Genomic DNA, 56,376 nt, shown 5'->3' with positions numbered 1-56,376 from the left:
CGGCGCGGCCCTGGTGCACGGGCTGGACGGCACGCTGCGGCGGACCATTCCCGGCGTGGGCGACCTGCTCTGGGGCGGGGCCGTGGCCACCGCCGGGGGCGGGCGGTTCCTGACCGCCTGCCCGGACGCGCCGAAGGACACGTGCGTCTGGGACTACCGCTCGGGCACGCGCGAGGCCCGGCTGCGGACCGGCGAGCGGACCACGGTGCACGGCTGGCTGGGCGCGGAGCACCTGCTGGCCACCCGGAAGGGGAGGAAGGTCTCCGAGGTCGTCATGCTCGACCTGTCGGGGAAGGCCGTCCGGGTGCTCGCCGACGGCCCCGCCGCCGAGATCGACAAGATCTCGATGTGGTACACGGCGAAGTAGGCGCTCACGGCGCCCACGATGGCGGCGCCGGGCGGTCAGCCCGCCGGGCGCCAGTCGATCAGTGTGAGCCCGTCGTCCACCGCGGTGAAGACCGCCTCGACGCGCTGCCCGGCCCGCGGGGGCTCCCCACCGCGCCAGTTGCCGTACATCACGCACTCGGGCGCGTCGGCCAGCCGTACCATCACCACGACGTACGGCTCCCGCACCCCCGGCAGGAACGGCTGGTGGCTGACGATCCAGCTCTCGATCCGCCCGGCGGGCTCCACCGGCTCCCAGCCCCACCCCGCGGTGCGGCAGCGGTGGCAGTAGGCGCGGGCCGGGAAGCGCCGCGTGCCGCAGGAGTCGCACCGCTGGACGACGAACTCGCCCGCGCGGACCCGTTCCCACCAGGCCGCCGAGTCGCGGTCGGTCACCGGGCGCACGGGGCCTCCCGCCTCCGCCGGCACGGGGTCACCCCTTCCTGAGGATCAGGGCGGAGGTGGCGGGCAGGATGTAGCCGGGCTGGGCGGTGGACAGGGCCACCTCCGCGCCGTCCACCTGCCGGTCCCCCGCCTCGCCCCGCAGTTGCGAGACGGCCTCGGCGACGTGGTTGATCCCGTGCACGTACCCCTCCGACAGGAACCCCCCGTGCGTGTTGACCGGGACGCCCGCGCCGGAGGCCGCGTACGGCCCGCCCTCCCCCTTGGCGCAGAAGCCGTAGTCCTCCAGCTGGACGATCACCGAGTAGGTGAAGCAGTCGTAGATCTCGGCCACGTCGATCTCGGCCGGCCCGAGGCCCGCCTGCCGGTACAGGCGCGGGGCCATCTCCGCCGCCGCGGTCACCGTGACGTCGCCGCCGCCCCCGGACAGGAAGGAGTCCCCGCCGCCCCAGGTCGCCGCGGAGATCAGCACCGGCGGGCGGCGCAGGTCCCGGGCCCGCTCGGCGGAGGTCACGACCAGCGCGCAGGCGCCGTCGGTCTCCAGGCAGCAGTCGAGCAGCCGGAACGGCTCGGCGATCCAGCGGCTGGCGAGATAGTCGTCGAGCGTGATCGGGGTGCGCATCAGCGCCCGGGGGTTCTTCACGGCGCTGGCCCGCTGCCGTACGGCGAGCTGCCCGAAGTGCTCCTCCTTAGTTCCATATTTCGTCATATGGGCGCGGGCGAACATCGCGTACTGCTGCGGCGGCGCGACGTAGCCGTACGGCGCCTGGTACTGCACCTCCGGACTGACCGGCAGCGCCCGCCCCGTCCCGCCCATCCGGAACTCCGACCGCGCGTTGATCGCCCGGTAGCAGACGACCGTCTCCGCCACCCCGGCCGCGACCGCGAGCGCGGCCTGCCCGATCACCGCGTGGGAGACGCTGCCGCCGCCGAACTGGTCGAGGTGCCAGGCGGGCTCGTCGACGCCGAGGGCGGGGCCGACCACCGACGGGGCGGCGGAGTCGCCGACCCGGTGGGTGGCCAGGCCGTCCACGTCGTCGGCCGTCAGACCGGCGTCCTCCAGGGCGGCCAGGATCGCCTCGCAGGCGAGGGTCAGCGTGCTGACCCCGGAGTCCTTGGAGAACCGGGTGTAGCCGACGCCCGCGACGGCCGTGCGGTCCCGGAATCCCGCCACGCGCACCCCCATAAATCAAGCAAGCGCTTGGCCAGAGGCTAGATCGGGCGGATCTCGCGTGTCAACGAAGCACTTTTTCCGGCCCTCCCCTACCATCCAAGCAAGCGCTTGGTAATATGAAGAGGACGGCACGCTGCAAGACTGGCCGTCACCATCCCCTCGGGGGCCGACCGGGCGCGAATGAGGAGGCGGAACGTGACCATGAGCACCCACGCGGCGCGACTGCTGCACGGCCACCCGCGTGCCCACCAGAACGGGCACGGGCCCACCGTCAACGGAGCCGCCATGCGCAACGGCCTCTCCCCAGGCCTGTCCGACGGATCCGGCGACCGCGGCTCCGCCGTGGACGGAAACCGGTTCCGATCCGTGCTCGGGCACTTCGCCACCGGCGTCGTGGCCATCACCGCGATCGACCCCGCGACGGGCGAGCCCTGCGGCCTGGCCGCCAACTCCTTCACCTCGGTCTCGCTCGACCCGCCCCTCGTGGCGTTCTGCGTGGCCCACACCAGCACGTCGTGGCCGCGCGTGCGCGCCGCCGCGACGCTCACGGTGAACGTCCTGGCCGAGCACCAGCAGCCGGTCTGCACGGCGCTCGCCAGCAGGGGCGGCGACAAGTTCGCCGGTCTCGACTGGACCGCCTCCCCCGGCGGCAACCCGGTGATCGGCGGCACCCTGGCCTGGATCGACTGCTCCGTCGAGGCGGAGTACCCGGCCGGCGACCACGTCATCGTCGTGGCCCGCGTCCACCAGCTCGACATCCACGGCGACCGGGGCCCGCTGGTGTTCTTCCGCGGCGGCTACGGCCGCTTCCTCACATGACCGGTCCCCGGATGACCGAGGACTTCCGCCGGGAGATCCGCTCCTGGCTGGAGGAGCACCTGAGCGGGGAGTTCGCCCACGCCCGCGGGCTGGGCGGGCCCGGCCGCGAGCACGAGGGCCACGAGGTGCGCCTGGCCTGGGAGCGGCGGCTCGGCGAGGCCGGATGGACCTGCCTGGGCTGGCCCAAGGAGCACGGCGGGCGCGACGCCGCCCTCGCCGAGCAGGTCGCCTTCCACGAGGAGTACGCCCGGGCGGCGGCCCCGGCCCGGGTCGGGCACATCGGTGAGGGCCTCATCGGGCCCACGATCATCGACTACGGCACCGAGGAGCAGAAACGGCGCTTCCTGCCGCCGATCCGGCTCGGCCGGGAGCTGTGGTGCCAGGGCTACTCCGAGCCGGAGGCCGGATCCGACCTGGCGAACGTGCAGACCCGGGCGCGCCTGGAGGGCGGAGAGTGGGTGATCACCGGCCAGAAGGTGTGGACCTCGCTGGCCCACGTCGCCGACTGGTGCTTCGTCCTGGCCCGCACCGAGCCCGGCTCGCAGCGGCACCGGGGGCTGTCCTACCTGCTGGTCCCGATGGACCAGCCGGGCGTCGAGGTCCGGCCCATCGTCCAGCTGACCGGCACGAGCGAGTTCAACGAGGTCTTCTTCGACGGGGCACGTACGGCCGCCGCCGACATCCTGGGCGCGCCCGGCGACGGCTGGCGGATCGCGATGGCCACCCTCGGCTACGAGCGCGGCGCCTCCACGCTGGGCCAGCAGATCGGCTTCCAGCGGGAGCTCGCCGGGGTCGTGGAGACCGCCCGGCGCACCGGCGCGGCCGAGGACCCGGTCCTGCGCGACCGGCTGGTCCAATCGTGGCTGGAGCTGCGGATCATGCGCCTGAACGCGCTGCGCACGATGACCTCCCTGTCGGCCGGGGAGCCGGGCCCCGAGGTCTCGATCGCCAAGCTCTACTGGTCGGAGTGGCACCGGCGGCTGGGCGAGCTGGCGCAGGCCGCACAGGGCAGGGCGGGGCTGGTCGCCGACGGCCCGCCGTACGAGCTGAACGACCTGCAGCGGCTGTATCTGTTCAGCCGGGCCGACACCATCTACGCCGGGTCCAGCGAGATCCAGCGCAACATCATCGCCGAACGCACCCTCGGCCTCCCCAGGAACTGAGGGCGCGCTCCTGCGGATCTCTCCCTGGGACTTCCCCGCGGAGGCGGGTATCGTGATCCGCAGTCACCGGCGGCACGACGACCGGAGAGCCATGGACCGCGAGAAGATCACCCTCAGCGGCACTCAGGAGACCATGCTCGCCACGCTGTACGGCAGAGCGCTCGACAGCCGCTCACCGAGGTCGATCCTGCACGACCGCGAGGCCGTCAGGGCGGTGCGCCGCATCGACTACGACTTCCGTAAGACGGGGATGACCGGCACCACCGCCGCCGGTGTCGCGCTGCGCGCCAGGCAGCTCGACGAGTGGACCGCCGAGTTCCTCGCCGCCCACCCCGGGGCCACGGTGCTGCACCTGGCCTGCGGCCTCGACACCCGCGTGCACCGGCTCGGCCCGCCCCCGTCGGCCCGGTGGTTCGACGTCGACTACCCCGAGGTCGTCGAACTGCGCGAGCGGCTGCTCCCGCGCCCCGAGGGCGACTACCGGACGATCGGCGCCTCGGTGACCGACGACGGGTGGCTCGACGGAATACCCGCCGACCGCCCGGCCGTGGCCATCTTCGAGGGCCTGACGATGTACCTGCGCAAGGAGGACGGCAGACGGCTGATCCAGCGGATCACCGGGCGCTTCCCCGGCGGTCAGCTGCTCTTCGACGTCTACGGGACGATGGGCATCCGGATGCAGAAGCTGGTGCCCGCGGTGCGCAGGTCCGGCTCGACGCTGCACTGGGGCGTCGACGACCCGCACGAGATCGAGGGCTGGCACGACGGGCTGGAGTGCCTCGACGCCCTGCGCAGCGTCGACATGCCCGGCCTGGACCTGCTCCCCCTGGCCGGCCGGATCCAGATGCGGGTGCTGAGGCACATCCCCGGCCTGCGGGACGTGGGCCGCATCCTGCGCTATCGGTTCTGAGCCGCGGAACCGGCGGGCGGCTCAGCGGGCCGGGGCCCGGGGGCGGTTCCACCACAGGGACAGGGACAGGGCCGCGGTGATGAGGACGGCGCCGCCGGCGGCGAAGGCGGCGGCCGCGTCGACCCGCTGGTGGATGACGGTGAAGCTGCCGGGCAGGGCGTTCAGAGCGCTCTGGAGCTGGTCGGCGTTCTCGGCGCGGTGGTAGGAGCCGCCGGTGGTCTGGGCTATCTGCTTGAGCGCGGGCTCGTCGATCATGCGGATGTTGCGGCCTCTGTCGAATCTGCCGCGGCCGCCCCAGCCGCCGAAACCGCGCCCGTCGAACTGGGAGTTCTCGCACACCATCGGGGACGGGTTCGTGGTGCCGAAACCGATGGTGAAGACGCGGACGCGGCGCAGGGCCGCCTCCCGGGCGGCGATCCGGGGGTCGACGCCCTGGGTGTTGGCGCCGTCGGTGAGCACGATGATCGCGGCACTGGCGTCGCCCTCGCCGTCGCCGGGGGTCGCCCCGCTGGGGGCGACCGACGGGTCGACCTCCGCGATCGCGTCGATCGAGGTGAGCATGGCCTGCCCGATCGCGGTGCCGCGGGCCACGGTCAGGCCGTCCAGCGCCTCGATCAGCGAGTCGGTGTCGTCGGTGGGCGGGACGAGCAGGCCCGCGGTGCCCGCGAAGGTGACCAGGCCGATGCGCGGCCCGCCCCGCTGCGACTCGATGAACTCGGCGGCGGCCTTCTTGGCGGCGGTGATGCGGTTGGGATCGACGTCCGTGGAGCACATGGAGCCGGAGGTGTCGAGCGCGAGCAGGATCGTCGCCGACGTCCGCGGCACCGGCATCGACGCCTGCGGTCGCGCGGCCCCGACCGTGAGCAGCGCGAGCCCGGCGACGAACAGCGCCGCGGGGATCTTCCTCCTCCAGCGCGTACGGCCGGGCAGGGCGCTGCGGACGAGCGCGATCGAGGTGACGCGCACGGCGGCCTTGCGGCGGCGGCGCCGCGCCCACTCGCGGATGACGAAGATCAGCGGAATGATCAGGACGGACGACAGCGCCCACGGCCATGAGAACGTCATTCAGATCACCCGTCCGGATCGGAGCACGGTGAGCGCCGCCCCTGCGGTGAGCAGCGCGAGGGCGAGGCCGATCAGCCCGCCGGCGAGGGGCAGCGGCTCGTCGGAGACGGTGAGCCGCAGATCGATCGTGTCGGCGATCCCGTCGAGCCGCGCGACGTCGGAGGCGGGATGGTAGGCGCCGCCGGTGGTCTGCGCGATCAAGGTGAGGGTCTCCTCCTCCAGCGAGGTCTGCAGGCGGTAACCCTCGACCGTGACCGTCGCCCCGGCCGTGGTGCCGACCCCGACGGTGTGGATGTGGACGCCCGCCCGCTGGGCCACGGCGGCGGCCTGTTCGACGTCCGCGCCCTGGTTCTGGCCGTCGGAGAACATCACGATCGTCGCCGACGGCCAGTAGCCGATGTCGGGCGCGGTGCCGTCGCGGCCGACGGCCACCGGCTTGCCCGTGATCGCCGACAGCGAGCCCGTGATGGCCGTGGCCAGCGAGGTGCCACCGGTGATCTTCAGCCGGTCGATGGCCGCGAGCGCCTTGGAGTGGTCGGCGTCGGGCCGCGCGGTGGTGAGCGCCCCCCGCTCGAACGCGACGACCCCGATGTCCACGCTGTCGGGCTGCGCCGTCACGAACGCGCGGGCCGCCCGCTGCGCGGCCGCCAGCCGGGTGGGCGCGACGTCGTCGGCCCCCATGCTGTTGGAGACGTCGACGGCGAGGATGACGGTGCCCGCGGTCCGCGGGACCGGCACCATCGCCGCCGGTCCGGCGGTGGCGACCGCGAGCACCCCGACGCCGGCGACCGTCAGGCCGGTTCCGAGGTACGTCCTGCGGCCGCCCGGCACGGCGACACCGGCCGCGGCCAGCGCGGCCGTCCGGCGGCGCGCCGAGACGACGACCGCCCAGGCGAGCGCCGCCGTGACGAGCAGCCCGACGACCAGCAGCAACGGAGAGGACAGGGTCATGGGGCCTCCCCCGCCGACCTCGCCGACCTCGCGGCCGAGGCGCCGCATCCGCTGACGATCCCGGTCATGGGGCCCTCCCCCGCCGACCTCGCCGACCTCGCCGACCTCGCGGCCGAGGCGCCGCATCCGCTGACGATCCGGGTCATGAAGCTCCCCCCTCCGGCCCCACCGGCGACCGCGAAGAACCCGGTCACGGCGACCGGTCCCGGGTCCGGGTGACGACCTCGACCAGGGCCTCGGCCAGGTCGCGGTCGGTGTCGATGCGGTGGACGGGCACCCCGGCCCGGCGCATGCCCGTCGTGAGCCGGGCGTCGCGGGCGTCGACGGCCTCGCGGAAGCGGACCCGCAGCAGCGGGTCGGCGGAGTCGACGACGAGCTGCTCGCCGGTCTCGGCGTCCTCGACCACGATCAGCCCGGCCTCGGGCAGAACGTCGTCGGCGATGTCCACGATCCGCAGGGCGACCACCTCGTGCCGCCGGACCAGGCGCTGCAGCGCGCGTTCCCAGTCGCCCTCGCCGATGAAGTCCGACAGCACGACGACGAGCGCGCGGCGGCGCGCGAGCCGACCGGCCGCGTCGAGCATCTCCGCCAGGTCGGTGGTGGCGCCGCCGCGCGCCCCGGCGGTGCGTCCTGTGGCGCGTTCCGCGGTGCGTTCCAGCTCGGCGCCGATCCGCAGCGCGTGCCGCCGGCCGGTGCCGGGCGGCACGACGCGCAGCATCCCGGTGTCGAACAGCAGGGCGCCGACGCGGTTGCCGCCCCGGCCGAACAGCCGGGCGAGGACGAGCGCGAGCTCGGCGAGCACGTCGTGCTTGCCGCGTCCGGGCCGGCCGGCCGCCATCGACGCCGACCGGTCGAGCACGAGCCACACCGTCAGCTCGCGGTCCTCGGTGAACACGCGCAGATGCGGCTCGTCCAACCGTGCGGTCACGTTCCAGTCGATGTGGCGGGCGTCGTCGCCCTCGCTGTACGGGCGCACCCCGGTGAAGTCGATCCCGGAGCCGCGGTGCGCGGTGCGGTGGTCGCCCTGGAGCCGGCCGTCGAGCCTGCGGACGACCTTCCACTCCAGGCGGAGCAGGAGTCTCTCTGGGGCGGTGGCCATGGCTCAGCGGTTCTGCAGGACGACGTCGGGCGCGCGTACGGCCCCGAGCACCCTGTTGATGATCGTGTCGGCGTCGACGTCGTCCGCGAGGGCCTCGTAGGACAGCACGAGGCGGTGGCGCAGCACGTCGAGCGCGAGCTCGGACAGGTCGTGCGGCAGGACGTAGTCGCGGCCGCGCAGGAACGCCAGCGCCCGGGCGCCGGTGACGAGCGCGATGGACGCCCGCGGGCTCGCCCCGTAGGTGACGTACCGTTCCAGCTCGCCGAGCCCGGCCGTCGCGGGGGAACGCGTCACGGCGACCAGCCGTACCGCGTAGTCGACGATCGCCGGATCGACGTACACCTGCTGGGCGCGGGCCCGCATCGCGATCAGCTCCTCGGTGGTCACCATCGGCTGCGGCGGCTCCGGCGGGCGCAGCGCCCGCTCGACGATCGCCTGCTCCTCGGGCTGCGTCGGATAGTCGACGACCACCTTCATCATGAAACGGTCGACCTGCGCCTCGGGCAGCGGATAGGTGCCCTCCGACTCGATCGGGTTCTCCGTCGCCATGACCAGGAACGGCTCGGGCACCCGGAACGTCTCACGGCCGATCGTCACCTGGTGCTCCTGCATCACCTCCAGCAGGGCGCTCTGCACCTTGGCGGGGGCGCGGTTGATCTCGTCGGCCAGCAGCAGGTTGGCGAACACCGGGCCGAGCTCGGTCCGGAACTCCCCGGAGTGCTGGTGGTAGACCCGGGTGCCCACGAGGTCGGCGGGCACCAGGTCGGGGGTGAACTGCACGCGCTGGAAACTCCCGGCGATCGCGGCGGCCAGCGACCTCACCGCGAGCGTCTTGGCCAGGCCCGGCACGCCCTCCACCAGCAGGTGACCGTCGGCGATCAGCGCGACGGCCATGCGCTCCAGCAGGACGTCCTGCCCGACGATGGTGCGTTTGACCTCGAACAGCACGTGTTCGAGCGGATGGGCCGGCTCGGGATACTTGGTCGAGGTCATATGGTGTTCCTTCTCCTGACGCTTCGGACGGTTCCGGTCGGCTTCGGTCAGATCAGGGGCCCGTCGCCCGGCGGACCGTCGCCTTCGCCGCCGCCCAGAGCGACGCCGATCGGCACCGCGAACGCGATGCCGGCGAACGCCTCGTCGCCTCCCGGGTCGGCGATCGAGACGACGATCCCGATGACCAGGCCGCGGGCGTCCAGGAGGGGGCCGCCGGAGCTGCCCGGGTTGACGGAGGCGTCGAACTGGATGAGCCCGCTCAGCTCGCCGTCCTCCGAGGCCCGGCCGGCGGTCCGGTCGAGACCCGACACGACGCCGGTGGAGACGCTGTAGGTCAGGCCCAGCGGATTGCCGATCGCCACGACGGGCGCGCCCACGGCCACCGCGCCGCCGAGCGTCGCCGGAACGACGATCTCCGGCAGTCGCGCGGGCCTGAGGGTCGCGACGTCGCGCCTGGGGTTCGACGACGCGACGACGGCCTTCGACCTGGTGCCGTCGGCGAACGTCAGGGTGACGTCCTCGGCGCCTTTGACGACGTGGTGCGCCGTCAGGATCGTCCCGTCCTCGGCCGCGATCACCCCGGTTCCGAGCGACTTCCCGGCCCGGATGACCACCACCGACGGCCCGACCCTCTTGTAGACGTCGGCCACCGTGAGCGTCGCACTGGGCGTCGGCGTCGCGCTCGGCGCGGACCCGGCCACTTCGCCGCTCCCGCCGCGGCCTCCCAGCCAGTACGCCAGCACCGCCACGAGGACGAGCGCGACACCCCCGGCGGCGAACCGCCGAGCTCTCCCGGCCACGGCCCCCTGAGCTACCTGAGCCCCCTGAGCCTCAGCCGTACCGGCCTCCTGCGGCACGCGCTCCATCGCCCCATAGTCATAAATCTCAGTCGAAAGTGCTACAAACTTCACCTGGGAACTTCATGAGAAACGCTCCGCCCGGCCATCCGGACTTCCGGGCGGCCTTCCTGCTGACCGCCGCGGCGGGCGCGGGTCTCGCGCTCGCCGCCGACGACCGGTCCCGGCGGGAGCCGGTCACCGGCCGGTCGTGAGAAGGTCGCCGTCGAGGAAGACCGGCACGGGGTCGGCGATCTCCCCCACGAAGCGGCCGTCCTCCATGTCGCGGAACCCGAGCAGGGCCGGCCCGCCGTCCGGTTCGACGATCAGCCGCCCGGCGTACAGGCTGCCGGCCCGCAGCGGCCGCGCCCCGGCGATGTCGAAGGGGCCGGTCGGACCGGCGGCGGGAGCCGTCCAGACGCCGGGGGGCGGGTCGGCGCGGGCCAGGGGGTGCTCCGGCGCCATCTCCCGGGGCCGGCAGGAGAAGACCAGGACGGTGCGCCCGCAGACGCGGCGGACCTGGGGCACTTCGAGATGGCCGAAGCCCGCGGGCGCGCTGAGCGGTGGGCCCGCCTCCCAGTGCCGCAGGTCGGGGCTGCGGGCGTGGCCGATCACCCCGCGGCCGTCGGCGGGTCCCAGCTTCGCGCGGGCGGTGACGAGCATGTGCCAGCCGTCCCCGCCGGGGTCGCGGAAGACGTGCGGGTCACGCCAGGCCTCGTCCGTCCAGGAACCGGGGTCGAGCCGCTCGTACCAGCGCGGGTCGGCCTCCAGGACCGGCATCGCGCGGTCGCGGTGCCAGGTGACCAGGTCGTCGGAGACGGCGCTGCCGATGCGCTGGACCAGGCCGTGATCGGCCCGGCCGACGCCCGTGTAGAACATGCGCCAGCCCTCGCCGTCGCGCACCACGGACCCGGTCCAGGTGGCCAGGTCGTCCCAGGCGTCCGGCTCGGCGGGCACGAGGGCGTCCGGAAGGAGCGTCCATGAGCGCCAGTCGGCGGAGACGGCGTGCCCGATGCTCGCCCGCCGGTGACGCAGCTCGGGGTCCAGCAGCGCCCGGGAGGCCCGCAGGAAGAACAGGTGCTTGCGCTCTCCCTCCTCCGCCGTCCAGCTGTCCCACACCCAGTGGTCGGGCAGTCGCAGTGCCATCTCAGCCCTTCACCCCCGATGCGGCGATGCTGCGCACGAAGGCGCGCTGGAAGGACAGGAACACCACCAGCACCGGGATCGTGATCAGCGTCGAGTAGGCCATGGTCTCCCCCCAGGCCGGGGTGAGCTGGTTGAAGTACTGCACGCCGATCATGACGGGCCGCTTGCTCTCCTCCTGAACCACCATCAGCGGCCACAGGTAGGAGTTCCACACCGGCAGGAAGGTCAGGATGGCGACCGTGGCGAACACCGGGCCGGACAGGGGGACGACGACCTTGCGGTAGATGCGGAACCAGCCGCAGCCGTCCACCCGGGCGGCCTCGTCCAGGGACCTGGGGATCGAGCCGAAGTACTGGGCGAACAGGAAGATGGAGAAGGCGTTGGCGACGAACGGCAGGATCTGCACCTGGTAGGAGTTGAGCCAGCCCTGCTCGATCACCGGGCGCAGTCCCTCGAACTCCAGCCACGGCAGCTTGGCCACCCAGTAGACCATCGGCAGCGCCACGGTCTCGAAGGGGATGATCAGCGTGGCGATGACCAGCGCGAGGATCAGCTTGCGCCCGCGCCACTCCATCCGCGACAGCGCGAAGCCGGCCAGGCTGTTGACGAACAGGCCGAGCAGGACGGTGACGACGGTGACGAAGACGGAGTTGAGCAGGAAGCGGATCGCGGGCACCCGGTCGAACACCCCCGCGTAGTTGTCCAGGCTGAGCTCCCCCACCGGCAGGAAGGCCGCCCCGCTTCCGAGGTCCTGGAAGATCTGGTCGTCCGGTTTGAGGCTGGAGACCAGCATGAAGACGACGGGGAACAGGAAGAAGAGCGAGAGCAGGACGAGCAGCAGGTACAGCGGGACGCGCCCGGACGCCCGCGGGCCCGCCTCCCGCGTGCGGGACGCGGTCACCGCGGCGCCCGGCGCCTGGTCGATCGTGGCCATGTCAGGTGTTCTCCCTGGTCAGACGCCGCTGGATGAGCGACACGATGAGGACGAGGACGAAGAAGATGAGGGACAGGGCGGCGCCGTAGCCGACCTCCTGCTCCCGGAAGCCCTTCCTGACGGCGTGGAAGATGATCGTGGTGGTGGAGTCGAGCGGACCGCCCCGGGTCATGACGTCGATCTGCACGAACAGGCCGAAGGCGGCGATGGTGATGGTGACCAGGACGAAGACCAGCGTGGGCCGCAGTCCCGGCCAGGTGACGTTGCGGAAGCGCTGCCAGGCCCCCGCGCCGTCCACGGTGGCGGCCTCGTACAGCTCCGCGGGGATCGTCTGCAGCCCGGCCAGCCAGATCACCATGTGGAACCCGACGCCCTGCCAGACCGAGAGGATGATGATCGCGGGCATGGCGGTGGAGGGCTGCTGCAGCCAGGCCGTACCCTCCACCAGGCCGCCGGTCATACGGCTGAGCATGGAGTTGATCAGGCCGTCCTCCTGGTACATGAACGTCCACAGGATGGAGACGACGACCATGGAGGTGACCACGGGCAGGAAGAAGACGGTGCGGAAGATGTTGACCCCGCGGATGCGCTGGTTGACCAGCAGTGCGAGGGCCAGGCCGAGGCCCGCCTGCACCGGCACCACGACCGCGGCGAAGTAGAAGGTGTTCAGCAGCGAGCGCAGGAAGACCGGGTCGCTGGTGAAGGCGCGGACGTAGTTCTCCAGTCCGGTGAACTCCGGCGCGTTCGGGGAGATGAGCCTCGCGTTGGTGAAGCTCAGGCCCAGCGCGAGCAGCGCGGGGACGCCGAGGAAGAGCATCAGCAGGAACAGCGCGGGGGTGACGAAGGCCCAGGCGGAGCGCCGTTCGATCGCGCGGGCGTGCGTCCTGCTCCGTCCGGGGGACGTCCCGGGTCGTGCGGTCATGCGGACCTCCCGTGCCCGGTCGCCGTGGCCGGCGTCCGGGTTCTCAGGGCGGGAAAGCGGCCTACAGGCCGTAGTTGTCGTTCGACTCGAGGTTGAAGTCGATCTGGTCGACGGCGGAGTCCAGGGACGTCTGGACGTCCGCGCCGTTCATGACGTCCTGCATCGTCTTCTCGAAGACGCTGGAGATCACCGAGTAGGCGGGCGTCGGGGGCCTGATCACCGCGTACTCGCGGGAGAAGCCGACCAGCTCGTGCAGCCGGCCGTCCGGGCCGTACTCCTCGGTCAGCGCCGCGGCGGCGTCGGTGGCGGGGATGAGCCCGGTCTCCTCGCTGAAGGCGGCGACGTACTCCGGCTTGAGGGAGAAGGCGATGTACCGGCGGGCCCCGTCCAGGCTCGGGCAGTTCGCCGACAGGCCCCACTGCCAGGAGGCGCCGCCGATCTTCGGCCCCTCGCCGAAGTCGGGCGGGGGCAGCAGCAACAGGTCCTCGCCGTACTTCTCGATCGCGTCCGGCGCCGACCAGTTGCCGTTCCAGGCGATGGCCACGTTGCCCAGCAGGAAGTCCTGCCGGTCGGGGGTGGGCGACTTGCTCGCCAGGCCGCGGGTGAACAGGCTCTGGAACCACTGCGCGAAGGCGACGGCCCGCGGTCCGTTCAGCGCGCCCTGGGCGGTGCGGTACGTGCCGCGGTCGATCAGGTCCCCGCCGAAGCTCTGCAGCATCGGCGAGTAGGCGTACGGCCACCATTCACCGGTGTCGTAGTTGCCCAGGTCGATGGCGTGCTCGAAGCCGGCGTTCTTGAGGGTCACCAGGGCGGCGTCGAACTCGTCCTTCGTCCACGGCCGGTCCATGGTGGGCACCCGGACGCCGTTGGACTCCAGCACCGAGCGCCGCGCGAACATCGCCAGCGCCGCGTCCCAGTAGCCGATCGAGTAGATCCGGCCGTTCCACCTGCCGACCGTCGAGGGCAGGAACTGGTCTGTCAGGGACTCGGGCAGGTCGAGCGGGGCGATCACCCGGGCCCAGGCCCAGTTGGGCATCACCGGCCCGTCCATGTCCAGCAGGCACGGCAGGTCGCCCGCGGTGGCGGCGGCGACGATGGCGTCGTTGTAGGCCGCCTGGGGGAAGAACTCGGGCTTGACCGTGTACCTGTCCTGCGAGGCGTTGAAATCGGCGATGATCCTGTTGATCACCTCGATCTCGGCGGGGTTGCCCGCCGAGTGACTCCACATGGAGACCTCGACGCGCTCCGCGCCCGCCCGTCCACCGGCCGAGCACCCGGTCGTCGTCGCCGCCAGCACGGCGAGGGCGACGCCTAGACTTGTCAGCCAAGGGGTCCGCGTCATCGCGACTCCTCTCGGCACGGCCCGCGGCCGCGCCGTACCAGCGGCCCGGCCAGCCGGGTCGCGACCGAGGGCCGCCGCCGCGGATCCGGCCAAGGTCAAGCCGGCGGCGGCCCCACCGAACTGCGCCGCACGAGATCGCACGGCATGAGCACGGGCGTGTGCTCCCGCTGCTCGGGCACCTTCCCTTCGATCAGGTCGACGAGGGTGCGCGCTCCCCACGCCCCCATCCGGGAGTACGGCAACGCCACCGTGGTCAGCGGCGGGTCCAGGTAGGCGGCGATGAACTCCTGGTCGTCGTAGCCGACGACGGAGACGTCCTCGGGGACGCGCAGCCCCCGCCGCCGGATCGCCCGGTAGGCGCCGATGGCCATCCGGTCGTTGAAGCAGAACAGCGCCGTCACACCCGGCCGGTCCAGCAGCCGGGCGGTGGCCTCCTCACCCGTCTCGGGCGTCGCCCTGGCGTGGCCGACCAGCCCGGGATCGAACGCGATGCCCGCCTCCGCCAGAGCCTCCCGGTATCCCCGCAGCCGCAGCCCGGCCGCCACCGGACCGGCCTCGTCGTTGAGGAAGGCGATGCGGCGGTGGCCGTGCGCCGCGAGCTCGGCGACGGCGTTCCGCGCGCCCCCGTGGTCGTCGGGCACGACGGAGGGGAAGCGGGCGGAGTCCGGCCGCGCGTCCAGGAAGACCGCCGGGGGCGTGATCTCCTCCGGGACAGGCACCTCGCGGTGGTACATGCACGCGTAGAGCAGGCCGTCGACGTGGCGGCCGTACAGCGCGCGGATCGCCGCCCGCTCGGCCTGCGGATCGTCGCCGGTGTTGACCAGGAAGAGCAGGTATCCCCTGGCGGTCACGGCCTGCTGGGCGGCCTCCACCATGCGCACGGCGAACGGGGTGGTCATGATCGTGTCGCCGACCAGCGCGATCGTCTCCGAGCGGCGGCGGCGCAGCCCGCGGGCCATGAAGTTGGGCGTGTAGCCGAGCTCGGCGGCGGCCGCGCGGATCCGCGCGGCCGTCCCGGGCGCCACGCGCAGGTCCGGCACCTCGTTCAGCACCCCGGACACCAGCGCGGGAGACACGCCGGCATGCCGTGCGACCTGACGGATCGTCACCCTGGCCATGGCCCGCTCCCGGAGGTGCTGAATGCTTTCAGCACATCGCACGCCTCCCGGCCCGCACCGTCAATGCCCGGCACGCCACGGGTATGCCACTGTCACCCCGGCGACGGGGTCGGCGGCACGACCGCCGGGCTCCGGGAACTGTCGGTACGGCGTGGCAGGATCCGGCGGGTGACCCCTCTTCAGAGTGCCGCCCGCGGCTGCCTTCGGAGCACCGCCCATGGCTGAGCGCAAACACGGCGTGCCCGCGCCCCCGACCGAATCCACGATCAGCGGCGCCGACTGGGACAGCGAGGACCTGGCCGACCGCTCCTACGAGCGGGTCGCCTTCATCGACGTGGACATGACCGAGGCGACCAGCCGCGGCGCGGTCTTCACCGAGTGCACCTTCCGCAACGTCCGGTTCAACGCCTCCACGCACACCGAGAGCGCGTTCCTGAACTGCACCTTCACCCGGTGCGCGTTCTTCGACGCCACCTTCACCGACTGCAAGCTCGTCGGCAGCATGTTCGACGCCTGCACCTTCGACCTGCTGAAGGTCTCCGGCGGCGACTGGTCGTTCGTCGGCCTGCCCGGGGCCGGCCTGCAGGGCGTCTCCTTCCGCGACGTGCGGATGCGCGAGGCCGACCTGACCGGGGCGCGGTTCGAGCGGGCCACCCTCCGGGGGGTCGACCTGTCCGGGGCGTGGCTGCACGGCGCCGATTTGACCCGCTGCGACCTGCGGGGCAGCGACCTGTCGGCGGTCGACCCGCTCAACGTCACGCTGAAGGACGCGACGGTCGACCTGGCGCAGGCGGTCACGATCGCCACCGCGCTCGGTCTCGACGTCCGCTCGGACTGAGCCGCACGCCCTGGAGGGGGCGGCGCGGCGGGTGTCCGCGCGCGCCGCGCCGGATCCCCGCCGTCCCGCCTACCGGCCCCCGTCAGCGGCCGGTAGGCGGACGGTCAGCGCCCTCCTCCAGTCTTCAGATCACCGGGCCCGCCTCCGCGGACCGGGGCCTGACGACAGGGGGACCTCATGAAGAGCAAGAGCGCGTCCGTTCTCATCTCCGGCGCCGGCATCGCCGGGCCCGCGCTGGCCTTCTGGCTGCACCGCCGCGGCTTCACCGTGACGGTGGTGGAGCGGGCCGCGGCGCTGCGGGAGGGCGGCCAGGCGGTCGACTTCCGCGGCGCGGCGCACATGGGCATGCTGCGGCGCATGGGGGTGCTGGAGGACATCCGCCGGTTGCGCACCACCCCGGGCCCGCTGACCGTCGTCGACGGGGAGGGCAGGCCACTGGCGAGCCTGCCGCCGGAGTTCACCGGGGGCGAGGTGGAGATCCTCCGCGGCGACCTCAGCCGCCTGCTGTACGACAGGACCAGGGATGACGCCGAGTACGTCTTCGGCGACTCCATCGCCTCCATGAGCGAGACCCCCGGCGGGGTGGACGTCGTCTTCGAAAGTGGCGCCCGCCGTACCTTCGACCTGGTGGTGGGCGCCGACGGCCTGCACTCCACCGTGCGCAGGCTGGCCTTCGGGCCCGAGGAGCGGTTCGTGCACCCCTCCGGCTACCACGTCGCGATCTTCACCACCCCCGACGACCTCGGTCTCGGCCCGGGCTCGCTGATGTACACCGAGCCCGGCAGATCCCTGGCGGCGGGCGGCGAGGGCGGCCGCACCGGCGTCATGTGCGTCTTCTCCGCCGAACGCCCGCCGGGCGGCGACCACCGCGACACCGAGCGGCAGCGCCGCTTCCTGGCCGACGCCTACGAGGGCATGGGCTGGGAGGCCGGGCGGCTGATGAAGGGCATGTGGGAGGCCGGGGACCTCTACTTCGACGCGATCGGCTTGGTCCGCATGGAGCGCTTCACCCAGGGGCGGGTGGCGCTGCTCGGGGACGCCGGGTACGGCGCCACCTGCGGCGGCATGGGTGCGGGGATGGCCATGATCTCCGCCTACGTGCTGGCCGGCGAGCTGGCGGCGGCCGGGGGCGACCACCGCGCCGGCCTGGCCCGCTACGAGCGGGAGATACGCGGCTACGCCAAAGCCTGCCAGAAGGTCGCGGGCAACGTCGGCCCGTTCTTCGCCCCGCCCACCGAGAGGAAGATCCGCAACCGCAACCGGACCTACCGGATCCTGTCCTCCCCGATCCTGTCCGCCCCGTTCAACAAACTGACCACCAGGGCGGCGAACTCGATCAAGCTGAAGGAGTACTGAGGACCCGGCGGGGGTGACGCCGATCGGCCTGTCGCAAAAAGTCATTGATACGTTCCAAAATCACGACCTTTCACATCTGGCGGAGTTCTGTTCCCCGGTCTAGCGTGCGCAGCATGACCACCGAAGGGCGCTCGGCCCACATCCTCGACGTCCTGACCACCGAGTTCGGTGACGCCATCGCGCTCGACCCACCCGCCTTCCGGCGCAAGTTCCGGAAGATGGCCGCCTCGCCCTTCGCCTTCTACCGGGGCAGCGCCAGCCTGTTCTACGCGGACATGACCGGCTCGTTCGCCGACCAGGCGTTCCTGGACGACAGGACGAGCCGGGTGTGGATCCACGGCGACCTGCACGCCGAGAACTTCGGCACCTACATGAACGCCTCGGGCGTGCTGGTCTTCAACGTCAACGACTTCGACGAGGCCTACGTGGGCCCGTACGTGTGGGACCTCAAGCGGTTCGCCGCCAGCGTCGCGCTGATCGGCTACGCCAAGGCCCTGTCGGACGAGGCGATCAGCGAGCTGGTCGCCCGGTTCTCCCACGCCTACCTCACCGAGCTGCACGGCATCTCGCACGGCGGCGACGACGCCGTCGGCGCGCTGACCCTGGAGACCACCAGCGGCGTGCTGCACCGGGTGCTCCAGCAGGCCCGGCTGAACACCCGGGTGGCCCTGCTCGACCTGGAGACCACGATCGAGAACTACGACCGCCGCTTCGTCGTCATGGACGGGCGCTATCCGGTCGACGAGGAGACGCGCAAGGCGGTCGAGGCCGCCTTCGTGGACTATCTGACCACGCTCCCCTCGGTCTCCGAGGTCGAGCACAAGATCAAGGACTTCGCCCTGCGCAAGGGCGTCGGCATCGGCTCGGCCGGGCTGCCCTCCTACAACATGCTCCTGGAGGGCCACACCCAGGCGCTGGAGAACGACGTCATCCTCTACATGAAGCAGGCCCAGGTCCCGGCCGTGGCCCGGCACATCACCGACGAGAAGGTGCGCGGCTACTTCAAGCACCAGGGGCACCGCACCGCCGAGTCCCAGCGGGCCCTGCAGGCCTACGCCGACCCGTGGCTCGGCTACACCACGCTGCACGGCGTCGGCCAGCTCGTCGCCGAGGTCTCGCCGTACTCCGCCGACCTCGACTGGGGCGACGTCAACGAGCCCGAGGAGCTGGCCTCGGTGGTGGGCGACCTGGGCACGGCGGTGGCGCGCATGCACTCGGTGGCCGACGACGAATCCAGCCACGACCTGGTCGACTTCTCCACCGAGGACGCCATCGTGTCGGTGATCGACGGCGACGAGAAGGGCTTCACCGCCATGCTGGTCGACTTCGCCCACGCCTACGGCGCCCAGGCCAGGACCGACCACCAGCTCTTCGTCGACCTGTTCCGCAACGGCCGCCTGCCCGGCCTGTGAGCCCAGGTTGTCTGCTCGGGCTGTCCGCTCGGGTTGCGAGCCCGGACTCTGAGCCCGGCCCCCGCGGCCGGTGAGGACCGGCCGGGCGGGCTCAGAGCTGGGGCTGGCGGGCCCGCGCGTAGTGGCAGGCGGCCCGGAGCTCCGTCGAGGACGGCAGGATCTCCAGCGGCTGCGACCGGCACAGCCCGTCGACCCCGGCCTCGGCCGCCTTCCCCGAGGCCAGGACGTGACAGCGGGGGTGGAAGCGGCAGCCGCCGGGGATGCGGGTCGGGTCGGGCGGCTCGCCGCCCAGCACGATGGGCGCGGGCGAGTCCGGGAGCACCGAGAGCAGCGCCTGGGTGTAGGGGTGGGAGGGCGCGCTCAGCACCTGCTCGACGGGGCCCGACTCGACGATCCGGCCGAGGTACATCACCGCGACCCGGTCGGCGATGTTCCACGCCAGGCCGAGGTCGTGGGTGACCACCAGCGCGGACAGGCCCAGCTCCGCGCGCAGGCGCAGCAGCAGGGAGAGGATCTCACCGCGGACGGAGGCGTCCAGGGAGGCCACCGGCTCGTCGGCGACCAGGACCCGGGGGTCCAGAGCGAGCGCCCCGGCGATGACCACGCGCTGACGCTGCCCGCCGGACAACTCGTGCGGGTACACCGGGAAGAACCGCTCCGGCGGCCGGAGCCCGGCCCGCGACAGCGCCGAGGCGACCCGCTCCCGCTCGTCGCGCAGGCCGTGGATGCGCGGCCCCTCGGCCACCGCCTCGTAGACCGTGTGCCGGGGGTTGAGCGAGCCGGTCGGGTCCTGCGGCACCAGCTGGACCTCGCGGCGGTAGGCCTTGAGCGCGCGGGTGGAGTAGGCCAGGGGCGCCCCGCCGTACAGGACCGTGCCCGAGGCGGGCCGCTCCAGACCGAGCAGGGTGCGCGCCAGGGTCGTCTTGCCGCAGCCGGACTCGCCCACCAGCGCGACGATCTCGCCCTCGCCGACGGTGAGGTTGACCCCGTCCACGGCCCGGGCCCGCCGCCCGCGCGAGGCGAACTGCACGTGCAGGTCTCTGGCTTCGAGCAGGGTCATGCGCTCTCCTTCGCCGGCCGTGCGTCCGGGGCGCCCGGATCGTCCGGGATATCTGCGGCGTCCGGAGCGCCCGAGGCGTTCGCAGCGCTCGGAGCGTTCGGGACCTCCTGCCCACCGGCCGCCTCCGGCCCTGCTTCCTCCGCCTCCGGCATCCCCGCCTCCGGCATCCCCGCCTCCGGCATCCCCGGCTCCGGTGTCCCCGGCCCGGTCCTCTCCGGTTCCGATCTCTCCGGCTCCGGCAGGACGTGGACGCACGCCGCGGTGTGCCGGGCCTGCGTGCTCCCGGCGGCGTGACCCGCGGGATCCCCGGCGACACCGTCCGCCGGCCACAGCTCGACCTGCCGCCACGCGCAGGACGGCAGGGCCGCCGGGCAGCGCGGATGGAAGGAGCAGCCGCCGGGCAGCCGCATCGGGTCGGGCGGGTCGCCGCCCAGGCCCCGGGGCGCCATCCGGGAGGAGGGGTCGCCGACCGTGGGGAACGCCTCGGCCAGCGCCCTGCCGTACGGGTGCCGGGCGCCGGTGAAGACCTCGCGCGCCGGCCCCGCCTCGACCACCCGCCCGGCGTACATCACCGCCAGCCGGTCGCACGTGGCGGCCAGGACCGACAGGTCGTGCGAGATCATGATCAGGCCGATGCCCCGGTCGGCGATGAGCGAGCGAACCAGCGTAAGCACCTGCGCCTGGATCATCACGTCCAGGGCCGTCGTCGGCTCGTCGGCGATGATCAGGCGGGGCGAGCAGGCCAGCGCCATGGCGATCATCACCCGCTGGCGCTGCCCGCCCGACAACTCGTGCGGATAGCTCCTGGCCCGCCAGGCGGGCAGGCCGACCTGCTCCAGCAGCCCGGCCACCCGCGTGCGCGCCTCGGCCTGCGTGGCCATGCCGTGCACCAGCAGCGGCTCGGCGATCTGCTCCCCGACCCGGCGCACCGGGTTCAGCGCGTGCTGGGCCCCCTGGAAGACCACCGAGGCCGAGGCCCACCGCACCGCGCGCAGCCGCCCCCAGTTCATCCGGAGCACGTCCTCGCCGTCCAGCAGGATCTCCCCGGTGACCCGGGCGCTCTTGGGCAGCAGCCGCAGCAGCGCCATGGCCAGGGTCGACTTTCCCGACCCCGACTCCCCCGCCAGCCCCAGGGCCTCGCCCTCGGCCACCTCCAGCGAGACCCCGCGCACGGCGGGCACGTCACCGGCGGCACTCCGGTAGGTGACCGCCACGTCCCGCAGCTCCAGCAGCCTCCCCGGCGGGGCCTGCGTCCCGAGCTGTGTCTCCGGTCGTGTCCCCGGTTGCGTCTCCGGTTGCGTCCCCGGTTGCGTCCCCGGTTGCGTCTCCGACGATGTCACGCGACCCCCCGCAGGCGTGGGTTGAGCACGGCCTCCAGCGCCCGGCCGCAGAACGTGAACGCCAGGACGACCGCGACGATGCACAGGCCCGGCGGCAGGACGTACCACCACGCGCCGGAGGTGACCGCCCCCCAGTCGTAGGAGCCGCGCAGCATGCTGCCCCACGACGCCTGCCCCGCGTCCGCGCCGAGGAAGGCCAGGGTCGACTCGGTGACGATGGCGCTGGCCACCGTGAGCGTGGTGTTGGCCAGCACGAGCGGGGCGACGTTGGGCAGCACGTGCCGGGTCATGACGTGCCAGTGCCCGGCGCCCAGCACCCGCGAGCGCTCGACGTACGGCCTGGCCTCCACGGCCAGCGTCTGGGCCCGGATCAGCCGGGCCGTCGCCGCCCAGGAGGTCACCCCGATCGCCAGGATGATCGTGGAGGTGCCGCCGCCGAGGATGGCCGCCAGCACCAGGGCGAGCACGAGCGAGGGCAGGACCAGGAACCAGTCCGTGATCCGCATCAGCACCGCCGACGACCAGCCCCGGAAGTGCCCGGCGGTGATCCCGGTGACCGTGCCGATGACCATGCTGAGCAGCGCCGCCAGGAAGCCGATCAGCAGCGACACCCGCGAGCCCCACAGGATCATCAGCAGGATCGAGCGGCCCGACTCGTCGGTGCCCAGCGGGAACTCCGCGCTCGGCGGCGCCATCTTGGGCCCCGTCGCCTTGGTCACGTCCAGGCCCGACGGGTCGGTGACCAGGGGCGTGACCAGGGCCAGCAGGACGAACACGGCCAGGATCGCGGCGCCGTACAGCCCGGTCCGCTGGGCGCGGTAGTCCCGCCAGAACCGGGCGAGCGCTCCCCGGCGGCGCGCCGCCGTCTCGTTCATGCGGACCTCACCCGGGGGTCCAGGACGTGGTACAGCACGTCGGCCAGCGTGTTCATGATGATCACCGCGACGCACAGGACCATGAACGTCCCCTGCATCACGGCGAAGTCCGGGCCCTTGATCGCCTCGTAGAACAGCAGGCCCAGGCCCGGCCAGGAGTAGACGGTCTCGGTGGTCACCGCGCCCTGCACCACCAGCCCTATGTGCAGGAAGACCAGCGTCACCGTGGGCAGCAGGGCGTTGGGCACGGCGTGGCGGCGGCGCACCTGGGCGTCGCGCAGTCCCTTGGCGCGCGCGGTGGTCACGTAGTCCTGGCCGATCTCGTCGAGCAGCGAGGAGCGCATGACCACCAGGTACTGCGCGTAGACCACCGCGACCAGGGTGATGCACGGCAGCACCAGGTGGTGGGCGACGTGCAGCAGGTACATCGGGCCGTCCGGCGCGTCGACGTCCTCCATGCCGCGGGTGGGGAAGATGCCCGGGATCGGGCCCACCCCGGCCGCGAAGACCATCAGCAGCAGCAGTCCGAGCCAGAACGTCGGCACCGACCACAGGGTCAGCGAGATCCCGGTGGAGAAGCGGTCCAGCCGTCCCCCGTGGTTCCAGGCGGCCCGGGTGCCCTGCCACAGGCCCAGGCTGACCGCGATCACCAGGCCGGTGCCGACCAGCAGCAGGGTCGGCCCCAGCCGCTCGCCGATGAGCTCGGCGACCGGCCGGCGGTACTCGTAGGAGGTGCCGAGATCGCCCCGCAGCGCCCTGGCCACGAAGTCCAGGAACTGCTCGGGCAGCGGCCGGTCCAGTCCCATCTGGCGGCGGAGCAGGGCCAGCTGGTCCGGGGTGAGCGGCACGTCCCGGGTGTAGGCGATCGCCGGATCGCCGGGGATGAGGCGGAACAGGAAGAAGGTCGCGACGACCACCATGCCGATGCTCAGCAGCGCGCCGCCGAGCTTGGTCAGCGCGTAACCGAGCGCGCCCCGCCGGGCGCCGCGTCCCTCCTGCGGGCCCGCCGCCGGACCGGCGGCGGGCTCGATCTCGATGGGTGCCGTCATCGGCGCTCACTCACGGTCGTCGTCACCCTTGCGGCGGAGCCGGGCCGTCAGGATGAGTCCCAGGACGAAGACGACCACGACGCCCGCCGCGGTCGCCACGACGGCGGTGGTGAAGGGGCCGGCGCCGTCGTCGTCCGAGGGGGCCGGGCCGGCCGGCGCCTGGAGCGAGTAGACGGGCCAGTAGCCGCTGCCGCCGTACAGGATGCCCTTGTCCTCGGGGATCGGGGTGATCGAGGTGATCCGGTCCTTGCGGTAGGCCTCGAGGTTGTTCGGGTAGTAGACGGCGATGATCGGCGCGTCGGTGTAGAGCTTCTCCTGCATCTGCTTCATCAGCGCGATGCGCTTGGGCCGGTCGAGCTCGGCCAGCTGCTGCCGGTAGAGCTTCTCGTAGTCCTCGTTGCAGTAGAACGACTCGGTGCCGCCGCCCTCACCGGCCGCCGTCGGCCGCCGGCTGCACAGGTGGGTGGCGAAGACCTCCTCGGGGTCCGGGTTGACCGACCAGCCGCTGATGGCGATGTCGTACAGCGCGGTGCTCCCGGTCTCCTCGGTGAACTTGTTGGAGTCGAGCTTGCGGGTGGTCAGCTGGATGCCGATGTCCTTGAGCCAGCCCGTGAGGAACTGGGCGAGCTTGTCCTCGATGGGGTCCTCGGTGTGGATGCTGAAGCGCATCTCCAGCTTCCGGTCCCCGTCCGGCATGGTGCGGATGCCGTCCGCGCCCTTCCTGTACCCCGCGTCGTCGAGGATCTTGTTGGCCCGGGCCGGGTCGAAGGTCACCCGCGTGTCGCCTGCGGCCTCCCAGAAGAAGTCCTTGTACATCGGCGGGACGATCGAGCCGTTCGCGGGCACGGCCAGGCCGTTCTGCACCTGGTCGACCAGGGCCTGCTTGTCGATCGCGTAGTGGATCGCCTGGCGCACCTTCACGTCCTTCAGCGCCGGGTGGCCGTCGCCGATCTCCTCGCCGTCGGCGGTGGCGGCGCCGGGGTTGAGCTGAAGGTAGCTGGCCCGCCGGCCCTGGGTGTTCCACTGCACGATGTTCGGGTCACCGGCCAGCGCCTGGAACTGCGGGCCGGCCAGCCGGCCGATCCAGTCGATGTCGCCCTTCTTCAGCCCGACGTTGGCCGCCTCGGGATTCTCATAGAAGATCACGTGCAGCTCGTCGATCTTGGGGGCGCCGCGCCAGTAGGCCGGGTTGGCCATCAGCTTCACGTAGGCGTTCTTCTTGTGCTCGACCGCGATGTAGGGCCCGTTGCCGACGGCCGGGTACCGCTCGGCCTCGTAGGTGCCGATGTCGGGGACCTTCTCCCAGACGTGCTTGGGCACGATCGGGATCGGCAGCTCCAGCATGGACGCCTGCGGCTGCTTCGTCTTGATCACCAGCGTGCGGTCGTCCGGGGCGGTCACGCTCTCGAAATTCTCCACCGCCGGGCCGTTGGCCGTCTTCGCCCCGTCGTCGGTCATGATCTTGTTGAGGGTCCACGCCGCGTCCTGCGCAGTGACCGGCGTGCCGTCGGACCACTTCGTGTCACGGATCTTGAAGGTCCAGGTGAGCTTGTCGCCCGAGGCCTGCCAGGACTCGGCGAGGTCGGGACTGGGCTGGAGGGTCTTGGAGTCGGGAGTCGTCAGGTAGGCGTACATCCACCGGTGGACCGAGGTCGAGATCACCCGGACCGCCAGGAAGGGGTTCATCGAGTCGATGGCCTGGATCGCCCCGAGCCGGACGATCCTCTTGCCTTCCGCGGGTTCCTGTACGGCCTGCACCCCGGCCGGTACGGCCTGCGCGGCGGTCGCGGGGAAAGCCGCGAGCGACAGCGCCAGCCCCAGCGCCGCCAGCCGCCCACCCAGTCTGGTCATGGTGGTTCCTCACCTTCCAACCAGTGAATCGTTGTAGTCGAAGGCACACCCTGGCGGGGGGACGTGTCAACGAGTCGTGGAAGATTGTTTCATTCTTGTGTTTTACCCCGACATTATTTTTCAATCCCTGTGCGGGTTGGCGAGGATGGTGTGACGAAGAACCGACCGGTCGGTATGGACGAGGGCGGTTCCGTACGGCATGCTTACCGAACATGAGTCTGTTCTCCGTCGAAGGCAAGACAGTCGTGGTCACGGGCGGTTCCCGGGGGATCGGCCGGATGATCGCAGCGGGGTTCGTGGACGCCGGGGCGACGGTCTACATCTCCTCGCGCAAGGCCGCCGAGGTGGAGAAGACGGCCGCCGAGCTGGGGTGCGTCGCCGTACCGGCCGACCTGTCCACCCCTGACGGCGTCTCCACGCTCGTGGAGGCGGTCTCCGCCCGCGAGGAGCGGCTGGACGTGCTGGTCAACAACGCCGGGGCGACCTGGGGCGCGCCGCTGGAGGAGTATCCCGAGCACGCCTTCGACAAGCTCTGGGGCGTCAACGTCAAGGGCGTGTTCTACCTGACCCAGCGGTTCCTGCCGCTGCTGCGCGCCGCCGCCTCGGCCGAGGACCCGGCCCGGGTCATCAACATCGGGTCCGTGGACGGCATCCGGGTGCCCGCTCTGGAGACCTACGCCTACTCCACGACCAAGGCCGCCGTGCACATGCTCACCCGCCAGCTGGCGCACCGGCTCGCGGCCGAGTCGATCACCGTCAACGCGATCGCGCCCGGTCCGTTCGACTCGAAGATGATGGCCTTCGCCCTCGACGACCCGGGCACCCGCGACGCGATCGCCTCAAGTGTGCCGCTCGGCCGGATCGGCCGCCCGGAGGACATGGCGGGCACCGCCATCTATCTCGCCTCGCGGGCGGGGTCCTACCTGACCGGCGCCGTGATCCCGGTGGACGGCGGCATCACCACCCACGGCTGAGCCGTCCGGCACCGAGGCCTCAAGCACTGAGCCGGCCGGACGCGGCGGTCCGTCCCGGGACTGCGCCCCCGGGACGGGCCGCCGAGGGCGCCCCTCCTCGCACATGACCCGGTCTCACGTCTTGCTGTGATCGATTCCGGGTGACAGCGTGATCGTCATGGCGAACCGCTTCACAGCGATCGCGACGGCCGCCCTGGCCGTCGCCGTCACGCTTCCCGCCGGAGCCGCCCACGCGGATCCCACCCCTGTCTCCCCCGACACGGCGACACCCCCCGCCGCCTGTGACGCCACCCGGACGCCTCCCTCCTACACCGGTGAGGTGCCCACGCCCCGGAGCGTGCTCGGCTTCGACCTCGGCGAGCGCGAGGTCACCACCGCCGAGTCCGACACCCTGCTGGCCGCCGTCGACACGGCCAGCGCCCGGGTCGTCTCCGGCACCCTGGCCACCAGCGCGCAGGGACGTCCGCTGAGGTACGCGATCGTCGGCACCCCGAAGAACATCCGGAGCCTGCCCGCGATCGAGGCCGCGATCAAGACCCTGCGCAGCCCGCTGACCCCCGAACCCGCCGCCCGCGCCCTGGCCCGCAGGACGCCCGCGATCCTCTGGGTCGCCGGGAACATCCACGGCGGCGAGGAGAGCGGCACCGACGCCGCCCTGAAGACCCTCTACGACCTCGCCGGACGCGACGACTGCGCGGCCCGGCGCATCCTGGACAACGCCGTCGTGGTCATCCTGCCCACCCAGAACCCCGACGGCCGCGAGGCCGACACCCGGCGCAACGCCTACGCCTTCGACATGAACCGCGACTGGTTCGCCCGGACCCAGCCGGAGACCGACGGCAAGATCGAAATGCTCCGGAAGTATCCGCCGCAGCTGTTCATCGACGCCCACGAGATGGGCGGCACGGAGTACTTCTTCCCGCCGAACGCCGACCCGATCTATCACGACATCGCCGAGCCCACGGTCAGCTGGATCAACGACGTCTACGGCGCCTCGATGATCGCCGAGTTCACCCGGCGCGGCATCCCGTTCTTCAACCGCGACGTCTACGACCTGTTCTACATGGGCTACGGCGACACGGTCCCGGTGACCGGCTTCAACGCCGCGGGCATGACCTTCGAGAAGGGCGGCTCCTCCCCGATCGCCGCCCGCACCTTCGAGCAGTGGCTCACCCAGTGGGTCTCCCTGTCGGCCGCCGCCGACCGCAGGGCCGAGATCCTCACCACCTGGGCGGGCATGCACCGGGAGGCGTTCAAGCAGGGCCTGGCCGGTCAGCTGGAGCCGAACAAGGTCTACAACCCCGGCAACGAGGTCATCACCCAGGTCCCCGACCGCAGGGTCCGCCACTACTTCCTGCGCGCCGACGACCGGACCAAGAAGGCCGAGACCGAGCAGATCGTGCGCCGCCTGCAGCGCATGGACGTGCAGGTGTTCAGGCTCACCCGGCCGCTGACGGTCAGGGACTTCAAGGCGTACGGCAGGCCCGAGGCCAGGACCGCCCTGCCCGCGGGCACCTACTGGATCCCCATGGCCCAGGGCCAGAAACACTGGGTCCAGGCCATGCTGAACGAGGACACCTACACGCCCTTCCCCTACTTCTACGACGTCACCGCCTGGAGCCTGCCGCTGCTGGCCAACGTATCCGGCGGCTCCTCCGGCTCCGTGCTGCTGCCGGCCGCGGCCCCGGTCAAGCCCGTCGCCGCCCCCTCCGGACGGATCACCACCTCCCGGAAGATCGGCGTGCTCCAGCTGGCCGGCCCGGCCCAGGCCGCCAACGAGTCCACCGGCTGGCTGCGCCACCGGCTCGACCGCGACTGGAAGCTCCCCTACGAGGTGCTCGCCCCCGCCGACGTCGCCGCGGGCAGGCTCGCCGGGCTGGACGTGCTGCTGGTCCCGGACGGCCCGGCCGCGACGGGCAACACCGCGCTCGGTGACGCGGGCCGTACGGCGCTGCGGGAGTGGGTCGCCGCGGGCGGCCGGTACGTCGGCTGGGCGGGCGGCACGCAGCTGGCCGTCCTGGCGGGCGTCTCCGGCGTCACGCTGGCCGAGCCCACCTCCGACGTGCCCGGCTCGCTGTTCCGGACGACCGTGTCGCAGAGCCCGCTGGGCGCGGGCGTCGGGCCGGACGTCATGACCTTCTACGCCTACGACCTGGTGATGCGGGCCGCCGACCCGTCCCACGCGGTGGTCCCCTATCCGGCCCCGGACTCCCCCGGCTGGTTCGTGTCCGGCTTCGCCATGGGCGCCGAGGAACTCGGCGGCACGGCCGCGGTGGTGGACGAGCCGGTCGGCGCGGGCCACGCGGTGCTGTTCGCCGCCGACCCGAACTTCCGCGCCTTCACCGACGGCACCGCCAAGCTCGTCGCCAACGCCATCACCGCCGACCTGCCGTCCACCCGGGCGAAGGCACAGGCCCCCGCCCCGGACGCCGCCCGCGCCGCGGCGGCCGTACCCGACCGGGAGTCCCCCATCAGGATCACGGTCCCGGCGGCCCGGAAGGCCGAGGTCGCCGAGATCCTGACCGGCTACGGCGCCACCTGGACCGAACAGCCCGCCCCCGGCGGCGCGGTCCGCTTCGTGGTCGCCAACCCCAGTGGCCTCAGCGCCGACGAACACCCCTGGGCCGCCAGACTCCCCGCCGCCCTGCGCACCGCGAACATCACCCCCCTCGCGGTGACCCTGCCCCACTGACCCGCCCAAGTACGGCGCGCGCCCGGAAAACCCGGGCGCGCGCCGTACCGCATCACGAATCCGGGCGGCGTCCCCGGCTCATCCGTCGGCACCGGTCGTGGCGGTGGCGGTCCACTCGTGGAGGGCGAAGGGTTCTCCGGTGGTGACGGCGTGTACGGCTGAGGCCGGGTAGGCGATCATGTCCGGGGGGAGGTCGTCCAGCGGCCGCCAGGCGATCTCGGAGCATTTGGCGGGCTCGGCGTTGTACGGCTCGCCGTCCCAGTGGCGGGCCAGGAAGAACAGGCCGACGCGGTCGGGGGCGCGGTGCATGACGTGGGCGAACCTCAGGTCCTCGGGGGCTATCGTCACGCCGGTCTCCTCGCGGGCCTCCCTGACGGCCGCGGCCACGGCCGACTCCCCCGCTTCGAGGTGGCCGGAGGGCAGGTGCCAGCGGCCGTCGCCGTACCCGGTGTTCGCCCTGCGCAGCAGGAGCACCTCGCCGTCGCGGACCAGGAGCACGTGGACGTCCACGATGGCCCTGAACCGCTCCTTCGCGACCGGCTCCGGACCGGACGCCCGCCGGTCGAGGGCCTGGATCCACTTGGCGGCGACGGCCGCGACCTGGACCAGCTCGGTCCGCAGCGCCTCGGGGTCGTCCTCGGCGAACGCCTCCAGCACCTCCTCGATCAGGATGTGCCGCCAGGTCAGCGTCCCGTCCGCGAACGCCGCCGCGGTCTCGTCCTTGGCCCGTTCGGCCGCGGCCGCCCTCTCCGGGTCCGTGCCGTCGGCGATGTCCTGGATCCCCCACCTGGCGTCCTGCGCGGCGCGCTCGGCCCCGATGTCGGCGAGCACCCGCGCCAGCGAGCCCGGTACGCCGAAGTCCCCGTTCACCAGTGTCATGCGCCGCGACGTCCTTCCGCTCTCCTCACGTCAGGGCACGCTACAGGTCTCCCGCGTCAGCCGGGCTCCTCACCGGCCACGATCGCCTCCACCCGACCCAGCCGTTCAGTCCGGGAAACGGATGAAGGGCGGAGGGACGTGACCGACCAGCCAGACGCCGTTGGCGCTCAGGTGGAACTCGTGCCCGGCGGCGTGCATGGCTCCGGCGTCGACGGCCAGCACGACCGGCCGGCCGCGGCGGGAGCCCACCCGGGTGGCGGTCTCGCGGTCGGGTGAGAGGTGGACGTGGTGGCGGCTCATCGGGCGCAGCCCCTCGGCGCGGATCGCGGCGACGTTGCGGGCCACGGTGCCGTGGTAGAGGAACGCGGGCGGCTCGGCCACCGGCAGATCGAGCTCCACCGGGACGGAGTGCCCCTGGCTGGCGCGGATCCTGCCGTCCTCGATCGCGTAGCGCCGCTTGTCGTTGTCCGCGACGACCTGCTCCAGCTCCTCGGGCGAGATCGGGAACCCGTGCGCGGCCGCGGCCGCCAGCAACGTGTCCACCTGCACCCAGCCCTGGGCGTCCAGCTCGATCCCGATCCGCTCGGGCTGGTGCCGCAGGTGCTTGGCCAGATACTTGGAGACCTTCACCAGCCGCTCGTCCTTCATGCCGTCACATTCTGGCCGACCGGTCCCCCGCCGGGCGATCGGATAATCCGGTCCCGGGTAATCCGGTCCCGGGTAATCCGGTCCCGGGTAATCCGGTCCCGGGTAATCCGGTCCCGGGTAATCCGGTCTCGGGTGATCCGGTCTCGGGTAATTCGGTCGAAGTGCGGGGACGATGGCGCGCATCATGGCGGCATGGCATCTCGGAGGGAGAAGGACACGTCCCGGCGGAGGATCCTCGTGGAGCTGCACGCGTCGCTGGACCGGCGCCACCGCCCAGAGGACGTCGCGGACCTGGTGCTGCGCGCCCTGGAAGGGCGGCTGGTACGGCGCGAGCGGGTCGTACTGGAGCACGCGGCCGGGCGTTCGTCGCGGATGACGGGGCGCTTCTCCTCCATGCCGGACGACTTCGCCCGGCCGGTCGGCGGCGCCCGCCAGGTCGCGGCGGCCAACCGGCTGTTCGGGCGGTCCGTCGTGGTGGACGCCGACGACGCGGACCGGCTGATCGCCTTCGCGGCGCGGACCGGCCGGGACATCGGGTGGACGCCGGAGCGGACCGACTTCCTGCGCGACCGGCTGAACCGGCAGGCCCGCGACGCCGCCGGGATGGACCTGCCCAAGCGGCAGTACAACCGCCGCTTCCGCGTGCTGCGCCGTCTGGCGGCCAAGGCCGGGACGCTCGCCGCCGAGCAGGACAAGCGGCGGATGCTCATGGTCGGCGTCGCCGGGTTCGCCTCCGACATCCCGCTGGAGCGCTTCCTGGCCGATCCCGACGCCGCCTGCTTCGTGGCCTACTACACCGCGCGGCGCAAGCTGCGCCGGGAGTTCAGCCTGTCGGGCCGGGAGAACCCGTTCGACGAGATCGCCCAGGTCCTGTTCGACCGGTGCCGGGCCGGCAGCGACTGGTGGATGATCGCCCAGGTCCGCGCCACCCCGGACGTGCTGGAGCGCCTGACCGAACAGGAGTGCGGGCTGCTGCTCGGCCGGTGGTCGGCGGTCATGCGGCACGCCGCCGAGCTGCTGGGCAGGACGTGGCGGCCCGGTTCGGACCGGGAGACGATGATCGTCCGGCGCGGGGACGACTCCTCGACCTGGAACACCGTCGTGACCGCCTACAACGCGGCGCGCGCCGGATGGCTGGCCTGCCTGCAGTCGCTCGGCGCGCTGGAGCTCCTGGACGCCGCCTGCCCCGGAAAGGCCATGCGCCTGATGGCCGCCGACCTGGCCGCCTGGCACCGCGGCACCGGCGGGGACGTCGACCCCGCCACCATGGTCTGGGCCCTGCTGCCGCCGCCGTGGCAGGTGCTGGACGGCACCGCCTCGTGCACGCGGGCGGAGGTCGAGGAGGTCTGCCGGATGGCGGGGCTGGACCCGGAGCGGTCCGGCTGGACGGCGCCCGGGGCCCGGCGCGGGGTGGCGGTCTTCCGGCCGACCCCCGAGCTGGTGCACGGAGTGACCGTCGCCGACCCGGTGTGGGCGTCGCTGCTGCGCCGGGCCGGGGTGTTCAGCGGCAAGCACGTCAAGGCGGAGCTCGCCGGCGACGCGGCCCACGGCCTGGCCGCCGGGGTCGTGCTCAGCGATCTTCCGGTACGGGACGACACCCCGGAATGACGGATCTGCCGGATACGGGTCCGGCGGCCCCCAGGGGCGCTCCGGCAATCCCGGCACGGCTCCGACGGTTCCGGGAGGGCCTCGGTGATTCCGGCACGGGTGCGGCCACCGCGGCACGGCTCCGGCGGCCCCGGGAGAGCTCCGGCGATTCCGGCACGGCTGCGGCGGTCCCGGAAAATCGCTGGTCGCCGGGGCAGGCGGGGCGGCATGATGAGAGCGGCCTCACCGTAGCTCAGTGGTAGAGCGCCCGGCTCTTGGACCGGGTGGACGCCGGTTCGAGCCCGGTCGGTGAGGTCCGCGATCTTCTCCCTCCCGGCGCGCCGGGAGGGGAGCACCGGCCCGGCCGGACGTGAACCGCCTCAGCCGGACCCGGTTCGCCCCGGCCCGGCCGTCGGACCGGCCCGACCCGGGCGTGAGCCGCCTCGGCCCCGTCAGACCGCCTCGGCCCCGTCAGACCGCCTCGGCCACCGCGCGGGCCAGGTTGGCCGCCGCGTCCGGGGCGTAGCGCAGGAAGAAGTACGGCTCGGTCAGTTCGACCTCGATGACCGCCGCGCTGCCGTCGGGCAGGCGGACCAGGTCGACCCGGGCGTACAGCACGCCGGGGAACTCCGCCAGGACCCGCTCGGCGAGGGCCACCTGGTCGGGGTCGGCGGTGCGCAGCTGGGCCCGGGCGTTGTCGGCGTCCGGCGCGGCCGAGCCCCCGGCCAGCATCGGGTTGCGGCGTACGACGTGGCTGAGGCGCCCGCCGAAGTACAGCAGCGAGGTCTCCCCCTCGGTCTCGACCATGTCCAGGTACGGCTGGATCATCGCCGTCCGGCCCTCGGCGGCCAGCCGGGCGGCGTGCGCCTCGGCCTTGCCCCGGTCGGCGGTCCTGATGGTGTCGCGGGCGCCCGCCGAGATCGCGGGCTTGACCACGTACTCCCCGAGGTCCGGCAGGTCCACCGCCTGCCCAGGCTCGACCCAGGAGGTGGGGATGATCGGCACCGTCAGGTCCCACAGGTACGTCTTGTCGGTGTTGCGCTCCAGCACGGCGGCCGGGTTGGCCAGCCGGGTGACGGACTCCACCCGGCGCGCCCAGTCGAGGAACTCCGTACGGCGGGCCACGTAGTCCCAGGCCGAGCGGACGACCACGATGTCGAAGGCGGACCAGTCGACCCCGGGATCGTCCCAGCGCACGATCCGCCCGTCGATCCCGGCCTCGGCCCAGGCGGCGAGTGCGATCTCCTTCTCGTCGTCGAAGCCGTCCGGGTCCTCGTACGTCACGTACGCCGCGGAAACGCTCACAGCAATGCCCCTATGTCAGTATCCAAACAACGCCAGGGACATTACACATCGGACGTGAGGGCTCGATCCAATCGCATTCCCACCATTTGGGACGTTCCCCGGCGAACCAGAGAACCGATTCCTACGCGCCGTAGACCGGGTCCGGCTCCGGGGCGTCGGCCAGCAGCTTGGCGACCGCCTCTCCGACCTCGGCCGCCTCCCAGCGGGAGTCCCGTTCGACGCGCGGGCCGTGCCGCCAGCCGTCGGCGAGCGAGATGACCCCGCCCTCCACCTCGAACACCCTGCCCGTCACGCGCGCGGACCCGGCGGACCCCAGCCACACCACCAGCGGCGCCACGTTGGCCGGGTCCATCGCGTCGAACCCCTCCCGCGGGCGGGCCATCGTCTCGGCGAAGACCTGCTCGGTCATCCGGGTGCGGGCGGCCGGGGCGATCGCGTTCGCGGTCACGCCGTAGCGGCCCAGCTCGGCCGCGGCCACCAGCGTGAACGCCGCGATCCCGGCCTTGGCCGCGGCGTAGTTGCCCTGGCCCACGCTGCCGAGCAGCCCCGCACCCGACGAGGTGTTGATCACCCGGGCGTCCACCCGCTCACCCGACTTCGCGCGCTCCCGCCAGTGCGCCGCGGCGTGCCGCAGCGGCAGGAAGTGACCCTTGAGGTGCACGCGGATGACGTCGTCCCACTCCTGCTCGGTCATCGAGACCAGCATCCGGTCGCGGACGAACCCGGCGTTGTTCACCAGCACGTCCAGCCGCCCGAAGGCGCTCAGCGCCATCTTGACCAGCCGGGCCGCGCCGTCCCAGTCGGCGACGTCGTCGCTGTTGGCCACCGCGCGGCCGCCCATCGCCTTGATCTCCTCGACCACGCCCAGCGCGGGACCGCCGGAGCGCCCGGCGCCATCCTGCCCGGCCCCCAGGTCGTTGACCACGACCGCGGCCCCCTGCCGGGCGAACTCCAGTGCGTGCTCCCGCCCGATGCCGCGCCCGGCGCCGGTCACGATCACCACGCGGCCGTCACAGATCCCGCTCATGCCAAGGTCCCTTCGCCGTGATCATCCAGAGTTTCCCGGCCGTTCATCCACCGTGTCCAGAGGCGATCTGTCCGGATCCAGCCTGTCCGGACGCAGCCTCCTCGGAAGCGGCCCGCCCGGAGGCGATCTCCCGCCAGGCGGGGATCTCCCCGCCGCCGTGCAGGGCGATCTCGGCCCCCGTCACGTAGCCGGGAGCGGCCAGCCACAGGCACGCCTGCGCCACGTCCGCGGGCGAGGCCATCCGCCCGGCCGGCACGGCGGCGCCCATCCGCCGCACGCCCTCCGGCCCTCCGTAGTGACCGGCCGCCGCCTCGGTCTCGGCCAGGCCGACGACCACCGTGTTGACCCGGACGTGCGGGGCCCACTCGGCGGCCAGGCACGCGGCCAGATGGTGCAGGCCCGCCTTCGCCGCGCCGTAGGCGGAGGTGCCGGGCGAGGGCCGTACGCCGCTCGAACTGCCGATCATGATGACCGACCCGGCGGCCCCCGCCTGCGCGCCGTCCGGACCTCCCGGGGCACTCGCGGCGCTCGCGGCCAGGAGCGGATGGGCCCGCTGGGCGACCAGCAGCGGCGCGACGAGGTTGAGCTCGATGACCCGGGCGTGCAGCCGCGGCGGGGTACCGGCCACGGGCGCGTACGGCGAGCCGCCCGCGTTGTTCACCACGACGTCGAGCCGGCCGTACCGCTCCTCGATCCCCGCGAACAGCCGGTCCACCTCCGCCGGGTCCCTGACGTCGGCCGCGGTGAAATCACCGGCCACGGAGGAGTCCGGCCTCCCCCGGGCGCACACGACCACGCGGGCCCCGGCCGCCAGGAACGCCTCCGCGATCCCGGCGCCGATCCCCCGGGTCCCGCCGGTGACCAGCACCACCGATCCGGTGTAGTCGTAGGAGACCCGCACGCCGGCCCTCGCCTTCTCTCCCCGGTCCGCCGCACGCCACCTTACCAAGCAAGCGTTAGGTAATACAGGAAGAGAAGGATGGTCCTTTACGAAGTAATGTCATCTCATACCGGACATGCCCCGGTACGGCGCGCCGCCCGAGGCGGCTGCTCGTCTCACGGGCGTCCGGTACGGCGATGCGTCAGGCCGGGAGCTCCCCCGCCAGGAGCTCGGCGGCGGCCTGGCCGCAGACGCGGGCCGAACCGTGGGTGGCGATGTGCACGGCGCCGAGGTCTGACCTGCCGGGCAGTCCCATCTCGATCACGACGGTGTCCGGGCGGGCGGCCAGGAGGTGGTTCAGAGCGTCCTCCTGCCACAGGTGACGGTGGGCGTCGCGGACCACCGCGACCAGGGGCCGGCCCGCGGCCGAGCCCAGGGCGGCCTCGATCGCGCCCCCGGTGGCGGCCGGGGCGTCCAGGCGGGTGACCGTGGTGCCCGGCAGGAGCTTGCCGAGCGGCTCGCCCACCCCCCACGGGGTGGCCTTGTCGATGGCGAGATTCATCTCCGGGGCGAGCTCGACCACGTGCGGCGGGGCCGGCAGGGGCAGCACGTCCGCGGCGGAGCGGCGGGTGATCCGCAGGGCGCGCCGGGCGGCGACCAGGCCGATCGGGACGTCGCCCGGACGGCTGGGCGCGACCGGCGGGGTCGGGCCGGGGGTGCCCCAGGCGGCGAGGGCGCCGACCCGGCGGGCCGCGTCGGCCAGCCGCTCCTCGGGCAGCCATCCCTCCAGCACGGCGTCCGCGATGGCGTCGCGGGCCTCGACGGCGGTCTGCTCGTCGGCGTGCTCACCGCCGATGCAGACGGCGTCGGCGCCCGCGGCGATCGCCCGCGCGGAGGCGCCGCCGATGCCGAAGGGGCCGGAGACGGCCTGCATCTCGATGCCGTCGGTGATGATGACGCCCTCGAAGCCCATCTCGGCCCGGAGCAGGTCGTGCAGGATCCGGCCGCTGAGCGTCGCGGGCATCCCGCCGTCGTAGGCGGACACCAGCAGGTGACCCGTCATGATCGACTGCACGCCCGCCTCGATGGCCGCGCGGAAGGGCCGCAGGGCCACCTCGTGCAGCTCCTCCGCGCGGGCCGCGACCGCCGGGAGCCCGTGGTGGGAGTCCACGGAGGTGTCGCCGTGACCGGGGAAGTGCTTGGCGCAGGCGGCCACGCACGCGGACTGCAGGCCCTTGATCCAGGCGACGGCGTGCCGGGCGACCAGGTCGGGGTCGGCACCGAAGGAGCGCAGGCCGATGACCGGGTTGTCGGGGTTGGAGTTCACGTCCGCCGAGGGGGCGAAGTCGAAGTTGACGCCGGCCCGCGCCAGGTCGTGGCCGAGGTCCCTGGCGATCCGCTCGGTCAGCTCGACGTCGTCCACCACGCCGAGCGCGTAGTTGCCGGGGCGGGTGCTCCCGGCCGCCACCTCCAGGCGGGTGACCTCGCCGCCCTCTTCGTCGATGCCGACCAGGAGGGCGGGGTTCTCCGCGCGGAGCGCGGCCGTCAGCTCGGCCACCTGGACGGGACCGGCGATGTTGCGGGAGAAGAGCACCACCCCGGACAGCCCGCCGGCCAGGCGCCTGCGGAGCCACTCCGGCGGCGTCTTCCCCTCGAACCCGGGGAACAGGACCGCGTCCGCCAGACGGAGCAGCTCCGGGCTGCGCTTCATGCATCCTCCTCGCTGGCGGACCGGCGGCATGGCATGCCGAAGGCGCACAGACACCTTGTCGTCTCGACCCTCCGGGAAAGCGCTCCCAGAAGCCTGCGCGCAAATCTAATAGGAAAGTTTCCTAAAAGCTATAGGGCTGACCATGGCTATTCCCGCGTGTGAAACGGGAGACGTGTGTGAAACGGAAGGAGAGGCACGGCGGAGGCCGGAAACCCACCGGCCGTCCGCGGGCGTGCTCAGACGACGTCGGGGACGAGGCGGTTGTCCCGGACGGTGAAACCGGCCACGTGGCGCACCGGCGCTCCCGGCAGGTCGACGAAGTCGACGGCGCGGTAGGCGGTGTGCCAGTCGTCCGCCGTGACCGTGCACATCACGTAGCCGCGACGGCCGTCGAAGAACTTCAGGTGCGGGTTGGCCCCGAGGACGACGCCGGCCTGGGCGTCGGTCACCGTGGACGCGCTGGTCACCGACGAGCCGACGAACTCCACGCCCCTGCGGGCCGACGACGGATCGGCGAAGTCGGCCATGATCTCCCCCGCCCAGGCGTTGTGGACGTCCCCGGAGACGACCACCAGGCCCTGCACACCCGAGTTCACGATGCGCGAGCGCAGCGCCGGATAACCGTCCCAGGCGTCGGTGCTCACGTGGGGCGGCGGACCGGGCAGGATCCTGCGCGCGAAGAACAGCGGCTGCGCCAGCACCTTCCAGCGCGCCGACGACGCCGCGAGCCGCTCCATCAGCCACCGCTCCTGCGCTGGGCCGAGCATGTCGGCCGCCGTCCTGTACTGGCGGACGTCCAGGGCCAGGAAGTCGGCGACCCGGCCGTAGGGCCGCCACCGGTACATCTGCAGCCCGGAGTCCGACGGCCGCACCCGCAGCGGCAGGTGCTCGTAGTACGCCTGGTAGGCGGCGGCGCGCCGGCGCCGGAAGGCGGCCGGGTCGGACCCGTCCCCGGGCAGCGTGCCCTGGTAGTTGTCCCTGACCTCGTGGTCGTCCCAGACGGTCACCCAGGGCGCGGCCCGGTGCGCGGCCTGCAGGTCCGGGTCGGTCCGGTAGCGGGCGTAGCGGTTGCGGTACTGGTGGAGGGTCTCGCAGACCCTCTCGGGAGGCTCCAGCCTGCGGACGTAGCGCCCGGGCGCCGGGTTGGCCGGCTTGCCGTACTCGTAGATGTAGTCGCCGAGCTGGAAGACCACGTCGGGACGTTCGTCCGCCATGTGCCGCAGCGCGGTGTAGCGCCCGTGCTCGTAGCGCTGGCAGGAGACGAACGCGAAGCGCACCGGCGCCGGGGAGGAGGCCGCCGGCGCGGTTCTGGTCCGGCCGGCCGGGCTGACGGTGGCGGCGAACGGCGCGCCGACGGAGAAGCGGTAGAAGTAGTCGGTCGCCGGGTTGAGGCCGGTGACCTTGACGTGCACGCTGTGCGCCCAGCGCCGGTCCGCCCGGGCGGTGCCCTGGCGGACGACCTTCTTGAAGCCCTCGTCCTCGGCCACCTGCCACCGGACCGTCACGACCGTGTCGGGCATGCCGCCCGGCCGCCGGGGGTCCTGGCCGAGCGGGTCGGGGGCGAGCCGGGTCCAGATGATCACCCCGTCGGGCGCCGGCTCCCCCGAGGCCACCCCGAGCGTGAAGGGGAACCCGAGATTCGCCATGGGACGATCGTGACGCACAAAGCGTGATTTGTCAGAGTCTTTCGGTGATGACGGCATCGGTCCCGTCAGATCGCCATATATAGGCGGCCCATCTTCCCGCGCGCCGTACCGCCTCGATGAGCTGGCGCGTTCTGGTGAACAAGCGATTGCGCAAGGGCTCATAATGGGAGGGTGAACACGCGAAAGAACTCCGGCGCCGCGGCCACCCCGGTCAAGCGGCAGAGCACGACGAAGCGCGCGACCGCATCCGGCTCCGCTTCGGAGCGCCGCGACCACCTCGTCAAGCTCGCCGCCGAGCTCTTCGCCCGCAAGGGTTTCCAGGCGACCACCGTCCGCGAGATCGCGGAGGAGGCGGGCATCCTCTCCGGAAGCCTCTACCACCACTTCGACTCCAAGGAGACGATCGTCGACGAGGTGCTCACCACCTTCCTCGACGACCTGGTGGGCCGCTACCGGGCCGCCCTGGAGCAGGACGGCGACCCCCGCACGATCCTGTCAGAGATGGTGCGCATCGGCTTCAGCACCCTCGAACCCCACCGCGCGGCGATCACCGTCATGCAGAACGACTGGAACTATCTGCGCTCCCTGCCCGGCGACCGCTTCGACTACCTCGTCAAGGCCGAGGACGAGGTCGAGCGCATGTGGGTCGAGCAGATCAAGCGCGGCCAGGCCGTCGGCCAGTTCCGCGCCGACGTCGACCCCAAGCTCACCTACCGCATGATCCGCGACACCATCTGGGTCGCCGTGCGCTGGTTCCGCCCCGGGGGCCGCCTCAACACCGCGGGCCTGGCCGACCACTACGTCACCGTCCTGTTCGACGGCCTGGCCACCGGCGAGCGCACCAGCCAGAAGGCCTGACCCCGCGGGCTCCTCCCGCGGTACGGCTCCACCGCGAACGGTCCGGAACGGTCCGCGAAAGATCCACGGGCGGTCCACGGGCGACCCCGAAGTCGCGAGCAATCCTGAAGGGGCATGGCTCCCCCCACGGGCTGGGCCGGCGCGATACGCTCTACGGCCGGCGAGGGATGAGCTGTCCGTGAAGAGCGAACGAGGAGTGATGAGCGGGCATGGAGGCACTCCTGAAGGCTGTGAGGCTGGCGCTCGCCGAGGCAGCCGATCCCGCCAAGGCCCCTGCCATGCAGGCCTACATGAAGTCGTCCATGCCCTTCCTGGGGGTGCACGCCACCACCCGCCGCACGCTGCTGAGAAAGGTCTTCGCCGAGCACCCGCTGGAGAGCGCTCCCGAGTGGCGCAGGGCCGTGCTCGCCCTGTGGCGGGAGGCGGAGTACCGCGAGGAGCGCTACGCGGCGATCACCCTCACCGCCTTCCCGCTGCACTGGGGCCAGACGCTCTACACGCTCCCGATCTACGAGGAGATGATCGTCTCCGGGGCGTGGTGGGACTTCGTCGACGAGGTCGCCATCCAGCGGGTCGGCGCCCTGCTGCGCAGGTTCCCCGACACCATGCGCCCGCTCATGCTGGAGTGGGCGCACAGTGACGACCTGTGGAAGCGCCGTACCTCGATCATCTGCCAGAACAAGTTCAAGGCCGACACCGACACCGGCCTGCTGTACGCCTGCATCGAGCCCAGCCTGTCCGACACCGCCTTCTTCGCCCGCAAGGCGATCGGCTGGGCCCTGCGGGAGTATGCCAAGACCAACCCCCAGGAGGTCGTCCGCTACGTCACCCACAAGGGCATCAGCGGCCTGAGCCGGCGCGAGGCGCTGAAGAACCTCCCGGTCCGGTGAGCCCGCGGCCCCGGCCCGGACGGGCGGCCGGGCCTATTCAGGGGCCGGCCTATTTGAGCGCCCCGGCCGTCAGTCCCTTCTGGATCTGGCTCTGGAAGATCACGTAGACGATCAGCACCGGGAGGATGGCCATGCTCAGGGCCGCGAACAGCGCCGCCCAGTCGGCGTCGTACCCGGCGTCCGCGGAGATCTCGGCGATCCCCTGGGTGAGCACCCACTTCTCCTTGGCCGAGGTGAGCAGGACCAGGGGCAGCTGATACTGGTTCCACTGCCCCAGGATGTTGAACACGGTCACGCTGACGATGCCCGGCCTGGCCATCGGGAGCATGACCTGGAAGAACACCCGGGTGTGCGAGGCCCCGTCCACGAAGGCCGCCTCGGCCACCGCGCCGGGCAGCGTCCGGAAGAACGCCGCCAGGAAGAACACCGTGAACGGCAGCGAGTAGGCGATGTAGACCAGGATCAGCCCGCCGTGGGTGTTCAGGCCGATGAACGGGCCGATGAAGGGGACCCTGCCCATGTTCTGCACGACGAAGAACAGCGGGGTCAGCGCCAGATAGACGGGGAAGGCCAGCCCGGAGACGAACAGCAGATAGATCGCCCGGCTGCCGCGGAAGGGATAGCGGGCGAGCACGTAGGCCGCCATCGAGCCGAGCAGCATGGTGCCGAACGTGCCGCACGCCACCACGAGGACGCTGTTAATCATGTACTGCCCGACGTTCGCCTGCTCCCAGGCGCGGGCCCAGTTGTCCAGGCGCACGGTGGCCGGCAGCGACCAGGCGTCGCCGAAGATCTCGTCCTCGGTCTTCACCGACGCCAGGAACGTCCACACGATCGGGACGACCACCAGGACCGTCCAGACCATCAGCGCCGCGTGCGTCAGGACCGACAGCGGCCCCAGCCGCCTCCGGCGCTCCTGCCGGGCGTAGGACCGGCCGTGGGGGATCGCCGCCTCCGTCATCAGAACTCGATCCGCTCACGCCGCGACAGCCGCAGGGCCAGCGCCGCGAACCCGATGGTGAAGAAGAACAGCACCACGCCCATCGCGGAGGCGTAGCCGAACCTGGAGTACTCGAACGCGTTGCGGTAGATCTCCGCCGCCATCACCGTCGTCGAGTAGTCGGGGCCGCCCTGCTCGGGCGTCATCACCCACACGATCGCGAAGACGTCCAGCGCGATGATGCCGAGATAGACCCATCCGACCTGGATGGTGTCCCACAGCAGCGGGAGCGTGATCCGGAAGAACATCGGCGGGCCGCCCGCCCCGTCGATCGCCGCCGCCTCGAACAATTCGCGCGGGATGGAGGCGATGCCCGCCGAGAACAGCACCACGTAGAAGCCGACGGCCTGCCAGACGAGCACACCGAGGATCGACCAGAGCGCGATGTCGGTGTCGGACAGGAACCCGATCGGCTCGAAGCCCATCGCGATCAGCGGGGCGTTGAGCATGCCGCTGCGGTCGGGGCGGAAGACCTGCTGGAACAGGACCGCGATCACGGCGATCGCGAGGACCTGGGGGAAGAAGAACACCACCCGGTAGAACCTCGACCCCCAAACTCCCCCGGTCCCGCCCCGCCCGCCCGCGTTGAGCAGGAAGGCGAAGAACAGCGCGATCACGATGGTGAGCACCGGCAGCAGGACCAGCAGCAGGAGGTTGTGGCCGACCGCCTTCCAGAAGACGGTGTCCTCCAGCAGCCTGCGGAAGTTCTCCAGGCCCACGAACTGCGGGCTGGCGTTCACCCCGCGCCAGTTGGTCAGCGCGATGGAGAACGCCTGCGCGTAGGGGGCGATCACGTAGACCACGTAGAGGGTCACCGGGAGCACGAGGAACCCGACGGCGAACCGTGTCCTCCCGTGCCTCATGGCCCGCCCACCGCGCCGCCGGACCCGCCCGTCACTGCGCGCGGCACACCCGCCGTGCGGCCGGGCGAGCCCGCCCGCTCCAGCTCGCTCACCGCTTGAACTTCTTGACCGACGAGTCGTTCTTGATCGCTTCGGCCTTCTTCTGGGCGCGCTCCGCCCACTCGTCGACCGTCAGCTTGCCGTTCATCAGCTGACCGGACGCGGCGGCCACCTCGTCGTGCAGTTCGGCGTACCACTTGCGGAACAGGAACCAGACCGCGTTGTCGCCCGCCACGAGCAGGGCCTTCGCGGCGCTCCTCAGCCCCGGCTTGAGCTCGCGGCCCTCGCCCGCGCCCTTGACGACCGTGAGCGTGGAGACCAGCTCCATGAAGTCGCCGGCGCCGTCCTTGGAGAGCATCGCCCGCATGTACTCCATGCCCGCCCGGGGGTTGGCCGACCTGGCCGACACGACGTACTCCTCGCCCGGCTGGACGTGCAGCGTGCCGTACGGCATGGCGTCGGAGGAGGTGAAGCCGGGCAGCGCGAACATGGCGTAGCCGAAGTCCGCGGGGGTGGTGTCCTTCTGCTCGTTCTCCAGCCAGGACCCGCAGGGCAGCATGGCGACCTGCCCCTTGTTCTGCGCGGTCTGGGTCTGGACGTGGTCCAGGCCCGCGGTGCCCTGCATGAGGTACTTGGCCCCGATCTCGGCGAAGGCCCCCGCCGCCTGCTTGACCGGCTCGGCCGTCCAGGCGCCGTCCTCCAGGTTGTCGATGTTCTTCAGCACGTCCTTGCCGCCGATCTTGGCGGCGAGCGTGAGGATGGCCTCGTAGATGTAGTACGGATGCCTGCCCGCGTAGGTGAAGGGCGCCATCTCGCCCGCCTTCTTGATCTCCTCGCAGAGCGCGGTGAACTCCTCCCACGTCTTGGGCGGCCGCCAGCCGTTGTCGTCGAAGAGCTTCTGCGAGTACCAGATGCCCCAGACCGTGTTGACGTAGTTCATGACGTACGGCGTGCCGTCGTAGCTGCCCAGCTCGATGGCGGCGGGGTCGATCGTGTCGCGCACCTTCACGGTGGGGTCGTCCCAGCTCGGCGCGTCGTACAGGGGGGTGAGGTCGGCCAGCTGGCCGTCCTGGACCAGGGCGCCGAAGTCCATCGCGTTGGCGCCGGAGTTGTTGATGAACTCCGGCGGGTTGCCCCCGGCGAAGCGCGGCTGGAGGGTCTTGGCGATCTCCTGGGTGGCGTTGTGCTTGATCTCCAGCTTCGGGTACTTCGCCTTGAGCAGCGGCTCGTGGATGTCCTTGGCGTAGGCGTCGCCGAAGCCGCCGTCGAAGATCCAGATCTCCAGCGGCCTGTCCTCGGCCAGGCCGAGCGGGTTGGCGGCGCTGGTCGCCCCGGCGGCCGGCGCCGAGGAGGTGCCGCCGTCGCCGGCGGGGGTGGCGCACGCGGACGCGACGGGCAGGGCGAGCCCGGCGAGGACCGCGCTGCGCAGGAGTTCGCGCCTGGATAGCGGGGTCATGCTTCCTCCTGGATGGTTAGGCACCTCGCCGGATCCTTCCGGCGTAACGGCTTTCCAGAGCCTGGTTGTGCTCGTCGCCGCCGACCACGTTCGCCGAGCGGTAGACCGGCGGGCTCTGCCCGTCCCCGGCCAGCTCGCGCACCACCTCGGCCACGACCATCTGGGCCAGCAGCGCCGAGGTGATCGTGGAGACCGCGCCGAACGAGCCGCCGCCCGGCAGCGGCAGGACGGCGTCGCCGTACGGGGCGCCGTTGTCGAGGACCACGTCGGCGAGGTCGAGGAGCTTGCGGCCCGAGGGGTGGCGGGAGGTCATCGCGGTGCTGTGGCGCACCGAGGTCAGGGCGATCAGGTCGTGGCCGCGCTCCTTGACGAGGGAGGCCAGCTCCACGACCGAACCGTTCACGCCGGAGCTGGATACCAGCACGAACACGTCCTGCGGCTCGACGGGGGCCAGGTCGTAGATCCTGCGGGCCACGGAGGGGTCGCGCTCCAGCCGTGAGGGCGTGTCGGTCAGCACGCTCACCGGGGCGCCGCCGTACAGGACGATGTCGCGCAGGGCGAGCCGGTTGCTGGGCACCAGGCCGCCCGCGCGCCCGGCGATCTCCATGGCCACGGCCTCGGAGTGGCCGGAGCCGAACGCCTGGATCACGCCGCCGCCGCGCAGTGAGGCGGCCATCAGGGCGGCGGCCCTGCCCACCGCCCCGCCCTGCGTCCGCACGGTCTCGTCCATCAGGGACCGCACCTCGCGGACGTAGTCGGAGGCACCGATGTCCATGCGGTCAGCTCCTCTCCACCCGGTGGCTCTCCAGCGCCCGGATCGTCCGTTCGAACGACTCGTTGGTCCGCTCGTAGGTGCGCTGGGCGATCGCCACGTAGACGGCGTCGAGCACGAACAGCTGCGAGTGCACGGCGGCGAGCCCGCCCAGCCTGAAGGTGGTCTCCCGGCTGGCGGTGGTCAGCACCAGGTCGGCCAGCTCGGCCAGCGGGGAACGGGCGAAGGAGGTGACCGCGACGGTCAGCGCGCCCCGGTCGCCGGCCTCGGCCAGGGACTCCAGAACCTCGCGGGTGCGTCCCTGGTGGGAGATCCCGATCGCGACGTCGCCCTCGGCCAGCAGCGCCGCGTCGGCCAGCGCCTCGTGCGCGTCGGCGTGGCTCCAGCAGGGCACCCGGATCCGGCGCAGCCGCCCGCCCAGCATCCCGGCCACCGCGCCGCTGGTGGAGACCCCGAAGATCAGGACCCGCCGGGCCGCGACGACCGCGTCGGCGATCGCGGCGACGGTGGCGGGGTCGAGCTGGGCGGCGGTGTCCTGGATGAGCCGGGAGTCGGCCGCGGCCATCACGCCGATCGCCACGTCGAGCGGGTCGGTGGGGCCGATCTCGTGGCCCACCCCGGCGTCCCAGTGGGCCTGCGCGGCCCGGCCGGTCTCGGTGGCCAGCGCGACCCGCAGCTCGGCGTATCCGCCGAAGCCGAAGACCCGGCAGAACCGTGTGACGGTGGCCGGCGAGCTCCCGCTGACCTCGGCGAGCGCGATGATCGTGGACCGGGCCGCCCCCGCGGGATCGGCCAGGATCGTCTCCCCCACCCGGCGCAGCGCCTCGGGCAGGGCGGGCGTCTCGGTCCGGATGCGTCCGAGCGCGCCTGCGGCCACAGGTATTCCTTTCACCCAAGGACGGGATGCATGAAAATTATTCTTGTCAATCTCCCACGTCAAGGGGTTGCACGCAGTCCTGGCAATCTCGTGAGACGCCGGGCCGGCGACGTCCGGCGGGACGGTGGAACCGCAGCGGGTCCGCGGAGCGGCGCCGATCAGCGGCGGCCGGCGACCTCCTTGCGGACGCGGGTGAAGACCCTGGCCGGATCCTCGCCGAGGAAGTACCAGGGCGAGTCGGTCACGTTGTCGCCGATCATTTCGAGCTGCCCCCTGCAGGCGTCGAAGTCGTCGGCCAGGTAGAAGGCGACCGCGAACACGTTGTACGGCACCGGCCAGCGGCGGCCCCGCCGGTGACCGGGGTGGTTGACCGACCGGTCGGCCACCGTGCGCAGTTCCGCGCGGACCCCCGGGTGCCTCATGTGCAGGGAGTCCTCACCCGACGGCAGGGACAGCCACTGCTCGATGTGCGCGATGGCGACGAGGTGCCCCAGCCGACCCCCGGGAGAGGAGCCGACGACCGACTTGCGGGCGAAGTCGAACATCTCCTCCTGGCTTCCGTGCCACTTCGCGCACAGGTACTGCAGCATCTGCTCGTGGGCCATCACGTGCGACGGGTGCCTGCTGACGACGTTGCCGAAGCGGCGCGCGGCCTCCTCTTCGCCGACTCCCCGCCCCCGGGCCGACATCACCAGGAACGTCCACGCCGTGGTGTCGTCCGGATCCCTCCCGACCACCTCGTCCAGGCAGTCCTCGGCCATCTCCAGCCGCCGGTGGAACTCCCGGAACCGCTGTTCCGAGGTGTGGGCGGCGTATGCGCCGCCCCGCGCCTCCCACGCCCAGGAGACCCCGTGGGCCCCCTTGATCAGCAGAGGCAGCGTGGAGTCCGGCTCCGCGGCGATCCACTCTCCGATCCAGTCCTGCACGCCGTCCACATGGGAGCAGATGTCCATGTAGAAGGCCCGGTCGTCGGGATCGGTGACGCCGTCGAGGAGGCCGCGGACCGCCGGCCAGTCACGCCCGGCCAGGGCCTGCCGTATCGCCCTTCCCCGGGCGTCGCCCATGCACGGGTCGACGGCCGGCGGCTTCTGCCATGGGAATCTCACTGTGCCCTCTTCAACGACGTCGCATGATATTTCGCCGCAAAGCCCGCGAGCCCTCGTGTAGCGACATATCGGGAAAAGGAGAATATATGGCCCTCCCGCGAGCCCGGCGATGCGCGCCGGGCCCGGACGAGACCCGGATGCGTGGAAATCATTCCTGCCGATCTCCCACGTCGAGACCCCGGGCACGATGCCCGGGGTCTCGGTGTGAAAGGTGCTCCGGCGAGGTCAGCCGCCGCCGGACCTGCCCGGCTCGCCAGACTTGCCCGGCTCATCGGACTCGCCGAGGTCGTCCAGCCCTCCCGGTCCGAGCCCGGGCTCGTACATCGGGTTGTCGTCCAGTTTCTCGGGGGTGACCATCAGCCGGACCTTCCCCGCCATGGCCGCCTCGGCGTCCCAGACCGTCCAGGCGGGTCCGACCTCCCCGGCCGTCACCGCCTCGAAGCTCAGGCTGCCGCCGTCCCCCACGATGATCCGCTGGAACTCGACCTGCAGGCCGCGCCTGCGCACCTCGGCCAGGACCTCCTCGACCGGACGGCCGTCCACGTCGGTCCCGCGCAGCTCCCCGTACCGGCCCACGGCCGAGCCGTGGTTCCGGTAGGCCTCCCCGGGCCTGGCCTGACGCCCCAGCTCGATCCAGGCCTCCCCGGTGAAGTCGGCGGGGACCCGGAGCACCATCACGCAGCCCGGCTCGCTCGGGCTGCAGCCCGAAGGCTCCGTCCCGGCGACGAACCCCCGGCCGACCCCGCCCCCGCTCGTGCCCACCCGGAAGATCTCCCCGACCGCGCCCGGCGAGGCCGGTGACAGGTTGAGCCCCACCTTCAGGCCGAGCGCCGCGAAAGCCTCGCCGAACTCCTCGCGCTCGGCGAAGGGGTCCTTGATCCGCGCGACGTAGTCGCCGCCCTCCCGCTCGATGGCGACGGCGGAGTTGGCGTAGGAGGCCGCCCCGCCGGAGCCGTCCTCCAGCAGGCTCGGCCCGACGACGAAGCCCGCGGCGAGCACGACCGCGGCCGCGCCCAGCGTGAGACGCCGCAGGCCGTACCGGCGGACCGCGGCGGGTACCGGCACGTCCCCCGCGGTCCGTCCCGTGGGCTCCTCGGCCGTGACCGAGGCCAGCAGCGTCCGCGCCCCCGTGCCGGACACCTCGCCTCCCGGCCGTCCGGGCCGGACCCGGGCCAGCGGGCCGATCAGGTCCTCGACGCTCTTGATCTCGGGGCCCTTGACGTTCCTCACAGCGACCTCCCGGCCGGAACCATCCGGCGCTCCATCCCGAAGGGGACACCGGCCGCGGCGAGCGCTCGTGAGAACCGCCTGCGGGCCCGGTGGAGCCTGATCCGCACGGCGTTGCGCGACAGGCCCATCATCGTGGCGATCTCCTCGCGCTCCAGTCCCTCCCAGGCGACCAGCGACAGCAGCTCCCGGTCGTCCTCGGACAGGTTCCGGAACACCTCGGCGATCACGCTCATCTCGACACCTCTGTCGGCCGGGGCCGCGTACAGGTCGGCCATCTCCGCGTCGAGCCCGGCGCTGCGCGCCCGGCGGAGAGTCTCGCCGCGCCGGTGGTTGGCCAGCACGTTGCGCGCCACGCCGTACAGCCAGAGCACGGCCTCCTGCCCTTTCGGCAGCTCGTCCACCCGGCGCCAGGCCACGGCGAACGTCTCGGCGACGACGTCGGCCGCGTCCTGCGGCGAGTCGCAGCGGCGGGCGGCGTAGGCGGTGATCCTGCCGTACGCCTCCCGGTAGACGGCCTCGAACCTGGCCGGTCGATCGTCACTCACGGGCGCTCCCCATGGCCGGTCTCCTTCGTCAGGCGGGATACGGACACTCCCTCCATGTGCCGGGAGGGGCCATCATTTCCCCGAGTCCGAAGATTTCCGAGAATCCCGGGGCCCGCCGACGCCGCGGCGTCCCGGTCCCCGGTTCCTCGCGAGGCCCTCAGTTCGTCAGGAGCGCGGCGCTGCCGTAGGAGCCGCCGAAGCCGGTTACCAGCGCCGTCTCGCGGCCCTGCCGGAGCTCGCGTACGGCCTGGGCCACGTTGTTGAGGCCGTGCACGTAGCCCTCCGACAGCAGGCCGCCGTGCGGGTTGACCCCGGCGTGGCGGCGCTCCAGCAGGAAGGCGCCCAGGTCCGCCCGCTCGGCCAGGCCGAAGTCCTCCAGCTGCCGGGGCACCAGCCAGGAGTAGGCGTCGTACAGCAGCGCCACGTCCACGTCGCCCGGCTTCATGCCCGAGCGCTCCCACAGCAGCGGGGCCAGGTGGCCGGAGAAGATCCGCGTGACGTCCGGCGCGCGGTCCATGGCCGAGCAGCCGGGGCCGCCGCCCCGCACCACGGTGTGGACGCGCGGGGCCGCGGGCGCCAGCCGTACGTCCCGGACCACCAGCGCGCACGCGCCGTCGGTCTCCTGGCAGCAGTCCACCGTGCGCAACGGCGAGCAGACGTACGGCCTGGCGAGATAGTCCGCCAGGGACAGCGGGTCGCGGCGCAGGGCGCGCGGGTTGGCCGCGGCGTTCTGCCGGGACTGGGCCACGACCGCGTGCAGGTGCTCCTCGGTGAGCCCGGTCTCGTACAGATAGCGCTGGGCGGCCAGGGCGAACACGGGGATCGGGCCGGCCATGCCGTACGGAACGGTGAAGCGCTCCTGCGGGCCGGTGGAGACGGTGTTCATGCGCGTGCCGGAGCGGCCGTTCAGCGCCCGGTAGACCAGGACCGTGCGGGCCAGGCCCGAGGCGATCAGCATGGCGGCGTCGCCCAGGATGGAGGCCGCCTGGGTGCCGCCGCCGGTGATGTCGTTGTGCCAGCCCAGCCGCTCGATCCGCAGGGCCGCGGCGACCCGGACCACCGGGACCGAGTCGTTCATGTGGTAGCTGAGGACCGCGTCCACCTCGCCGGGCTCGACGCCCGCGTCGGCGCACGCGGCGCGGGCGGCCTCGACCGCCAGCTCCAGTTCGGTCCTGCCGGACTCCCTGGTCAGGGCCGTCATCCCGATTCCGGCGACGGCCGCGCTGCCCCGCATGGAACTCCCGGAGGGGTCGTGTCGCCCGCCGGGACGGGGCGCGATCCACCCCGGCGGGCGACGTCTGCGGGCGGCCGGTAGGGGCCGCCGACGTCACGCTAACGCGGCGCGATTACTTAGGCAAGCGCTTGCTCGGTTAACAAAGCTGCCCATTTCGGTGATCTTTCCTCTACCATCGTCGAAGGTGACAGAAAGGGCCGAGGAGCGCTTCATGGACGACCAGCAGGCGCCTGCGGGGATCGACCCTACGACTCCCAGCGTGGCGCGGATGTACGACTACTACCTCGGCGGCAAGGACAACTTCGCCTCCGACCGCGAGGCCGCGGAGCAGATCATCAAAATGATCCCGGAGGCCCGTGCCAACGCCCGCGCCAACCGCGCCTTCCTGTCCCGGACGGTGAGCGAGATCGCCCGGCAGGGCGTGCGCCAGTTCCTGGACATCGGCTCCGGCCTGCCCACCCAGGAGAACGTCCACCAGGTGGCGCACCGCATCGCCCCCGAGGCGCGGATCGTCTACGTCGACAACGACCCCATCGTCATGGCGCACGGCAGGGCCCTGCTGGAGGACAACCCCCACACCACCGTCGTCCAGGCCGACATGCGCGAGCCCGAGACCCTGCTCGACCATCCCGAGATCCGCGCGAACATCGACTTCGACCGGCCGGTGGCCGTCATCCTGGCGGCCATGCTGCACTTCGTCCCCGACGACGAGGCCGCCTCGGCCATCGTCACGGCGGTCCGCAAGAAGCTGGCCCCGGGCAGCCACCTGGTGATCTCCCACATCTACGCCGGGGACATGCCCGCCGACGTCCAGGCCGGGGCGACCGGCGTCTACCGCTCCACCAGCGCCGGGGGCATCGCCACCCGGACCCCCGCCCACCTGGAGGCCTACACCGAGGGCATGGAGCGGCTCGCCCCCGGCATCGTCCCGATCCAGGCCTGGCGGCCGGAGCACGAGGAGGACGCCGTGATCGACTTCACCCGGCCCGGCCTCATCGGCGTGGTTGCCAGGGTGCCGTGACACCCCGCCGGGGATATCCGCACCCATTGGCTAGCTGTACTATCCAATAGTGCGGATATCCCAGCTCAGCGCCGCCACGGGCGTGCCCATCCCGACGATCAAGTACTACCTCCGCGAAGGTCTGCTCCCCGCCGGGGAGCAGACCGCCGCCACCCGGGCGGAGTACGGCGAGCGGCACGTGCGGCGGCTCCGCCTGATCCGGGCGCTGCTGGAGGTCGGGCGGCTGCCCATCGCGGCGATCCGCAAGGTGCTGTCCGCCGTGGACGACCCGGAGCTGGGCATGCACTACGTGCTGGGCACCGCTCACTACGCCATCGCCCCGAAGGTCGAGCCGCGCCCCGGCGACGACCGGTGGCGCGAGGCCCGCGAGCGGGCCGACCGCATGATCGCCGACCTCGGCTGGCGGGTCGACCCCGACGCCCCCACCCGCGACGAGCTCGCCCAGGCCATGCTCACCCTCGGCGAGCTGGGCATGCCCGCCACCGGCGAGGCGCTGCTCCCCTACGCCGAGGCGGCCATGCGCCTGGTGAGCGAGTACGAGATCCGCACGGTCCACACCTCCGGCACCCGCGAGGAGGCGGTGCAGGCCCTGGTCGTCGGCACCGTCGTGCACGGCCGCGTCCTGGACGTCATGCGCCGCCTGGCCCAGGAGTCGGCCTCCGCCGGGATCTTCGGCAACGAGGACGGCGGGACGTCCGCTCCCCCGCCTACTCCCTGACGTCGACCGGGCGCTTGAGCAGCCACAGGGCCGCGCGCTGCAGGAGCGTGCGGTGGGCCGGGCTGTCGTAGGAGCGCGTGTCGTGGCCCAGCGCGTCGTAGACGACCCGGCCGCGCCGCACCGGGCGGGCCCAGACCAGGGGCTGGCCCATGGCGGAGGCCAGGGGGTGCACGTCGGACAGGACGGTCAGGTCGCTGTAGACCTCGTCCACCAGGTCGAAGTCCCGCAGGCCGTCGACCACCGGGTGCCCGCCGTGGACCCGCACGCTCGCCCAGCCCAGCGGCGGGTGGTGGGACTTGCTCCAGTCCCAGCAGGCGCCCAGCACGCGGGGCCAGCCCTGCCAGTCGTCGAAGCAGATGGAGGCGCTGTGCATGCACAGCAGGCCGCCGCCCCGCTCCAGGTGGTCCAGCAGCGCCGTACGGGCCTGGGCGGGCAGTTCGAAACGCCACAGGGCCCGGTGGTCGGCGAAGCGCTCCTGGCGCATCCGCCAGCGCAGCGCGTTGATCGTGATCAGCTGGTACTCGGGGGCGTCGGCCAGGCCGCCGACGATGTCCTCGGTGACGTCGGACTCGACTCCGACCTCGGCGAGGGTCTCCGCCAGGGCCGCGGACGTCGCGGAGAAGTCGTGGTACATCCCTCCGGAGAGGATCAGGTTTCGGGCCACGGCTCCACTTCAACACGGAAGCGCACCGGTCGCCACCCTGTAACCCGGAGCTCCAGCCGCAGCTCACAACAGTCCAGAGGGGCCTGTGAAACCTTTTCGTAACGGTCCTGCCTGGCAAAACGGGCCTAAGTAACATCCCGTTCACATACGGGCAACAGATGTGAAATTGCCACTTGCGACTCTTTGAGGGCAGCAGACCACTCCCTCCCCAAGGACTCCGGCGATGACCTTCAAGGCTGAATACATCTGGATCGACGGCACCGAGCCGACCGCCAAGCTCCGTTCGAAGACCAGGGTCCTGGCGGACGGCGCCGAGCTCCCGATCTGGGGCTTCGACGGGTCCAGCACCAACCAGGCCGACGGCCACTCCTCCGACCTCGTGCTCAAGCCGGTGTTCACCTGCCCGGACCCGATCCGCGGCGGCGACAACGTGCTGGTCATGTGTGAGGTCCTGAACATCGACATGACCCCGCACAGCAGCAACACCCGTGCGCTGCTGACCGAGGTGGCCGAGAGGTACGCCGACCAGGACCCGTGGTTCGGCATCGAGCAGGAGTACACCTTCTTCAAGGAGGGCCGCCCGCTCGGCTTCCCGATCGGCGGCTTCCCCGCCCCGCAGGGCGGCTACTACTGCGGCGTCGGCGCCGATGAGGTCTTCGGCCGCGACATCGTCGAGAAGCACCTCGACCTGTGCCTGGAGGCCGGCCTGAAGATCTCCGGCATCAACGCCGAGGTCATGCCCGGCCAGTGGGAGTTCCAGGTCGGCGCGGCCGGCCCGGTCGAGGTCGCCGACCACCTGTGGGTCGCGCGCTGGCTGCTCTACCGCGTGGCCGAGGACTTCGGCATCGCCGCCACCCTCGACCCCAAGCCCGCCAAGGGCGACTGGAACGGCGCCGGCGCCCACACCAACTTCTCCACCAAGGCGATGCGCGAGGGCTACGACGCCATCATCGCCGCCTGCGAGGCGCTGGGCGAGGGTGACAAGCCCCTGGAGCACGTCAAGCAGTACGGCCACGGCATCGAGGACCGCCTCACCGGCCACCACGAGACCGCCCCGTGGAACAAGTACAGCTACGGCGTCTCCGACCGCGGCGCCTCGGTCCGCATCCCGTGGCAGGTCGAGGTCGACAAGAAGGGCTACATCGAGGACCGCCGCCCGAACGCCAACGTCGACCCCTACGTGGTGACCCGCCTGCTGGTCGACACCTGCTGCACCGCCCTGGAGAAGGCCGGCCTGGTCTGATCCCAGCGCGACGCGCGGAGGCCGTGGACACCCTGCCGGGGGCGTCCACGGCCTCCGTGTTTCACGGATGTTCGGGTAATGCCGGTATGACATCCTTCGAAGGGATTCGCATTGGCTCGGGGGAAGGCAGGCATGGACAAGCCAGTCATCGTGACGGTCGACGACGATCCGGGCGTGTCGCGCTCGGTGGCACGCGACCTGCGGCGCCGGTACGGGCACTCCTACCGGATCGTCCGGGCCGACACGGCCGCCGAGGGCATCGAGAGCGTGCGGGAGATGCGCCTGCGCGGTGACGACGTCGCGGCCATCCTGGCCGACTACCGGATGCCGCAGATGAACGGCGTGGAGTTCCTGGAACAGGCGATGGACCTGTACCCGCACGCCCGCCGCGTGCTGCTGACCGCCTACGCCGACACCGACGCGGCCATCCAGGCGATCAACGTCGTGGACCTCGACCACTACATGCTCAAGCCGTGGGACCCGCCGGAGGAGAAGTTCTACCCGGTGCTGGACGCCCAGCTCGACGCCTGGCAGCGGGCCGACCGCCGGCCGGTGGACGAGCTGCGGGTGGTGGGGGCCCGCTGGTCGTCCCGCTCCTACGAGATCCGCGACTTCCTGGCCCGCAACCAGGTCCCCTACCGCTGGCTGCTGGATGAGGATCCGCAGGGCGCGCAGCTGGTCGCCGCCGCGAACGTGGACGGCGACGCCGGTCCGGCCGCGCTCCCGCTCGTCGTCACCGCGGAGGGCGCCGTCCTGACGGCGCCGACCACCGCCGAGCTGGCCGGGGCCGTGGGGCTGTCCACCTCCCCCGCCACCGACTTCTACGACCTGATCGTCATCGGCGGCGGACCCGGCGGGCTGGGCGCGGCCGTCTACGGCGCCTCCGAGGGGCTGCGCACCGTGCTGGTCGAGAAGCACGCCTCCGGCGGGCAGGCCGGCCAGAGCTCCCGCATCGAGAACTACCTGGGCTTCCCCGACGGCGTCTCCGGCGCCCAGCTCGCCGACCGGGCCCGCCGCCAGGCCCTGAAGTTCGGGGCCGAGCTGCTCACCGCCCGCACGGTCACCAGCCTGGAGGTCAGGGGCCAGGCCCGGGTGGTCGGCTTCGCCGACGGCAGCAGCATCGCCGCGCACACGGTGATCCTGGCGACCGGCGTCTCCTACCGGCGTCTGAACACCCCCGGCCTGGACGACTTCATCGGCAGGGGCGTCTACTACGGCGCGGCCGTGACGGAGGCTCCCAACTGCCGCGACAGCGAGGTCTACATCGTGGGCGCGGCCAACTCCGCCGGGCAGGGCGCGGTCTACCTGTCGGGGTACGCCAGCAGGGTCCACCTGATCGTCAGGAGCGACGGGCTGGAGAGGTCCATGTCGCACTATCTGATCGAGCAGATCGCGCGGATCCCCAACATCGAGGTGCACACCGAGACCGAGGTCGTGGGCGCCGGCGGCGTCGACCACCTGGAGACGCTCACCCTGAAGGGCCCCGAGGGCGAGCGGACGGCCGAGGCCGAGTGGCTGTTCGTCTTCATCGGCGCCGAGCCGATGACCGACTGGCTCGGCGACACGATCGAGCGGGACGGGCGGGGCTTCGTCCTGACCGGGCCCGACCTGACCGCCGCGGAGAACCGGCCCCGGAACTGGCCGCTGCGGCGCGAGCCGTACCACCTGGAGACCAACGTGCCGGGCGTGTTCGCCGCCGGGGACGTCCGCGCCGACTCGATCAAGCGGGTCGCCTCCGCGGTCGGCGAGGGGGCGATGGCCGTGGCCCTCGTCCACCGCTACCTGGAGAAGACCTGAGGCGTCCGCGGGGACGGGGACGGACCGGTGGGTGACACGCGCAGAGAGGGCGGATGACCGATGATGGCCGACAAGGACGTGCTCCGCGGGCTGTTCCTGTTCGAGAAGCTGGAGGAGGACAGGCTCGATCATCTGGCCGCCCTCGGCGAGATGATCGAGGCGGAGGCGGGTGAGCCGGTCGTACGGCAGGGCGACCCGGCGGACCGCTTCCTGGTGCTCGTCGAGGGCGAGGTGGTGATGTCCAACCTGACCCCCTCGGGGACCGTCGCCATGACGCCCACCTCCCAGCCCGGGGTCTACGCCGGGGCCCTGGCCGCCTATCTCGGCGACCGCGCGCCCGAGACCTACCTCCACTCCCTCCACGCGACCAAGCCCTCGCGGCTGTTCGCGCTGCCCGCCGCGGAGTTCGGCCGGATCATGAACGAGTGGTTCCCGATGGCGGTGCACCTGCTGGACGGGGTGCGCCTGGGCGGTCTGGCCCAGCGGGACCTCATCGACCGCAGGCAGCGGCTGACCGCTCTCGGCACGATCACCGCCGGGCTCACCCACGAGCTCAACAACCCCGCCGCGGCGGCCGCGCGGGCCGTGGGCGAGCTGCGGGAGAAGGTCCGCTCCTCCCGGCGGCGCCTGGCCGAACTGGCGGAGGCGGGCATCTCCCCCGAGCGGCTGCGCGCGCTGGTGGACCTGGAGGAGAAGTGCGCGAGCGGCATGGCGAACGTGCCCGCCCGGTCGCCGCTGGAGATCTCCGACGCCGAGGACGCGCTGGGCGACGCGCTGGAGGAGGCCGGGGTCGCCGACGGCTGGGAGGTCGCCGCTCCCCTGGTCGCGGCCGGGTTCGGCGCGGAGAAGCTGGACAAGGTCCGCGGCGAGGTCGGCGACGGCCACCTGCCGGGGGCGATGCACTGGCTGGCCGAGGCGATCGAGATCTCCCAGATGCTGGACGAGGTGGTCGACGCGACCGAGCGGATCTCCTCGCTGCTCGCCTCCGCCAAGCAGTACTCCCAGATGGACCGCGCGCCGTACCAGACGGTGGACGTACGCGAGCTGCTGGACAGCACGCTGACGATGTTCCGCGGCAAGATCCCGCCGGGCGTCACCCTGGCCACCGACTACGACCCCGCCCTGCCGCCGCTGCCGGCCTACGCCGGCGAGCTCAACCAGGTGTGGACCAACCTGATCCACAACGCCCTGGACGCGATGGACGGCGCGGGCACGCTCACCGTGCGGACCAGCCTGGAGCACGACACCACCGCGCTGATCGAGATCTGCGACACCGGTCCCGGCGTCCCCGAGCACCTGCGCGAGCGGATCTTCGAGCCGTTCTTCACGACCAAGGCCGTCGGCGAGGGCACCGGCCTCGGCCTGGACATCTCCTTCCGCATCGTCGCCGGCCGCCACGGCGGCGACCTGCGGGTGGAGTCCGTCCCCGGCGACACCCGCTTCCAGGTCCGCCTCCCGCTGACCGAACCGCCCGGCGCGCAGCACGCCGGCCACGACGGCCACGCGGGCTGAGCCGCGGCCGTCGAGAAGGAGCCGCAGGAGCCGGAGGAGCCGCGAACGCCGACGCGGCCACCGCGTGACCGCGAGGTCACACGGTGGCCGCGAGGCCGGTGGGTCATGGTCCTGCGGGCCTGAGGTCCTCGACGCTCTCACGGGGTCCGCGGACCGGGGACGT

General features: G+C 72.2%; 51 protein-coding genes, 1 tRNA gene and 1 pseudogene (1 of these 53 only partly in view). 19 read left to right on the top strand and 34 right to left on the bottom strand.

Annotation, left to right across the window (positions count from 1 at the left end; translation table 11 throughout):
- Positions 1–367, top strand: the 3' end of a protein-coding gene (locus tag Psi01_RS12355; protein ID WP_204064115.1) for a serine/threonine-protein kinase. 1,670 nt of this gene lie to the left of the window's left edge; only the last 367 of its 2,037 coding nucleotides appear in the window; the start codon falls outside the window, past its left edge; it ends in the stop codon at positions 365–367.
- Between the two features lie 35 nt (positions 368–402).
- Here Psi01_RS12355 and Psi01_RS12350 read toward each other — a convergent pair whose 3' ends face one another.
- A complete protein-coding gene (locus Psi01_RS12350; RefSeq protein WP_204064114.1) occupies positions 403–789 on the bottom strand; it encodes a Zn-ribbon domain-containing OB-fold protein in 387 nt (128 codons plus the stop codon).
- 28 nt (positions 790–817) lie between these two features.
- Entirely contained in the window at positions 818–1,972 is a 1,155-nt protein-coding gene (locus tag Psi01_RS12345; RefSeq protein WP_204064113.1) for a thiolase C-terminal domain-containing protein, read from the bottom strand.
- 189 nt (positions 1,973–2,161) lie between these two features.
- On the opposite strand from Psi01_RS12345, the gene Psi01_RS12340 reads away from it, so the two are divergent.
- From Psi01_RS12340 to Psi01_RS12330, 3 genes are read left to right on the top strand one after another with little or no spacing between them, the layout of a single operon-like run.
- Complete coding sequence (locus Psi01_RS12340) at positions 2,162–2,779, top strand: flavin reductase family protein (protein WP_204064254.1); 618 nt, start codon at positions 2,162–2,164, stop codon at positions 2,777–2,779.
- Positions 2,776–3,942, top strand: coding sequence for an acyl-CoA dehydrogenase family protein (locus Psi01_RS12335; RefSeq protein WP_239127558.1), 1,167 nt, complete (start codon positions 2,776–2,778; stop codon positions 3,940–3,942). The genes Psi01_RS12340 and Psi01_RS12335 overlap by 4 nt, the downstream gene beginning before the upstream one ends.
- Positions 3,943–3,994: 52 nt before the next feature.
- Positions 3,995–4,852: a class I SAM-dependent methyltransferase gene (locus Psi01_RS12330; RefSeq protein WP_239127557.1), complete on the top strand. Its 858-nt coding sequence runs from the start codon at positions 3,995–3,997 to the stop codon at positions 4,850–4,852.
- Between the two features lie 21 nt (positions 4,853–4,873).
- On the opposite strand, the gene Psi01_RS12325 is transcribed toward Psi01_RS12330, so the two are convergent.
- From Psi01_RS12325 to Psi01_RS12305, 5 genes are all read right to left on the bottom strand, one after another.
- Entirely contained in the window at positions 4,874–5,917 is a 1,044-nt protein-coding gene (locus Psi01_RS12325; RefSeq protein ID WP_204064112.1) for a VWA domain-containing protein, read from the bottom strand.
- Complete coding sequence (locus Psi01_RS12320) at positions 5,918–6,994, bottom strand: VWA domain-containing protein (RefSeq protein WP_239127555.1); 1,077 nt, start codon at positions 6,992–6,994, stop codon at positions 5,918–5,920.
- A 64-nt stretch (positions 6,995–7,058) separates the two neighbouring features.
- The gene (locus Psi01_RS12315) at positions 7,059–7,967 is read right to left on the bottom strand and encodes a DUF58 domain-containing protein (RefSeq protein WP_204064111.1); all 909 of its coding nucleotides are present in this window, start codon (positions 7,965–7,967) and stop codon (positions 7,059–7,061) included.
- A 3-nt stretch (positions 7,968–7,970) separates the two neighbouring features.
- Positions 7,971–8,960 (bottom strand): AAA family ATPase, encoded by a 990-nt coding sequence (locus Psi01_RS12310; protein ID WP_239127554.1) that lies wholly within the window; start codon positions 8,958–8,960, stop codon positions 7,971–7,973.
- A gap of 47 nt (positions 8,961–9,007) precedes the next feature.
- Positions 9,008–9,826, bottom strand: a complete 819-nt coding sequence (locus Psi01_RS12305) for a S1C family serine protease (protein ID WP_204064110.1) — start codon at positions 9,824–9,826, stop codon at positions 9,008–9,010.
- Between the two features lie 56 nt (positions 9,827–9,882).
- Between Psi01_RS12305 and Psi01_RS44090 the strand changes: the two genes are divergently transcribed.
- Positions 9,883–10,011, top strand: coding sequence for a hypothetical protein (locus tag Psi01_RS44090; protein WP_275424520.1), 129 nt, complete (start codon positions 9,883–9,885; stop codon positions 10,009–10,011).
- Here the strand turns inward: Psi01_RS44090 and Psi01_RS12300 are convergent.
- The 5 genes from Psi01_RS12300 to Psi01_RS12280 form a co-directional block, all read right to left on the bottom strand.
- On the bottom strand, positions 9,995–10,942 hold the full coding sequence (locus tag Psi01_RS12300; protein WP_204064109.1) for a glycoside hydrolase family protein: 948 nt from the start codon (positions 10,940–10,942) through the stop codon (positions 9,995–9,997). The two genes, Psi01_RS44090 and Psi01_RS12300, sit on opposite strands and share 17 nt — an antisense overlap.
- A 1-nt stretch (position 10,943) precedes the next feature.
- A complete protein-coding gene (locus tag Psi01_RS12295; RefSeq protein WP_204064108.1) occupies positions 10,944–11,876 on the bottom strand; it encodes a carbohydrate ABC transporter permease in 933 nt (310 codons plus the stop codon).
- A gap of 1 nt (position 11,877) precedes the next feature.
- Positions 11,878–12,798, bottom strand: coding sequence for a carbohydrate ABC transporter permease (locus tag Psi01_RS12290; protein WP_204064107.1), 921 nt, complete (start codon positions 12,796–12,798; stop codon positions 11,878–11,880).
- Between the two features lie 61 nt (positions 12,799–12,859).
- A complete protein-coding gene (locus Psi01_RS12285) occupies positions 12,860–14,140 on the bottom strand; it encodes a sugar ABC transporter substrate-binding protein (RefSeq protein ID WP_204064106.1) in 1,281 nt (426 codons plus the stop codon).
- Between the two features lie 95 nt (positions 14,141–14,235).
- Positions 14,236–15,258 (bottom strand): LacI family DNA-binding transcriptional regulator, encoded by a 1,023-nt coding sequence (locus Psi01_RS12280; protein WP_204064105.1) that lies wholly within the window; start codon positions 15,256–15,258, stop codon positions 14,236–14,238.
- A 217-nt stretch (positions 15,259–15,475) separates the two neighbouring features.
- Here Psi01_RS12280 and Psi01_RS12275 point away from each other — a divergent pair, with 217 nt between their 5' ends.
- The 3 genes from Psi01_RS12275 to Psi01_RS12265 all read left to right on the top strand — a co-directional run bounded on the left by Psi01_RS12275 (position 15,476) and on the right by Psi01_RS12265 (position 18,864).
- Positions 15,476–16,096, top strand: a complete 621-nt coding sequence (locus tag Psi01_RS12275; protein ID WP_204064104.1) for a pentapeptide repeat-containing protein — start codon at positions 15,476–15,478, stop codon at positions 16,094–16,096.
- 177 nt (positions 16,097–16,273) lie between these two features.
- Complete coding sequence (locus tag Psi01_RS12270) at positions 16,274–17,452, top strand: FAD-dependent monooxygenase (protein WP_204064103.1); 1,179 nt, start codon at positions 16,274–16,276, stop codon at positions 17,450–17,452.
- Between the two features lie 113 nt (positions 17,453–17,565).
- The gene (locus Psi01_RS12265) at positions 17,566–18,864 is read left to right on the top strand and encodes a DUF2252 domain-containing protein (protein WP_204064102.1); all 1,299 of its coding nucleotides are present in this window, start codon (positions 17,566–17,568) and stop codon (positions 18,862–18,864) included.
- A 91-nt stretch (positions 18,865–18,955) separates the two neighbouring features.
- On the opposite strand, the gene Psi01_RS12260 is transcribed toward Psi01_RS12265, so the two are convergent.
- From Psi01_RS12260 to Psi01_RS12240, 5 genes and pseudogenes are all read right to left on the bottom strand, one after another.
- A complete protein-coding gene (locus Psi01_RS12260; RefSeq protein WP_204064101.1) occupies positions 18,956–19,924 on the bottom strand; it encodes an ABC transporter ATP-binding protein in 969 nt (322 codons plus the stop codon).
- A gap of 236 nt (positions 19,925–20,160) precedes the next feature.
- Positions 20,161–21,156: pseudogene (locus Psi01_RS12255) on the bottom strand (ABC transporter ATP-binding protein); the annotation flags it as partial.
- 104 nt (positions 21,157–21,260) lie between these two features.
- Entirely contained in the window at positions 21,261–22,139 is an 879-nt protein-coding gene (locus tag Psi01_RS12250) for an ABC transporter permease (protein ID WP_204064100.1), read from the bottom strand.
- A complete protein-coding gene (locus tag Psi01_RS12245; protein WP_204064099.1) occupies positions 22,136–23,188 on the bottom strand; it encodes an ABC transporter permease in 1,053 nt (350 codons plus the stop codon). Before Psi01_RS12245 ends, Psi01_RS12250 begins: the two co-directional genes overlap by 4 nt.
- A 6-nt stretch (positions 23,189–23,194) precedes the next feature.
- Positions 23,195–25,039 carry an ABC transporter substrate-binding protein gene (locus Psi01_RS12240; protein WP_204064098.1) on the bottom strand — a complete coding sequence of 615 codons (1,845 nt, stop codon included), beginning with the start codon at positions 25,037–25,039 and terminating at the stop codon, positions 23,195–23,197.
- A 212-nt stretch (positions 25,040–25,251) separates the two neighbouring features.
- On the opposite strand from Psi01_RS12240, the gene Psi01_RS12235 reads away from it, so the two are divergent.
- Positions 25,252–26,013, top strand: a complete 762-nt coding sequence (locus Psi01_RS12235; RefSeq protein ID WP_204064097.1) for an SDR family oxidoreductase — start codon at positions 25,252–25,254, stop codon at positions 26,011–26,013.
- Positions 26,014–26,170: 157 nt separating this feature from the next.
- Entirely contained in the window at positions 26,171–28,705 is a 2,535-nt protein-coding gene (locus Psi01_RS12230; protein ID WP_204064096.1) for a M14 family zinc carboxypeptidase, read from the top strand.
- A gap of 78 nt (positions 28,706–28,783) precedes the next feature.
- Here Psi01_RS12230 and Psi01_RS12225 read toward each other — a convergent pair whose 3' ends face one another.
- A complete protein-coding gene (locus Psi01_RS12225) occupies positions 28,784–29,584 on the bottom strand; it encodes an NUDIX hydrolase (protein ID WP_204064095.1) in 801 nt (266 codons plus the stop codon).
- 105 nt (positions 29,585–29,689) lie between these two features.
- Positions 29,690–30,232, bottom strand: coding sequence for an RNA 2'-phosphotransferase (locus Psi01_RS12220; RefSeq protein ID WP_204064094.1), 543 nt, complete (start codon positions 30,230–30,232; stop codon positions 29,690–29,692).
- A 192-nt stretch (positions 30,233–30,424) separates the two neighbouring features.
- On the opposite strand from Psi01_RS12220, the gene Psi01_RS12215 reads away from it, so the two are divergent.
- Together Psi01_RS12215 and Psi01_RS12210 are read left to right on the top strand one after the other, a co-directional pair.
- On the top strand, positions 30,425–31,840 hold the full coding sequence (locus Psi01_RS12215) for a hypothetical protein (protein WP_204064093.1): 1,416 nt from the start codon (positions 30,425–30,427) through the stop codon (positions 31,838–31,840).
- Between the two features lie 221 nt (positions 31,841–32,061).
- Positions 32,062–32,134, top strand: a tRNA-Lys gene (locus Psi01_RS12210).
- 156 nt (positions 32,135–32,290) lie between these two features.
- Here Psi01_RS12210 and Psi01_RS12205 read toward each other — a convergent pair.
- The 5 genes from Psi01_RS12205 to Psi01_RS12185 all read right to left on the bottom strand — a co-directional run bounded on the left by Psi01_RS12205 (position 32,291) and on the right by Psi01_RS12185 (position 38,388).
- The gene (locus Psi01_RS12205) at positions 32,291–33,124 is read right to left on the bottom strand and encodes an ATP-grasp domain-containing protein (protein ID WP_204064092.1); all 834 of its coding nucleotides are present in this window, start codon (positions 33,122–33,124) and stop codon (positions 32,291–32,293) included.
- 121 nt (positions 33,125–33,245) lie between these two features.
- Positions 33,246–34,151 carry an SDR family oxidoreductase gene (locus tag Psi01_RS12200; RefSeq protein ID WP_204064091.1) on the bottom strand — a complete coding sequence of 302 codons (906 nt, stop codon included), beginning with the start codon at positions 34,149–34,151 and terminating at the stop codon, positions 33,246–33,248.
- A 43-nt stretch (positions 34,152–34,194) separates the two neighbouring features.
- Positions 34,195–35,052 carry an SDR family oxidoreductase gene (locus tag Psi01_RS12195; protein ID WP_204064090.1) on the bottom strand — a complete coding sequence of 286 codons (858 nt, stop codon included), beginning with the start codon at positions 35,050–35,052 and terminating at the stop codon, positions 34,195–34,197.
- A 181-nt stretch (positions 35,053–35,233) separates the two neighbouring features.
- A complete protein-coding gene (locus tag Psi01_RS12190) occupies positions 35,234–36,742 on the bottom strand; it encodes a glycoside hydrolase family 3 protein (protein ID WP_204064089.1) in 1,509 nt (502 codons plus the stop codon).
- A 236-nt stretch (positions 36,743–36,978) separates the two neighbouring features.
- Positions 36,979–38,388, bottom strand: a complete 1,410-nt coding sequence (locus Psi01_RS12185) for an alkaline phosphatase D family protein (RefSeq protein ID WP_204064088.1) — start codon at positions 38,386–38,388, stop codon at positions 36,979–36,981.
- Positions 38,389–38,559: 171 nt separating this feature from the next.
- Here Psi01_RS12185 and Psi01_RS12180 point away from each other — a divergent pair, with 171 nt between their 5' ends.
- Both Psi01_RS12180 and Psi01_RS12175 read left to right on the top strand, forming a co-directional pair.
- Positions 38,560–39,246: a TetR/AcrR family transcriptional regulator gene (locus tag Psi01_RS12180; protein ID WP_204064087.1), complete on the top strand. Its 687-nt coding sequence runs from the start codon at positions 38,560–38,562 to the stop codon at positions 39,244–39,246.
- A 209-nt stretch (positions 39,247–39,455) separates the two neighbouring features.
- Positions 39,456–40,136: a DNA alkylation repair protein gene (locus tag Psi01_RS12175; RefSeq protein ID WP_204064086.1), complete on the top strand. Its 681-nt coding sequence runs from the start codon at positions 39,456–39,458 to the stop codon at positions 40,134–40,136.
- Between the two features lie 49 nt (positions 40,137–40,185).
- Here Psi01_RS12175 and Psi01_RS12170 read toward each other — a convergent pair whose 3' ends face one another.
- From Psi01_RS12170 to Psi01_RS12130, 9 genes are all read right to left on the bottom strand, one after another.
- A complete protein-coding gene (locus Psi01_RS12170) occupies positions 40,186–41,097 on the bottom strand; it encodes a carbohydrate ABC transporter permease (RefSeq protein ID WP_204064085.1) in 912 nt (303 codons plus the stop codon).
- Entirely contained in the window at positions 41,097–41,999 is a 903-nt protein-coding gene (locus tag Psi01_RS12165; RefSeq protein ID WP_204064084.1) for a carbohydrate ABC transporter permease, read from the bottom strand. The genes Psi01_RS12170 and Psi01_RS12165 overlap by 1 nt, the downstream gene beginning before the upstream one ends.
- A gap of 88 nt (positions 42,000–42,087) precedes the next feature.
- Entirely contained in the window at positions 42,088–43,494 is a 1,407-nt protein-coding gene (ngcE, locus tag Psi01_RS12160) for an N-acetylglucosamine/diacetylchitobiose ABC transporter substrate-binding protein (RefSeq protein WP_239127552.1), read from the bottom strand.
- Between the two features lie 16 nt (positions 43,495–43,510).
- Positions 43,511–44,269, bottom strand: coding sequence for a sugar isomerase domain-containing protein (locus Psi01_RS12155; RefSeq protein WP_204064082.1), 759 nt, complete (start codon positions 44,267–44,269; stop codon positions 43,511–43,513).
- Positions 44,270–44,273: 4 nt separating this feature from the next.
- On the bottom strand, positions 44,274–45,158 hold the full coding sequence (locus Psi01_RS12150; protein WP_239127551.1) for a MurR/RpiR family transcriptional regulator: 885 nt from the start codon (positions 45,156–45,158) through the stop codon (positions 44,274–44,276).
- Positions 45,159–45,301: 143 nt separating this feature from the next.
- Entirely contained in the window at positions 45,302–46,249 is a 948-nt protein-coding gene (locus Psi01_RS12145) for a hypothetical protein (protein ID WP_204064081.1), read from the bottom strand.
- Between the two features lie 225 nt (positions 46,250–46,474).
- Positions 46,475–47,479: a hypothetical protein gene (locus tag Psi01_RS12140; RefSeq protein WP_204064080.1), complete on the bottom strand. Its 1,005-nt coding sequence runs from the start codon at positions 47,477–47,479 to the stop codon at positions 46,475–46,477.
- The gene (locus tag Psi01_RS12135) at positions 47,476–48,024 is read right to left on the bottom strand and encodes an RNA polymerase sigma factor (RefSeq protein WP_204064079.1); all 549 of its coding nucleotides are present in this window, start codon (positions 48,022–48,024) and stop codon (positions 47,476–47,478) included. Before Psi01_RS12135 ends, Psi01_RS12140 begins: the two co-directional genes overlap by 4 nt.
- A 157-nt stretch (positions 48,025–48,181) precedes the next feature.
- Positions 48,182–49,258 (bottom strand): thiolase C-terminal domain-containing protein, encoded by a 1,077-nt coding sequence (locus tag Psi01_RS12130; protein WP_204064078.1) that lies wholly within the window; start codon positions 49,256–49,258, stop codon positions 48,182–48,184.
- A gap of 184 nt (positions 49,259–49,442) precedes the next feature.
- Between Psi01_RS12130 and Psi01_RS12125 the strand changes: the two genes are divergently transcribed.
- Positions 49,443–50,279, top strand: a complete 837-nt coding sequence (locus tag Psi01_RS12125; protein ID WP_239127549.1) for an SAM-dependent methyltransferase — start codon at positions 49,443–49,445, stop codon at positions 50,277–50,279.
- Between the two features lie 49 nt (positions 50,280–50,328).
- Positions 50,329–50,997 carry a MerR family transcriptional regulator gene (locus Psi01_RS12120; protein ID WP_204064077.1) on the top strand — a complete coding sequence of 223 codons (669 nt, stop codon included), beginning with the start codon at positions 50,329–50,331 and terminating at the stop codon, positions 50,995–50,997.
- On the opposite strand, the gene Psi01_RS12115 is transcribed toward Psi01_RS12120, so the two are convergent.
- Complete coding sequence (locus tag Psi01_RS12115; RefSeq protein WP_204064076.1) at positions 50,987–51,661, bottom strand: ThuA domain-containing protein; 675 nt, start codon at positions 51,659–51,661, stop codon at positions 50,987–50,989. The genes Psi01_RS12120 and Psi01_RS12115 overlap by 11 nt on opposite strands.
- A gap of 223 nt (positions 51,662–51,884) precedes the next feature.
- Here Psi01_RS12115 and glnII point away from each other — a divergent pair, with 223 nt between their 5' ends.
- From glnII to Psi01_RS12100, 3 genes are all read left to right on the top strand, one after another.
- Entirely contained in the window at positions 51,885–52,904 is a 1,020-nt protein-coding gene (glnII, locus tag Psi01_RS12110) for a glutamine synthetase (RefSeq protein WP_204064075.1), read from the top strand.
- 132 nt (positions 52,905–53,036) lie between these two features.
- Complete coding sequence (locus tag Psi01_RS12105; protein WP_204064074.1) at positions 53,037–54,701, top strand: NAD(P)/FAD-dependent oxidoreductase; 1,665 nt, start codon at positions 53,037–53,039, stop codon at positions 54,699–54,701.
- Positions 54,702–54,761: 60 nt separating this feature from the next.
- Positions 54,762–56,213, top strand: a complete 1,452-nt coding sequence (locus Psi01_RS12100; protein ID WP_239127547.1) for an ATP-binding protein — start codon at positions 54,762–54,764, stop codon at positions 56,211–56,213.
- Positions 56,214–56,376 lie beyond the last annotated feature (163 nt).

The sequence above is a fragment of the Paraplanobispora siamensis genome, assembly GCF_016863175.1.
GTDB lineage: Bacteria > Actinomycetota > Actinomycetes > Streptosporangiales > Streptosporangiaceae > Planobispora > Planobispora siamensis.
Note: the sequence above shows the minus strand (reverse complement) of the source record. Positions and strands in the feature narration are given on the sequence as shown.

Excerpts from the sequence above, each read along its gene's own strand:
- Psi01_RS12320 (WP_239127555.1), bottom strand. The coding sequence starts at position 6,994 with ATGCGGCGCCTCGGCCGCGAGGTCGGCGAGGTCGGCGAGGTCGGCGGG.
- Psi01_RS12270 (WP_204064103.1), top strand. The coding sequence starts at position 16,274 with ATGAAGAGCAAGAGCGCGTCCGTTCTCATCTCCGGCGCCGGCATCGCC.
- Psi01_RS12265 (WP_204064102.1), top strand. The coding sequence starts at position 17,566 with ATGACCACCGAAGGGCGCTCGGCCCACATCCTCGACGTCCTGACCACC.
- Psi01_RS12285 (WP_204064106.1), bottom strand. The coding sequence starts at position 14,140 with ATGACGCGGACCCCTTGGCTGACAAGTCTAGGCGTCGCCCTCGCCGTG.
- Psi01_RS12185 (WP_204064088.1), bottom strand. The coding sequence starts at position 38,388 with ATGGCGAATCTCGGGTTCCCCTTCACGCTCGGGGTGGCCTCGGGGGAG.
- Psi01_RS12230 (WP_204064096.1), top strand. The coding sequence starts at position 26,171 with ATGGCGAACCGCTTCACAGCGATCGCGACGGCCGCCCTGGCCGTCGCC.
- Psi01_RS12345 (WP_204064113.1), bottom strand. The coding sequence starts at position 1,972 with ATGGGGGTGCGCGTGGCGGGATTCCGGGACCGCACGGCCGTCGCGGGC.
- Psi01_RS12245 (WP_204064099.1), bottom strand. The coding sequence starts at position 23,188 with ATGACGGCACCCATCGAGATCGAGCCCGCCGCCGGTCCGGCGGCGGGC.
- Psi01_RS12310 (WP_239127554.1), bottom strand. The coding sequence starts at position 8,960 with ATGACCTCGACCAAGTATCCCGAGCCGGCCCATCCGCTCGAACACGTG.
- Psi01_RS12275 (WP_204064104.1), top strand. The coding sequence starts at position 15,476 with ATGGCTGAGCGCAAACACGGCGTGCCCGCGCCCCCGACCGAATCCACG.
- Psi01_RS12290 (WP_204064107.1), bottom strand. The coding sequence starts at position 12,798 with ATGACCGCACGACCCGGGACGTCCCCCGGACGGAGCAGGACGCACGCC.
- Psi01_RS12260 (WP_204064101.1), bottom strand. The coding sequence starts at position 19,924 with ATGACCCTGCTCGAAGCCAGAGACCTGCACGTGCAGTTCGCCTCGCGC.
- Psi01_RS12175 (WP_204064086.1), top strand. The coding sequence starts at position 39,456 with ATGGAGGCACTCCTGAAGGCTGTGAGGCTGGCGCTCGCCGAGGCAGCC.
- Psi01_RS44090 (WP_275424520.1), top strand. The coding sequence starts at position 9,883 with ATGAGAAACGCTCCGCCCGGCCATCCGGACTTCCGGGCGGCCTTCCTG.
- Psi01_RS12240 (WP_204064098.1), bottom strand. The coding sequence starts at position 25,039 with ATGACCAGACTGGGTGGGCGGCTGGCGGCGCTGGGGCTGGCGCTGTCG.
- Psi01_RS12250 (WP_204064100.1), bottom strand. The coding sequence starts at position 22,139 with ATGAACGAGACGGCGGCGCGCCGCCGGGGAGCGCTCGCCCGGTTCTGG.
- Psi01_RS12220 (WP_204064094.1), bottom strand. The coding sequence starts at position 30,232 with ATGAAGGACGAGCGGCTGGTGAAGGTCTCCAAGTATCTGGCCAAGCAC.
- Psi01_RS12155 (WP_204064082.1), bottom strand. The coding sequence starts at position 44,269 with ATGGACATCGGTGCCTCCGACTACGTCCGCGAGGTGCGGTCCCTGATG.
- Psi01_RS12315 (WP_204064111.1), bottom strand. The coding sequence starts at position 7,967 with ATGGCCACCGCCCCAGAGAGACTCCTGCTCCGCCTGGAGTGGAAGGTC.
- Psi01_RS12280 (WP_204064105.1), bottom strand. The coding sequence starts at position 15,258 with ATGGCCAGGGTGACGATCCGTCAGGTCGCACGGCATGCCGGCGTGTCT.
- ngcE (WP_239127552.1), bottom strand. The coding sequence starts at position 43,494 with ATGACCCCGCTATCCAGGCGCGAACTCCTGCGCAGCGCGGTCCTCGCC.
- Psi01_RS12300 (WP_204064109.1), bottom strand. The coding sequence starts at position 10,942 with ATGGCACTGCGACTGCCCGACCACTGGGTGTGGGACAGCTGGACGGCG.
- Psi01_RS12235 (WP_204064097.1), top strand. The coding sequence starts at position 25,252 with ATGAGTCTGTTCTCCGTCGAAGGCAAGACAGTCGTGGTCACGGGCGGT.
- Psi01_RS12335 (WP_239127558.1), top strand. The coding sequence starts at position 2,776 with ATGACCGGTCCCCGGATGACCGAGGACTTCCGCCGGGAGATCCGCTCC.
- Psi01_RS12215 (WP_204064093.1), top strand. The coding sequence starts at position 30,425 with ATGGCATCTCGGAGGGAGAAGGACACGTCCCGGCGGAGGATCCTCGTG.
- Psi01_RS12325 (WP_204064112.1), bottom strand. The coding sequence starts at position 5,917 with ATGACGTTCTCATGGCCGTGGGCGCTGTCGTCCGTCCTGATCATTCCG.
- Psi01_RS12295 (WP_204064108.1), bottom strand. The coding sequence starts at position 11,876 with ATGGCCACGATCGACCAGGCGCCGGGCGCCGCGGTGACCGCGTCCCGC.
- Psi01_RS12340 (WP_204064254.1), top strand. The coding sequence starts at position 2,162 with ATGAGCACCCACGCGGCGCGACTGCTGCACGGCCACCCGCGTGCCCAC.
- Psi01_RS12170 (WP_204064085.1), bottom strand. The coding sequence starts at position 41,097 with ATGACGGAGGCGGCGATCCCCCACGGCCGGTCCTACGCCCGGCAGGAG.
- Psi01_RS12130 (WP_204064078.1), bottom strand. The coding sequence starts at position 49,258 with ATGCGGGGCAGCGCGGCCGTCGCCGGAATCGGGATGACGGCCCTGACC.
- Psi01_RS12305 (WP_204064110.1), bottom strand. The coding sequence starts at position 9,826 with ATGGAGCGCGTGCCGCAGGAGGCCGGTACGGCTGAGGCTCAGGGGGCT.
- glnII (WP_204064075.1), top strand. The coding sequence starts at position 51,885 with ATGACCTTCAAGGCTGAATACATCTGGATCGACGGCACCGAGCCGACC.
- Psi01_RS12200 (WP_204064091.1), bottom strand. The coding sequence starts at position 34,151 with ATGAGCGGGATCTGTGACGGCCGCGTGGTGATCGTGACCGGCGCCGGG.
- Psi01_RS12225 (WP_204064095.1), bottom strand. The coding sequence starts at position 29,584 with ATGACACTGGTGAACGGGGACTTCGGCGTACCGGGCTCGCTGGCGCGG.
- Psi01_RS12165 (WP_204064084.1), bottom strand. The coding sequence starts at position 41,999 with ATGAGGCACGGGAGGACACGGTTCGCCGTCGGGTTCCTCGTGCTCCCG.
- Psi01_RS12100 (WP_239127547.1), top strand. The coding sequence starts at position 54,762 with ATGATGGCCGACAAGGACGTGCTCCGCGGGCTGTTCCTGTTCGAGAAG.
- Psi01_RS12105 (WP_204064074.1), top strand. The coding sequence starts at position 53,037 with ATGGACAAGCCAGTCATCGTGACGGTCGACGACGATCCGGGCGTGTCG.
- Psi01_RS12190 (WP_204064089.1), bottom strand. The coding sequence starts at position 36,742 with ATGAAGCGCAGCCCGGAGCTGCTCCGTCTGGCGGACGCGGTCCTGTTC.